Source organism: Pseudomonas sp. HB05 (assembly GCF_016756915.1).
GTDB lineage: Bacteria > Pseudomonadota > Gammaproteobacteria > Pseudomonadales > Pseudomonadaceae > Aquipseudomonas > Aquipseudomonas alvandae.
In genome coordinates, this window is sequence record NZ_JAESPG010000004.1 from 173015 (window position 1) to 230306 (window position 57292).

50 protein-coding genes and 1 riboswitch (2 of these 51 cut by a window edge) are annotated in these 57292 nt (G+C 61.1%); of the genes, 37 read left to right on the forward strand and 13 right to left on the reverse strand.

The genetic code is table 11. The annotated features are described in order from the left end of the window. From waaC to JMN22_RS06450, 9 genes are all read left to right on the forward strand, one after another. Window positions 1-750, forward strand: partial view of a lipopolysaccharide heptosyltransferase I gene (waaC, locus tag JMN22_RS06410; protein ID WP_030140215.1) — the 3' portion only. Its footprint begins 309 nt before the window's first position; the window shows 750 of its 1059 coding nt (coding positions 310-1059); the start codon falls outside the window, past its left edge; it ends in the stop codon at window positions 748-750. Continuing rightward, entirely contained in the window at window positions 750-1871 is a 1122-nt protein-coding gene (locus tag JMN22_RS06415) for a glycosyltransferase family 4 protein (protein ID WP_030140214.1), read from the forward strand. The genes waaC and JMN22_RS06415 overlap by 1 nt, the downstream gene beginning before the upstream one ends. Continuing rightward, window positions 1871-2677: a lipopolysaccharide core heptose(I) kinase RfaP gene (gene rfaP, locus JMN22_RS06420; protein WP_198797236.1), complete on the forward strand. Its 807-nt coding sequence runs from the start codon at window positions 1871-1873 to the stop codon at window positions 2675-2677. Before JMN22_RS06415 ends, rfaP begins: the two co-directional genes overlap by 1 nt. Beyond that, window positions 2677-3411 (forward strand): lipopolysaccharide kinase InaA family protein, encoded by a 735-nt coding sequence (locus tag JMN22_RS06425; RefSeq protein ID WP_030140212.1) that lies wholly within the window; start codon window positions 2677-2679, stop codon window positions 3409-3411. The genes rfaP and JMN22_RS06425 overlap by 1 nt, the downstream gene beginning before the upstream one ends. Next, window positions 3408-4160 carry a lipopolysaccharide kinase InaA family protein gene (locus tag JMN22_RS06430; protein ID WP_030140211.1) on the forward strand — a complete coding sequence of 251 codons (753 nt, stop codon included), beginning with the start codon at window positions 3408-3410 and terminating at the stop codon, window positions 4158-4160. The genes JMN22_RS06425 and JMN22_RS06430 overlap by 4 nt, the downstream gene beginning before the upstream one ends. Further along, entirely contained in the window at window positions 4160-5620 is a 1461-nt protein-coding gene (locus JMN22_RS06435; RefSeq protein ID WP_198797235.1) for a lipopolysaccharide kinase InaA family protein, read from the forward strand. The genes JMN22_RS06430 and JMN22_RS06435 overlap by 1 nt, the downstream gene beginning before the upstream one ends. A 337-nt stretch (window positions 5621-5957) precedes the next feature. Continuing rightward, window positions 5958-7706 (forward strand): carbamoyltransferase family protein, encoded by a 1749-nt coding sequence (locus tag JMN22_RS06440; RefSeq protein ID WP_030140209.1) that lies wholly within the window; start codon window positions 5958-5960, stop codon window positions 7704-7706. After that, a complete protein-coding gene (locus JMN22_RS06445) occupies window positions 7699-8604 on the forward strand; it encodes a glycosyltransferase family 2 protein (RefSeq protein ID WP_030140208.1) in 906 nt (301 codons plus the stop codon). Before JMN22_RS06440 ends, JMN22_RS06445 begins: the two co-directional genes overlap by 8 nt. Next, the gene (locus JMN22_RS06450) at window positions 8601-9887 is read left to right on the forward strand and encodes a capsule biosynthesis protein (protein ID WP_198797234.1); all 1287 of its coding nucleotides are present in this window, start codon (window positions 8601-8603) and stop codon (window positions 9885-9887) included. The genes JMN22_RS06445 and JMN22_RS06450 overlap by 4 nt, the downstream gene beginning before the upstream one ends. A gap of 17 nt (window positions 9888-9904) precedes the next feature. Here JMN22_RS06450 and JMN22_RS06455 read toward each other — a convergent pair whose 3' ends face one another. Beyond that, window positions 9905-10537 carry a phosphotransferase gene (locus JMN22_RS06455; protein ID WP_030140206.1) on the reverse strand — a complete coding sequence of 211 codons (633 nt, stop codon included), beginning with the start codon at window positions 10535-10537 and terminating at the stop codon, window positions 9905-9907. Window positions 10538-10689: 152 nt separating this feature from the next. Between JMN22_RS06455 and JMN22_RS06460 the strand changes: the two genes are divergently transcribed. The 10 genes from JMN22_RS06460 to JMN22_RS06505 all read left to right on the forward strand — a co-directional run bounded on the left by JMN22_RS06460 (window position 10690) and on the right by JMN22_RS06505 (window position 22142). Then, the gene (locus tag JMN22_RS06460) at window positions 10690-11802 is read left to right on the forward strand and encodes a capsular polysaccharide export protein, LipB/KpsS family (RefSeq protein ID WP_198797233.1); all 1113 of its coding nucleotides are present in this window, start codon (window positions 10690-10692) and stop codon (window positions 11800-11802) included. A gap of 5 nt (window positions 11803-11807) precedes the next feature. Beyond that, window positions 11808-12995, forward strand: coding sequence for an O-antigen ligase family protein (locus tag JMN22_RS06465; RefSeq protein ID WP_187293325.1), 1188 nt, complete (start codon window positions 11808-11810; stop codon window positions 12993-12995). 127 nt (window positions 12996-13122) lie between these two features. Next, window positions 13123-14913 (forward strand): lipid A export permease/ATP-binding protein MsbA, encoded by a 1791-nt coding sequence (msbA, locus tag JMN22_RS06470; RefSeq protein ID WP_030140203.1) that lies wholly within the window; start codon window positions 13123-13125, stop codon window positions 14911-14913. After that, window positions 14913-15809: a GNAT family N-acetyltransferase gene (locus JMN22_RS06475; protein WP_030140202.1), complete on the forward strand. Its 897-nt coding sequence runs from the start codon at window positions 14913-14915 to the stop codon at window positions 15807-15809. Before msbA ends, JMN22_RS06475 begins: the two co-directional genes overlap by 1 nt. A gap of 35 nt (window positions 15810-15844) precedes the next feature. After that, on the forward strand, window positions 15845-17278 hold the full coding sequence (locus JMN22_RS06480) for a PIG-L deacetylase family protein (RefSeq protein WP_198797232.1): 1434 nt from the start codon (window positions 15845-15847) through the stop codon (window positions 17276-17278). 80 nt (window positions 17279-17358) lie between these two features. After that, window positions 17359-17958, forward strand: a complete 600-nt coding sequence (gene cysC, locus JMN22_RS06485; RefSeq protein WP_198797248.1) for an adenylyl-sulfate kinase — start codon at window positions 17359-17361, stop codon at window positions 17956-17958. Window positions 17959-18055: 97 nt separating this feature from the next. Next, the gene (gene hldE / locus JMN22_RS06490) at window positions 18056-19477 is read left to right on the forward strand and encodes a bifunctional D-glycero-beta-D-manno-heptose-7-phosphate kinase/D-glycero-beta-D-manno-heptose 1-phosphate adenylyltransferase HldE (RefSeq protein ID WP_030140199.1); all 1422 of its coding nucleotides are present in this window, start codon (window positions 18056-18058) and stop codon (window positions 19475-19477) included. A 101-nt stretch (window positions 19478-19578) separates the two neighbouring features. After that, window positions 19579-20553, forward strand: coding sequence for a glycosyltransferase (locus JMN22_RS06495; RefSeq protein ID WP_198797231.1), 975 nt, complete (start codon window positions 19579-19581; stop codon window positions 20551-20553). 5 nt (window positions 20554-20558) lie between these two features. Further along, entirely contained in the window at window positions 20559-21263 is a 705-nt protein-coding gene (locus tag JMN22_RS06500) for a hypothetical protein (protein WP_030140197.1), read from the forward strand. Between the two features lie 72 nt (window positions 21264-21335). Then, a complete protein-coding gene (locus JMN22_RS06505) occupies window positions 21336-22142 on the forward strand; it encodes a hypothetical protein (RefSeq protein ID WP_030140196.1) in 807 nt (268 codons plus the stop codon). Between the two features lie 2 nt (window positions 22143-22144). Here JMN22_RS06505 and JMN22_RS06510 read toward each other — a convergent pair whose 3' ends face one another. The 4 genes from JMN22_RS06510 to JMN22_RS06525 all read right to left on the reverse strand — a co-directional run bounded on the left by JMN22_RS06510 (window position 22145) and on the right by JMN22_RS06525 (window position 25703). Further along, window positions 22145-23110, reverse strand: coding sequence for a hypothetical protein (locus JMN22_RS06510; RefSeq protein WP_030140195.1), 966 nt, complete (start codon window positions 23108-23110; stop codon window positions 22145-22147). A gap of 33 nt (window positions 23111-23143) precedes the next feature. After that, on the reverse strand, window positions 23144-23956 hold the full coding sequence (locus JMN22_RS06515; RefSeq protein ID WP_030140194.1) for an aldo/keto reductase: 813 nt from the start codon (window positions 23954-23956) through the stop codon (window positions 23144-23146). Continuing rightward, complete coding sequence (locus JMN22_RS06520) at window positions 23953-25128, reverse strand: NAD(P)/FAD-dependent oxidoreductase (RefSeq protein WP_030140193.1); 1176 nt, start codon at window positions 25126-25128, stop codon at window positions 23953-23955. The genes JMN22_RS06515 and JMN22_RS06520 overlap by 4 nt, the downstream gene beginning before the upstream one ends. Before the next feature lie 242 nt (window positions 25129-25370). Then, on the reverse strand, window positions 25371-25703 hold the full coding sequence (locus tag JMN22_RS06525) for a DMT family transporter (protein WP_030140192.1): 333 nt from the start codon (window positions 25701-25703) through the stop codon (window positions 25371-25373). 103 nt (window positions 25704-25806) lie between these two features. On the opposite strand from JMN22_RS06525, the gene JMN22_RS06530 reads away from it, so the two are divergent. Next, window positions 25807-26697 (forward strand): LysR family transcriptional regulator, encoded by an 891-nt coding sequence (locus JMN22_RS06530; RefSeq protein ID WP_030140191.1) that lies wholly within the window; start codon window positions 25807-25809, stop codon window positions 26695-26697. Window positions 26698-26719: 22 nt separating this feature from the next. Then, a complete protein-coding gene (gene waaA, locus JMN22_RS06535; protein WP_198797230.1) occupies window positions 26720-27994 on the forward strand; it encodes a lipid IV(A) 3-deoxy-D-manno-octulosonic acid transferase in 1275 nt (424 codons plus the stop codon). 55 nt (window positions 27995-28049) lie between these two features. On the opposite strand, the gene JMN22_RS06540 is transcribed toward waaA, so the two are convergent. After that, entirely contained in the window at window positions 28050-29489 is a 1440-nt protein-coding gene (locus tag JMN22_RS06540) for a TolC family outer membrane protein (RefSeq protein ID WP_030140189.1), read from the reverse strand. Between the two features lie 156 nt (window positions 29490-29645). After that, window positions 29646-29751: riboswitch (TPP riboswitch) on the forward strand. A gap of 161 nt (window positions 29752-29912) precedes the next feature. Between JMN22_RS06540 and thiC the strand changes: the two genes are divergently transcribed. Continuing rightward, complete coding sequence (gene thiC, locus JMN22_RS06545; protein ID WP_030140188.1) at window positions 29913-31802, forward strand: phosphomethylpyrimidine synthase ThiC; 1890 nt, start codon at window positions 29913-29915, stop codon at window positions 31800-31802. A gap of 171 nt (window positions 31803-31973) precedes the next feature. Further along, window positions 31974-33266 carry a putative hydroxymethylpyrimidine transporter CytX gene (gene cytX, locus JMN22_RS06550; protein ID WP_198797229.1) on the forward strand — a complete coding sequence of 431 codons (1293 nt, stop codon included), beginning with the start codon at window positions 31974-31976 and terminating at the stop codon, window positions 33264-33266. Here cytX and JMN22_RS06555 read toward each other — a convergent pair. Then, window positions 33235-33978: a DUF3298 domain-containing protein gene (locus JMN22_RS06555; protein WP_030140186.1), complete on the reverse strand. Its 744-nt coding sequence runs from the start codon at window positions 33976-33978 to the stop codon at window positions 33235-33237. The genes cytX and JMN22_RS06555 overlap by 32 nt on opposite strands. 214 nt (window positions 33979-34192) lie before the next feature. Here JMN22_RS06555 and JMN22_RS06560 point away from each other — a divergent pair, with 214 nt between their 5' ends. From JMN22_RS06560 to JMN22_RS06600, 9 genes are all read left to right on the forward strand, one after another. Continuing rightward, the gene (locus JMN22_RS06560; protein WP_030140185.1) at window positions 34193-34810 is read left to right on the forward strand and encodes an NUDIX domain-containing protein; all 618 of its coding nucleotides are present in this window, start codon (window positions 34193-34195) and stop codon (window positions 34808-34810) included. Further along, window positions 34801-35253 carry a DUF1249 domain-containing protein gene (locus tag JMN22_RS06565; protein WP_024618006.1) on the forward strand — a complete coding sequence of 151 codons (453 nt, stop codon included), beginning with the start codon at window positions 34801-34803 and terminating at the stop codon, window positions 35251-35253. Before JMN22_RS06560 ends, JMN22_RS06565 begins: the two co-directional genes overlap by 10 nt. Window positions 35254-35364: 111 nt before the next feature. Further along, a complete protein-coding gene (cpdA, locus tag JMN22_RS06570) occupies window positions 35365-36180 on the forward strand; it encodes a 3',5'-cyclic-AMP phosphodiesterase (protein ID WP_198797228.1) in 816 nt (271 codons plus the stop codon). A gap of 688 nt (window positions 36181-36868) precedes the next feature. Further along, window positions 36869-37225 (forward strand): DUF6124 family protein, encoded by a 357-nt coding sequence (locus JMN22_RS06575; protein ID WP_198797227.1) that lies wholly within the window; start codon window positions 36869-36871, stop codon window positions 37223-37225. A 244-nt stretch (window positions 37226-37469) separates the two neighbouring features. Then, a complete protein-coding gene (locus JMN22_RS06580; protein ID WP_198797226.1) occupies window positions 37470-38078 on the forward strand; it encodes a YqiA/YcfP family alpha/beta fold hydrolase in 609 nt (202 codons plus the stop codon). 42 nt (window positions 38079-38120) lie between these two features. Beyond that, entirely contained in the window at window positions 38121-40025 is a 1905-nt protein-coding gene (gene parE, locus JMN22_RS06585) for a DNA topoisomerase IV subunit B (RefSeq protein ID WP_030140182.1), read from the forward strand. After that, on the forward strand, window positions 40025-41011 hold the full coding sequence (locus tag JMN22_RS06590) for an esterase-like activity of phytase family protein (RefSeq protein ID WP_198797225.1): 987 nt from the start codon (window positions 40025-40027) through the stop codon (window positions 41009-41011). The genes parE and JMN22_RS06590 overlap by 1 nt, the downstream gene beginning before the upstream one ends. Window positions 41012-41111: 100 nt before the next feature. Further along, complete coding sequence (gene parC / locus JMN22_RS06595) at window positions 41112-43376, forward strand: DNA topoisomerase IV subunit A (RefSeq protein WP_198797224.1); 2265 nt, start codon at window positions 41112-41114, stop codon at window positions 43374-43376. A 178-nt stretch (window positions 43377-43554) separates the two neighbouring features. After that, entirely contained in the window at window positions 43555-44259 is a 705-nt protein-coding gene (locus JMN22_RS06600) for a PqiC family protein (protein WP_030140179.1), read from the forward strand. Between the two features lie 233 nt (window positions 44260-44492). Here JMN22_RS06600 and JMN22_RS06605 read toward each other — a convergent pair whose 3' ends face one another. Beyond that, the gene (locus JMN22_RS06605; protein ID WP_030140178.1) at window positions 44493-46010 is read right to left on the reverse strand and encodes an AhpA/YtjB family protein; all 1518 of its coding nucleotides are present in this window, start codon (window positions 46008-46010) and stop codon (window positions 44493-44495) included. Window positions 46011-46143: 133 nt separating this feature from the next. Between JMN22_RS06605 and serB the strand changes: the two genes are divergently transcribed. After that, window positions 46144-47358 carry a phosphoserine phosphatase SerB gene (gene serB / locus JMN22_RS06610; protein ID WP_030140177.1) on the forward strand — a complete coding sequence of 405 codons (1215 nt, stop codon included), beginning with the start codon at window positions 46144-46146 and terminating at the stop codon, window positions 47356-47358. Between the two features lie 168 nt (window positions 47359-47526). Here the strand turns inward: serB and JMN22_RS06615 are convergent, their stop codons facing one another. The 4 genes from JMN22_RS06615 to JMN22_RS06630 form a co-directional block, all read right to left on the reverse strand. Continuing rightward, window positions 47527-49287 (reverse strand): molecular chaperone, encoded by a 1761-nt coding sequence (locus JMN22_RS06615; protein ID WP_198797223.1) that lies wholly within the window; start codon window positions 49285-49287, stop codon window positions 47527-47529. A 122-nt stretch (window positions 49288-49409) separates the two neighbouring features. Then, complete coding sequence (gene asd / locus JMN22_RS06620) at window positions 49410-50270, reverse strand: archaetidylserine decarboxylase (RefSeq protein WP_198797222.1); 861 nt, start codon at window positions 50268-50270, stop codon at window positions 49410-49412. Window positions 50271-50287: 17 nt separating this feature from the next. After that, the gene (locus tag JMN22_RS06625; protein WP_030140174.1) at window positions 50288-51103 is read right to left on the reverse strand and encodes a rhodanese-like domain-containing protein; all 816 of its coding nucleotides are present in this window, start codon (window positions 51101-51103) and stop codon (window positions 50288-50290) included. Window positions 51104-51146: 43 nt separating this feature from the next. Next, the gene (locus JMN22_RS06630) at window positions 51147-52685 is read right to left on the reverse strand and encodes an HDOD domain-containing protein (protein ID WP_030140173.1); all 1539 of its coding nucleotides are present in this window, start codon (window positions 52683-52685) and stop codon (window positions 51147-51149) included. A gap of 166 nt (window positions 52686-52851) precedes the next feature. Between JMN22_RS06630 and motA the strand changes: the two genes are divergently transcribed. Together motA and motB are read left to right on the forward strand one after the other, a co-directional pair. Continuing rightward, window positions 52852-53703 carry a flagellar motor stator protein MotA gene (motA, locus tag JMN22_RS06635; RefSeq protein ID WP_198797221.1) on the forward strand — a complete coding sequence of 284 codons (852 nt, stop codon included), beginning with the start codon at window positions 52852-52854 and terminating at the stop codon, window positions 53701-53703. 162 nt (window positions 53704-53865) lie between these two features. Next, entirely contained in the window at window positions 53866-54906 is a 1041-nt protein-coding gene (gene motB, locus JMN22_RS06640) for a flagellar motor protein MotB (protein ID WP_198797220.1), read from the forward strand. 115 nt (window positions 54907-55021) lie between these two features. Here motB and rsgA read toward each other — a convergent pair whose 3' ends face one another. Next, a complete protein-coding gene (gene rsgA, locus JMN22_RS06645; RefSeq protein ID WP_053117887.1) occupies window positions 55022-56053 on the reverse strand; it encodes a small ribosomal subunit biogenesis GTPase RsgA in 1032 nt (343 codons plus the stop codon). 109 nt (window positions 56054-56162) lie between these two features. Between rsgA and orn the strand changes: the two genes are divergently transcribed. Further along, on the forward strand, window positions 56163-56705 hold the full coding sequence (orn, locus tag JMN22_RS06650) for an oligoribonuclease (RefSeq protein WP_030140170.1): 543 nt from the start codon (window positions 56163-56165) through the stop codon (window positions 56703-56705). Between the two features lie 245 nt (window positions 56706-56950). Beyond that, window positions 56951-57292 carry the 5' portion of a trimeric intracellular cation channel family protein gene (locus JMN22_RS06655; RefSeq protein WP_170866829.1) on the forward strand. 273 nt of this gene lie beyond the right edge of the window, so 342 of the gene's 615 nt are visible here — the first part of the coding sequence; its start codon is at window positions 56951-56953; the stop codon falls past the right edge of the window.

The window sequence follows — 57292 nt, forward strand, 5'->3', positions numbered from 1 at the left end:
CGCTACGTCAAGGCGCCGGTCGCCGGCCTGGATAAAGACTCGGCTCGCGAACCCTTGGCGGCGCGTTTCTATTCGCGGCGCCTGGCGGTGGCCCGTGGTCAGCATGCGGTGGAGCGCGTGCGTCAGTTATTCGCCCTGGCGCTGGGCTATGACTTGCCGCAAACCCAGGGTAACTATGGCCTCGACATCGACCGCCTGGTGGAATTGCCACGGCCCTATCCCTACGTGGTATTCCTGCACGGCACGACGTGGGAGTCCAAGCACTGGCCCGAGCTTTACTGGCGCCAGCTCACCGAGCGCATGGGCCAGTTCGGCGTCGTGGTGAAACTGCCCTGGGGCAGCCCGGCCGAGAAGGCCCGGGCCGAGCGCATTGCCAATGGGCTGCGCAATGCCCTGGTATTGCCGAAGTTGAACCTCGGCGGCATGGGCAAGGTGCTCGCCGGCGCCCAGGCTTGCGTGGCGGTGGACACCGGTCTTGGCCATCTGGCCGCGGCCCTCGACGTGCCGACCATTTCTCTGCTTGGCCCGACCAATCCGGTGCTCACCGGCGCCTATGGCAAGGGCCAGATTCACCTCGCCAGTGATTTCCCTTGCGCGCCCTGCATGCAGAAGCAATGCACTTATCCACCCACCGCCGAGGATGCCCGGCGGTTCGACCTGAAACGCGAGCAGCCCCTGTGCTTCACGCGTCTGAATCCCGAGCGTGTCGCCAGCCACCTGAGCACGTTATTGGCTGAGGAGCCGCGCTGATGCAATTGGCTTTTGTCCTTTACAAATATTTCCCTTTCGGCGGCCTGCAGCGTGACTTCATGCGCATCGCCCTGGAGTGCCAGCGGCGCGGTCACCAGATCCGCGTCTACACGCTGATCTGGGAAGGCGACGTGCCGCCCGGCTTCGAAGTGCTGGTGGCGCCGGTCAAGGCGTTGTTCAATCATCGCCGCAACGAGAAACTCAGCGCGTGGATGGAAGCGGACCTGGCCAAGCGCCCGGTGGACCGCTTGATCGGCTTCAACAAGATGCCCGGCCTGGACGTGTACTACGCCGCCGATGGCTGCTTCGAAGACAAGGCGCAAAACCTGCGCAATTCGCTGTACCGGCGCTGGGGCCGCTACCGGCATTTCGCCGAGTACGAGCGGGCGGTGTTCGCCAAGGACGCCAAGACCGACGTGCTGATGATCTCCGAAGTCCAGCAACCACTGTTCATCAAGCACTACGGCACGCCGCTGGAACGTTTTCACCTGCTGCCGCCGGGCATCGCCCAGGACCGCCGCCGGCCCGCCGACGCTGACGAAATCCGTGCCGCGTTCCGGGCCGAATTCGAGCTGGCCGACGACGACCTGTTGCTGGTGCAGATCGGTTCCGGGTTCAAGACCAAGGGCGTGGATCGCAGCCTCAAGGCCCTGGCCGCGTTGCCCGCGCAATTGAGAAAACGCACCCGACTGTTTGTAATTGGCCAGGACGACCCCAAAGTATTCCAACTGCAGAGCGCCGCGCTGGGTCTGGGTGACAACGTGCGGTTCCTCAAGGGGCGCAGTGACATCCCGCGTTTCCTGCTGGGCGCCGACCTGTTGATCCATCCGGCGTACAACGAAAACACCGGCACTGTCTTGCTTGAAGCGCTGGTGGCCGGATTGCCGGTGCTGGTCAGCGCAGTGTGTGGGTACGCCCACTACATCGCCGAGGCCGACAGTGGCCTGGTGCTGGACGAGCCGTTCGAACAAGCGCAGCTCACCGAGTACCTGGGGCGGATGTTGAGTGATGCCGATGCCCGGGCAACCTGGAGTCGCAACGGTCTGGCCTTCGCCGAGACGGCCGACCTCTACAGCATGCCGCAGCACGCGGCCGATGTGATATTGGCGGAGCACGCTTGATGAAATTGATGCTGGCCGAACCGTTCAAGAGCCTTTGGGCCGGACGCGATGCGTTCGCCGAAGTCGAAGCGCTCCAGGGCGAGGTCTACCGTGAGCTCGAAGCCCGGCGCACCCTGCGCACGGAGGTGGACGGTCGCGGCTTTTTCGTGAAGATCCACCGTGGCATTGGCTGGGGCGAGATTTTCAAGAACTTGCTGACCGCCAAGCTGCCGGTGCTCGGCGCGGGCCAGGAATGGAAGGCCATCCAGCGCCTGCAAGAAGTCGGCGTGCCGACCATGACGGCCGTCGCCTACGGCGAGAAGGGTAGCAATCCGGCGGACCAGCATTCATTTATCATCACCGAAGAGCTGGCGCCGACCATCAGCCTTGAAGATTTCAGCATCGACTGGGTCAAGCAAGCGCCGCCGCCCAAGCTCAAGCGCGCCTTGATCGCCGAAGTGGCGCGCATGACCGGCATGATGCACCGCGCCGGCGTTAACCACCGTGACTGCTATATCTGCCACTTCCTGCTGCACACCGACAAGCCGGTGACGCCCGAGGATTTCAAGCTCTCGGTGATCGACTTGCACCGCGCCCAGACCCGCCCGGCCATTACCACCCGTTGGCGTAACAAGGACCTGGCGGCCCTGTATTTCTCGGCGTTGGACATTGGCCTGACCCGCCGCGACAAACTGCGTTTCCTCAAGGGCTATTTCCAGCAGCCGCTGCGCCAGGTCCTGGCTGAAGAGGCTTCGTTGCTGGCGTGGCTCGAAGGCAAGGCCAACAAGCTGTATGACCGCAAGCAGCGGTACGGGGATGCGCTCTGATGTCGGGTTGGAACCTGGAGCCGGCCTACGCTGAACTGGCGCAGGATTTCGGCAGCCTCGATGCGGTATTTGCCCTGCAGGGAGAGCGTCTGACCCGCGATCCGCTGTCGGAGGTGATCCGCATACAGCGCAACGGCGTGAACTATTACGTCAAGCGCTACGTCGGTGCCGGCAAAGGCTTGCGGCGCTACCTGGGCAAGCCCCGGGTCAAGTCCGAGTGGCAGAACCTCAAGCGATTCGCCAAGTGGGGGATTCCCACGGCCGAGATTGTTGCCTGGGGCCTGGAGCGACGTGGCGCGGCGTACGATCGCGGGGCGATGATCACCCGTGAGCTGCCTCGAACCGAAGATCTTTCAGCGCTGGCTAATCGGCGCGATCCGCGCCTGGGCGACCGCGCCTGGGTCGATGGTGTCAGCCGTCAACTGGCCGGTTATACCCGGATCATGCACGATCACCGCTTCACCCATAACGACCTGAAGTGGCGCAATCTGCTGATCGACGACCAGTCGCGGCTGTTCCTGATCGATTGCCCGAACGGCGATTTCTGGCGCGGCTTCTGGCTCAAGTACCGGATTACCAAAGACCTGGCCTGCCTTGACAAGGTTGCCAAGCGCCACCTGTCGAGCACCCAGCGCCTGCGCTTCTACCTGCAATACCGCCAGCGTGACCGGCTCGATGCGTGTGACAAAAAACGCATCCGCCATGTAGTGAGATTTTTTGAGGGACGTGAATGACTGATTTCCTGGCCGCTGAAGACCGGGCGTTGCTTGCACGTCATGGCCTGGACAGCTTCGAGGCCCTTTGGTCGCGAGAACTGGACGCCGTCGATGAGCCCAATACCGCAGGCGGCGGCTGGAGCAGTGTGTTCCGGCTGGAGCTCGAAGGGCAGGGCTATTACCTCAAGCGCCAGAGCAATTACCTGACCCGGACCTTTTCGCACCCTTTTGGCGAGCCCAGTTTTTCCAGGGAGTTTCGCAACATCAGCCGGTATCGCCAGTTGGGGATTCCGGCGTTGCAGGCGGTGTTCTATGGCCAGCGCAAGGTACATGGCGAAGTGCGAGCGGTCTTGCTGACCCGTGCCCTGGATGGCTGGGACGACCTGGACTCGCTGTTGCAACGCTGGCCAAGCCTGACGGCAGAGCAGCGCTCCACAGTCCTCAACGCTTGCGGGCAGTTGGCGCGGCGCCTACACGGCATGCATCAGGTGCATGGCTGCTTCTATCCCAAGCACATCTTCCTGCAAGCCACTGCCGACGGTTATCAGGCGCAATTGATCGACCTCGAAAAGACTCGGCCGCTGCTGTTTGGCCAGCGTGATCGAGTCAAGGACCTGGAGCCTTTGCTGCGCCGGGCCAGGATCTGGAGCGAAGAAGATGTCCGCCAGTTGCTGTCTACGTATCTGGACCAGCCCCTTGGCGGTGCGCTGGTGGATCAATGGATGACCCGGTTGAGGGCTCGACGCACCCATAAGGAGGCCCGCTGATGCATTTGTCGGAATTGAAAAGCGCCGGTCGCAGCCCTAGCCTGCCCCTGAGCGTGGAGCTGGCCGATGCCGCCGGTCCGGCGCGTTTGCAATTGCTTTCACTGTTGCGAGTGTTGCCGGGCCAACGTTACGTCGGTGCCGGTATCTGGCGTGGTCGGCCGGTGCTGGCCAAGTTGCTGGTGGGCAGCAAGGCGCCCCGGCACTTCCAGCGTGAACTGCAAGGCGTTCGCCTCCTGGCGGAGCAGGGACTGACGACGCCGCTGCTGCTGGCCGATGGCTTGAAGGAGGGCGAGGGTGGCTGGCTGCTGTTCGAGCTGCTGGAGGACGCCGAAAGCCTCGGTGACGCCTGGAAACAGGTCGAGCACCTGCCAATGTTGGCGGACGAGCAAACGGCAGTGTTGGCCGAGGCCCTGGGTGCGATTGCGCAACTCCACGGCAAGGGCCTGTGGCAAGAAGACTTGCATCTGGACAACCTGCTGCGCCACGGCGGCAAGCTCTATCTGATCGATGGCGCCGGTATTCGCGCCGAAACCCCGGGGCAGCCGTTGTCGCGGCAGAAGGTATTGGAGAACCTCGGGGTGTTCTTCGCCCAGCTTCCCAAATCCATCGAGCCGTTCAATGAAGAACTGCTGGTGTATTACCTGTTGGGCAACGCCGAACACGCCTTGCCCATGGAGGCGCTGCAAAAACAGATCGATAAAGTGCACACATGGCGGCTGAAAGATTTTCTCGAAAAGGTCGGGCGCGAGTGCAGCCTGTTCAGCGTACAGCGCGGACCGTTCGGGCTGCGAGCGATCCGCCGTGATGAAGAGGCCGCGATGGTCCCGGTGCTGGAACAGGCCGATGCACTGCTCGACCGGGGCCATCTGTACAAGACGGGCGGCGCGGCCAGTGTCGGCAAGGTCGAGTCGAATGGTCGCACCCTGGTGATCAAGCGCTACAACATCAAGAACTTCGCCCATTGGCTCAAGCGCTTCTGGCGTCCAAGTCGCGCCTGGCATTCCTGGCGCGAAGGGCATCGACTGGCTTTCCTCGGCATCGCCACGCCCAAGCCGCTGGCGCTGCTGGAAAAGCGTTTCCTCTGGCTGCGCCGAGGGGCTTACCTGGTGACCGAGCACCTGTCGGGCCCGGACATCATTGAACGCTTCGGCCCTTACGTGGAGAACGGTGAAGCTCCCGAGACTGAGTTGCTGGCGCTGGATCGCTTGTTCGCCGACCTGATCCGCGAACGTATCAGCCACGGTGATTTCAAGGGGCACAACCTGTTCTGGCAAGACGATCGCTGGGCGCTGATCGACCTCGACTCGATGTGCCAACACCGCAGCCAGTCCAGCTTCGCCCAGGCCTATGCCCGGGATCGGGCGCGGTTTATGCGCAATTGGCCGCAGGACAGTGCGTTGTATCGCGTGATCGATGAGCGCTTGCCCAAGGCAGTCGATAACACGTCGGCTATCGTGTAACCGATCACTGTGGCGAGGGAGCTTGCTCCCGCTGGGCTGCGCCTGTAGGAGCTGTCGAGCGAAGCTAGGCTGCGATCTTTCCCCAGGCACTTGAGTCTCAAGCGAAAGATCAAGAGATCGTCCGAACGCGGCCCGAGCCTTCGCCAGCTCCTACAGAGCCGAGCGGGAGCAAGCTCCCTCGCCACGGACCGTGTAAACCCTACGACTCATCGCTAGAGGCTTAAGGCCGCATTTACGCTATAATCCCGCCCTTTAGCTGCCCCGCACCCCTAGGTGCGCGGCACATTCATTTTCGCGGCGCTTGTCGCCCGTATGCAGACATAAGAGGCTAGACCCTGTGGCATTGACGATTCTTGGCCTGTCCGGCGCCCTTAGCCATGATCCTTCCGCAGCGCTGTACATTGACGGCAAGCTGATCGCGGCGGCCGAGGAAGAGCGCTTCGTACGCGATAAACATGCAAAGAACCGCATGCCCTACGAGTCGGCGAAGTTCTGTCTGGAACAGGCCGGCATCAAGCCTTCCGATGTCGATGTGGTGGCGATCCCGTTTGCCCCGATCAGTCTGTTCGGCGAAGCTCGCTGGCACTACGCCAAGCGTTACTGGTACGCACCGGACCGCGCCCTCGATGCGATCCTGATGGGCAACCGTCGCTACAAGCGCTATCGCCGCAAGATCGTCTGGTGCCTGGAGCAACTGGGCTTCGATCCGAAAAAGATCAAGATCGAGCCGGTCGAGCACCACCTGGCCCACGCCTCCAGTGCCTATCATTGCTCGGGCTTCCAGGAAAAAACCGCGATCCTGGGCATCGATGGCAAGGGCGAATACGCCACGACCTTCTTTGGCTACGGTGAAAACGGCAAGATCCACAAGATCAAGGAATTCTTCGATCCGGACTCCCTGGGTGGCCTGTACGGCGCGATCACTGAGTTCCTCGGTTTTGAAATGCTCGACGGCGAATTCAAGGTCATGGGCATGGCGCCTTATGGCGACGCCACCAAGTACGATTTCTCGCGCCTGGCTTCGTTCGAAAACGGCGAATTGGTGATCAACACCGACTACGCCAACGTGATCGGCCTGCGCCGCTATAAAGAGAAAGGCAAGGGCTTCTACTTCTCGCCGAAGCTGATCGAATGGCTCGGCCCGAAACGTGAAGGCGACATCGCCGACGAGCCGTACATTCACTACGCGGCGAGCATGCAGGCGCTGTTCGAGAAGCTCGCATTGCAGATGATCGACCACTACCTGGGCGACGTGCTCAAGGAAACCGGCAAGCTGGCCTTCGCCGGTGGCTGTGCGTTGAACGTCAAGCTGAACCAGAAAATCATCGCCCGTGATGACGTCAAGGAGCTGTTCGTGCAACCGGCTTCCGGCGACGCCGGTACGGCGGTAGGCGCGGCGGCTTATGTGTCCCATGCCCGTGGCGTGCCGGTGGAGAAGATGGAACACGTCTACCTCGGCCCGGCCTACAGCAACGAAGACGTGATCGCGGCGTGCGCCCGCCATCCGAGCAAGCCTGAGTGGCGCAAGATCGACAACACCCCCGAGCGCATCGCCAAGATCATGGTCGACGGTAACCCGGTGGCCTGGTTCCAGGGCCGCATGGAGTTTGGCCCGCGTGCCTTGGGCGGTCGTTCGATCATCGGTTGCCCGAGCGCCAGCGGCGTGGCCGATCGTATCAACGAGCAGATCAAGTTCCGCGAGCGCTGGAGGCCTTTCTGCCCGTCGATGCTCGACACCGTTGCACCGCAGATGATCAAGGTCGATCACCCGGCACCGTTCATGACCTTCACCTTCGAAGTCGCCGAAGAATGGAAGACCCGCGTGCCGGAAGTCGTCCACGAAGACGGCACCTCCCGGGCCCAGGTGCTCAAGCGCGAATACAACCCGCGCTACTACGACATGATGAAGGCCCTGGAAGTCCTGACCGGCAACGGCGTGTCGCTGAACACCTCGCTCAACCGTCGCGGCGAACCGATGATCTGCTCGCCGACCGACGCGCTGAACATGTTCTTCGGTTCGGACCTGCAGTACCTGATCATGGAAGACATTCTGGTGGTCAAAGACGGCGTGGATGTTTATGACTGAGATGTTGGTCAGTGTCATCATTCCAGCTTACAACTACGCCGAGACATTGCCGCGAGCGGTGAATTCTGTCATTGCGCAGTTGGGCGAAGCCCAGGCAGAGCTGCTGGTGATCGACGATGGCTCCACTGATGCGACGCCTCAAGTTGTAGAGCAGTTGCTGGTCGAGCATGCCGGGGCCTTTCGAGCCCTGCGCAAACCCAACGGTGGTCTGTCGTCGGTGCGGAACCGTGGGATCGAGGAAGCCCGGGGCCAGTACCTGATCTTCCTTGATGCGGATGATGAGATGGCGCCGGGCGCGCTGGCGGCTGTGGCCCGGCATGTCGCCGACAATCCCGAGAGTCGTTTGATTATTGGCGGCCACTGGTCGGTGTTCTCCGACGGTCGTCGCGTCCAGCACAGCGCCACGCCCTTGCCGGTGACGCCGCGTGAACGTGTTCGTGGCTATCTGCTGGAAAAGACGGTGTCGCTGTCCAACGGAGCCTGCGTCATGCACCGCGAGGTGTTCGGGCCAGGCAATTATCCTTTGCACCTGCGTAACGTCGAAGATATACCTGTATTTGCCCAAGTGCTGGCGCGCTTTCCATGTTCCACATTGGATCAGCCGCTCGCGCTGATCCACAAGCATGATGACAGCATGCGACATGACCTCAAGCAAAGCCTGGCTGCGGGGGTGGAGATGGTGGACGAGGTGTTTGCTCCTGCGCGGATGCCGGCGGAGTTGCAGGACCTGCGTCAGGCCTTTACCGCCCAGCGCTGCCTGTCCTTGTTCCGCGACTGCTATAGCGCTGGGGACTACGTTCGCGCAAAGGCTTTTTATGCCCGGGCCGTACGTACCAACTTTTTTTCGATCATGCGCTGGTCCTACACGCGTAAGGCCGTCCGGTTGTTGTTCAAGTGAGCGCTTCGAGTCCTGATCACGCTGCCTTCCAGGCCGACGACAGCTGGGCTCGAAAGGCTCGTGAGCTGGACCTCTATCGCTGGAAATTGTTGCGTCAGCGTCATGGTCGCCTTGGCAGTTTGTTGCGGCTGTCTCGTGATGTGATGGTCGACACGGTGGTCGGACTGCGTGCGAAGGCATGCTTGAGAGATTCGGTAGACGCCACGCCCTGTGAAGTGCTGCTGCTGCATTCGGCGCCAAAATCCATGGCGTTGCAGCGCAAGAATATCCTGATCGATGCACTGCGCAAGCGAGGATGCCGGTTGACGGAGGCTGCGCTTCGATCTCCCTCGCATGCTTGTAGCGAACGCATGCTTTTGGCTCCGCCACAGTCCGTGCCGCTACGTTATCTGGTCTATGCCGCCCACGCCCAGTGGCTGGTGACGACGTATCAACCAAAAGTGCTGATCAACGAGCGCAATGGCAGTCTCCATGCGCCGTTCCTGCGTCTTGCATTGGCTGCGCGTGGCGCCCGGTTGCTGCATCTGGCCCACGCGACGACGCTGGAATCCTCTCGTCGTCTGGGAATGAATGACTACGATTACTACGGGGTCTTTGGCCGTAGTTCATTGGTGGCGTTGCAAGAGCGGACGTTGCGGTTTGGCGAGTCGACGGTGGTGCTGCTCGGTTCGTACCTTGCCGATGAAACTTATGATTTGCCTGTTGCGGATCCAGCGATCAAGACGTTATTGATCCTGGGGGTCGGGCCGGACCGCGAGAAGGAGTCCGGTTATCAAGAAACCTATCGGCTACTGCGTGAGTGGGCTGGGCGCAATCCTCACTACCGTGTGCTGTTCAAGCGCCATCCGCGCAGCAAGGCTCAATTCTGGAGCGATGCAGCTACACGTTTCTCCAATATCGAGCTACTGGATATCAATCAATCATTGGCCCAGGCTCTGGCGCGGGCTAGCGTTGTGGTCAATATCATGTCCAATGCCGGCATAGAAGCCGGTTTGGCTGGTCGGCCGGTCATCTACGTAAATGCGGGCAGTGATGAGGATATTTTTGCTCACGCCTTGTTTTTCGGACCGCAGGTGCGTGACGAGGGGGCTTTCTCTCATCAGTTGCAAGCGCTCGAGCGCAATTATCCAGAGTCCGTGGAAAAGGCCCGAGGTTTCGCCGATTACCATTTGGTCTACGGCTCCCAAGGGCTGGCAAAAACCGTCGAGCTGATCGAAGGCTTGCTGCAAGGCGTGAATCCCGAGCGAAAGTTCGAAACCTTCAGATTGCCCGCTGCCGGTTGACATCGATTTTCGGCAAATCAGATGTTGAGCGCCGTTCTAAGCTCCAGTTCACTGCACGTCTGTTGGTGACTAAGGTAGTGCTGCAGAAACTGGTCGTCGCGCAGTAGCCATTCGCGGTCTTGGCGATAGCGCAGCATATGCTTGAAATTGCGTAGGCGCAGGCCTTTGCGCAATGGTCTGCCATAGCTGCGCAGGTCAGCTATATCAATCAAACCCAAAGAGTTTTCCGGCGTCAGCACGACGTTCCCCAGGTGCGCCGAGCGAAAATAGATACCGCTCTGATGCAGGCGTGCCATGAACTCACCAAGTTGTGCGCGAAGATTGCCAAGGTCGTCGCTGCCCAGCAACTGACGAAGCGTGCTGCCGGGCAGAGGGTCGTAATGGACTGCGTCACGCTCAATTGAGGGAATGCGATAGACGTGGCGAATTTGCGGACATTCGATGCCGCGCCCCTGCAAAATCTGGCAGTTGTCGGCGAAGCGCTTGGCGTAGGGCGACCACAGTGCGGAGGTCAGCAGCCGCTTGCGGCGAAACAGCTTGAACATCGAACCATCAGCCAAGCGCAGCACTTTATCCCCCTGGCGGTCAGCTTCGAGGACATCGGCACCTTCACGCAGGCTGAGGTAAACAGTATGGTCGAGCGTTTGCATCAAGGCTCCGGGGCTTGGCCCGATGGGATGGGCAGCCGCATATGTTAACGCAGTGTGCGGGCTGCAAAAACCGCTGTGGTATAGTCGCGCCAATTTTCCAAGATGCTCGCTCTGTGTAAGGGCCTGCATGGCGCCGTCTTTCTGGAAATTCCATGACAAAAACGCTGTTCATTTCCTTGGCCAAGCATCAAGGCCTCTATTTCAATCGCTTGCTCAGCGAAACCGAATTACAGGGAAAAGTCGTCACTCCCCAACAAATGCCTTGGCCAAGGTCTCTGCTGATCTCCAGGGTCGTTTCGCGCATCGATTGGTCGAGCTTGATCCAGGAAAAATGCGAGGAGCGTCGAGTCAAGAACAAGTACGACGGCCTTCTGTATCGCTTGCTGTTACGCCTCGAACTTTTTTGGATGGCACTGCGCGCCCAGGCTTTGCTTGATCAGGAACGTCCTGATGTATTGGCGTTCTGGAACGGTTCTCATCGTTATTGCCGATTGTTGGTGGCGCTCGCGCCGACGGGCTGCAGGACGTTTTTTTTCGAGAATGGTTTGTTGCCCGATACAACGACGGTGGACCCGCGTGGCGTGAACTATCTGAATGCGGTTCCGCGCGAAGCCGATTTCTACCTCAATTACCCGCATTCGGTACCAGAGGACCAGGCGCCAGCGGTGCTGATTCCCCGTGCGCCTCGTACTACCGGCCCGGCACCGATTGCGCTGCCTGGGCAGTTTATATTCATTCCCTTCCAGGATGATCGAGACAGCCAGGTTCGACTGTTCTCTCCGTGGATCAGGAATATGCGCGAGATGTTTGCGCTGGGCGAGCGCCTGGTCAAAGAGACTGGCCTGACGGTAGTTTTCAAGGAGCATCCGTCCAGCCGCGAGACGTATCCCGAGCTGCACGAGCGCTGTCATGAGCGCCTGCTCTTCGCCAATGGCAATGCCACACAGCAACTGATCGAAGCCTGCCAGTTCGTGATTACCATCAATTCGACCGTGGGGCTGGAAAGCTTGTTGTTGGGCAAGCCCGTGCTCACGCTGGGCCAGGCTTTTTTCAACATCGAGGGCCTGGTGATGCATGCCGACGACCCCGAGCGGGTGGTGGAGCTGTCTCGTGCATTTCCCAAGTGGCCGCTCGATGAGCGTTTGCGGCGCAACTTTCTCCACTACCTTTCCGAGCACTACTGTATCAAGGGTGGTTGGAAGAATGCGGATAGAGCCCAGCTTCAACGAGTTACGGATCGGATATTGAGTAAAGTTGGATGCTGAGGAATATGAAAAGATTGATCGATAAGGATGTCTTGGTGGCATGGGCATCCATTGGTTTTCTGGTTCTGCTCTGTGGGGCGTGGGTCCTGCCGAGCAATAAAATGTATCACCAGATGTTGATTGTCCTGCTGTGGCTGCCCGCCTTGCTGGCGTTGTTCCATCGGGATTTCAGGCTGCTGTTCAAGCAGCCGGAGTGGGCGCTTTTTGCATTATTCATGGCTTGGACGTTATTGGTCTTGTTGGTTGAGGGCGGTGACAGCGGTTTCGGCAAGGCGAAAGTTACGCTCTACGTGACGCTGACGCTGTTCGGCATTTTGCTGGCGGCACAGAACAGTAAATGGCGGCTCGAATCGATGTTGTTGTATGCGTCGATCCTGGGCGGTTTTTTTGCTTTGGCCTCCTGGATCTATTTCTATGAGTTTGCCGCTCAGCCTTTTAGCGCACGAGTGCTTGCCATTGGCGTATGGAACACCGCCATTCCGGCCGCGCATGCGGTGGGGGCGCTCGCAATCATTGGCATTTTTACGATGCAGACCAAACGTTTCAGTCCTTTGGCAATGATGCTGTTGGTCATTCCTTTCCTGGGATATGCGATGTTTTTGGGCTTCAATCAGACACGCGGTGTATGGGTAGGCTTGGCCGCCGGTTTGTTGGTAACAGGCGTGGCCAGGCCGTCGAGGCTGACCGGAGCGTTGATCTTTCTAGGCATTGCCGGGGTCGCATTCATCGCTGTATTCAAACCCGAGATTCTATTGCAACGCGGAATTTCCTATCGGCCACAACTGTGGGGCGCTGGTGTTCGATTGATAGTGGAGCATTGGGCGACAGGGTTGGGCTTCCATGAATATTTAATTCCAATTCCTGAAATCTCGCAGTCATTCAAGCATCCCCACAACCTTTTTCTGGATACCGGTGTACGTCTCGGTGTTCCTGGGCTGATATTGTTTTGTTCGCTCTGGCTGGCTGCTGGCTGGCGTGGTTGGGTTTCACGCGCGCAGCCGCTGGGTCAAGTGTTGCTGATACTCTGGGTTTTCTCCGGCACGTCATTGCTGACAGATGGCATTGGCCTATGGCTCAAACCTAACGCGGATTGGTTCATCACGTGGCTGCCAATTGCGTTGAGCATTGTATTGGCTGCTCGTGGTACTCCCGAAATCAGCAGTTCCACCCGGAGCATTCCTGCTGCTGGCTGACGGGGCGGCGCGGTGAAGAAGTCCCTCCGCATGTTCTGCCCTTCGTCCTGTGCGGGCCGATTTAGTCGTTGGTTCGCTGTTACAATCCGCAGCCTGTCTGTCTTTTCAAACGTGCGAGGCGCACCGAATGGCCAATTCCGACCAGCAATCGAGCATGAAGATCTACCTGCGATTGCTGAAATACGTACTCCCGTATTGGGGCGCTTTCGCTGTCAGTATCGTTGGCTTCGTGTTGTTCGCATCCAGCCAGCCGATGCTGGCGGACATGCTCAAGCATTTTCTCGATGCGCTACAAAAGCCAAATGACACCCAGTTCATGGGGGTCTCGCTGGTACTGGGTGTTCCGCTATTGATAGTGCTGATTGCGGTCTACCAGGGCGTCGGTTCATTTCTTGGCAATTACTACCTCGCCAAGGTCGCCCGGGGCGTGGTCCATGACTTGCGTTGTGCGTTGTTCGACAACCTGCTGACTTTGCCCAATCGTTATTTTGACAACCATAACTCTGGCCATCTGATTTCCCGCATTACCTACAACGTGACCATGGTCACCGGTGCCGCTACCGATGCCATCAAGGTAGTCATCCGAGAAGGCCTGACCGTGGTGTTTCTGTTCGGCTACCTGCTCTACAGCAACTGGAAAATGACTTTGGTGTTGTTGGCGATATTGCCGGTCATTGCCGTCCTGGTGAGCAGTGCCAGCAAAAAATTCCGCAAGCAAAGCAAGAAAATCCAGGTGGCGATGGGCGACGTGACACACGTGGCTTCGGAAACCATTCAAGGCTATCGGGTGGTACGCAGCTTCGGCGGCGAACACTACGAAATCGAACGGTTTCATAAGGCCAGCGCGGATAACATGAACCGCAGCCTGGGCATGACCCGTACTCAATCGATCTACACGCCGATGTTGCAGTTGGTGATCTACATCGGCATGGCGGTATTGATGTACCTGGTGCTTTACCTGCGTGGCGATGCCTCGGCGGGAGAACTGGTTGCCTACATAACTGCCGCCGGGTTGCTGCCTAAGCCTATCCGTCAATTATCGGAGGTCAGCGCCACGATTCAAAAAGGGCTGGCGGCGGCGGAGAGCATTTTCGAGCAACTCGACGAAGAACCGGAAGTCGATACGGGTACCCAGGAAATAGCCAGGATCAATGGCCGCTTGGAAGTACGCAACCTGAGCTTCCAATACCCTGGCACGGAAAAGCTTGTGCTCGACGATGTTTCCTTTACTGCCGAAGAGGGCCAGATGGTCGCATTGGTTGGGCGCTCGGGCAGCGGCAAATCGACACTTGCCAATCTGATCCCGCGCTTCTACCACCATGACAAGGGCCAGATACTGCTGGACGGAGTGGATGTCGAGCAATACAGACTGACCAACCTGCGCCGCCATATCGCCCTGGTAAATCAACAGGTGACGCTGTTCAACGACACTGTTACCAATAATATCGCCTATGGCGACCTGGCCGGCGCACCGTTTGAAGACGTATGCAAGGCAGCTGAAGACGCTTATGCGGCCGAGTTCATCGTGCAGATGCCTCAGGGGTATGACACTTTGGTGGGTGAGAACGGAGTCTTGCTTTCGGGTGGCCAGCGCCAACGTCTGGCGATTGCCCGGGCTTTGCTCAAGAATGCTCCGCTGCTGATTCTTGATGAGGCGACGTCGGCCCTGGACACTGAGTCCGAGCGCCATATCCAGGCAGCCCTGGACCAGGTGATGAAGGGCCGTACCACCCTGGTAATTGCCCACCGGTTGTCCACCATTGAAAAGGCCGATCTTATTCTCCTGATGGATAAAGGCCGTATTGTCGAGCGAGGCACACATGCCGAGCTGTTGGCATTGAACGGCTTTTACGCACGCCTGCACGAAAAGGATTTTGTCGAGGAAACTGACGAGGCGGCGAAGGAGTCCTTCGTTTGATCCTGAGTCATTGGCGGACCTGGCGAGAAAGCGGTTGGACACCCATAGACGCTGCGGCTTACGCCCGAGCCTGGCATGAGTTCGGCGGCAGCGTGGCGACACACCCTGATGTGGTCGAACGCCTGGCCGGGTTGGTGGGTATCGCGGTGCGTTACCTTGGATGGTTTGCCAACGGCCAACTGTGTGCCGCCATGCCAACGTGGGGCCGTCATGTTGCGCTATCAAAGGATGTGCTCAAGCGTGAAGGCAAGCGGGGCATGCTCGATCTTGGCAATGCCGAGGTCATCCTGCCCATCCGTGAAGACGCCCAGATTCGCCTGCGGCACCGCATGCGCTATGTATCGGAACTCAATGCCCCACTGGTTCTCGGCCTCGCTGAGCAGTCCGAAGGCCTGGCACTGGCGCGGGAGCCTGAGGAGTACAGCAAGAAGTTCCGTTATAACCAGCGTCGTGAGCAGCGCTTGCTTGAGGATGCCGGTGGCATTATCCGGTCGATACTGGAGTTGTCCGCCAGTGAACAGGCCGCCGTTTATGCCGACTTGTTCCAGCGTCGATGGAATTTCGAGGCGCCTGGCAAGACGCATCTGGCCGAGGTGTTTAGCCTGATGCGTGAGTTCATGACCGGATCGCTGATCTACCTGAATGACGAGCCGGTGGCCATCCAGATTCTCTATAGGGTCGAGGCGCCCAAGTGGGTCAGCCTTGAATATATCAACGGCGGGGTTGACCCGCAGAGTCGCGAGTTCAGCCCTGGCAGCGTACTCAGTTACGTCAATACCCAGGCCGAGTGGGAGCATGCCCGGGCGCTTGGGAAGCCGTTGCGTTACTCGTTCGGCCGTGCCGATCGTGAATACAAGGACCGATGGTGCAAGCGGGTTCCGGTCTATCAGGTTTGACCAAAGACACAACCCATGAGCGAGAGAGACAAACCGTGAGCGCACGCAAGCAGCAATTGCTAAAACGTCATCGTCAACGCAAGCGCCTGCTGCTGGTTGGCGTATTGTTGGCAGCGTTGCTGCTTGGCTATACGGTGTCGTGGTGGTCGCTCGTGGTGTTTCTTGCGGTGGGCTGGGTTGCGCACGAGGCCTGGCTCTCCGACCATCTGTTCTATGCCCCCGGTGATGACTATCGCTATGAGTTTCCGGCGGGCACTCCGCAATTTCCTGTCACGCTGAGGGAAGGTTGCCTGCAAGTCGCGGGGGCGTTCGATACTCATCAGACACTGGTCTTGCAGGTACGGGTAAAAAGCAGCTGGTTGGGGCATTTTCTTGATCCCCAGGTTCTGATCGGTGATGACCGTCAGGACTTGGAGAGGGGGGTTGGCGCAGAGCGCTTTCTCAACCTGACCGGGCAAGGGCAGGCACTGGCGTCCGGAACCCTGGCGCTACGCGGTCGTTTTTGCAAAGTTGCGCCACAGGCTACGTTGCATGTCCTGAGCAACCCGGATTTCGCCCAGCAGCGTTTGCTGATCGTCGCACCACATGCCGACGATGCCGAACTGGCGGCCTTCGGGCTATACAGCCGCGCGCCAGAGGTCGCTATCGTTACACTCACCCAAGGAGAGATCGAGGCTGAGCGTTATCGCGATATGGGCCTGGACCCTGCGCAAGCCGCTCGTCTCAAGGGGCGCTTGCGCAGTTGGGACAGCCTGGCGGTGCCTTTATGGGGCGGGGTGGCACAACAGCAATGTGTTCAGTTGGGCTACTACTGCCTGCAATTGGATGCCATGGCGAAGGCACCGGCCCAGAGCTTCGGTTCGCAGGAGTCGGGCGAGAACGATATCCGCGAAGTCCGTCGATTCAATGCCCTGAGCCTGCCGGGTGACGTTGATGGCATGCCCACATGGCGTAACCTGGTGGCCGACCTGACTCACCTGCTCGAACATCACCGACCCGAGGTGGTACTCACGCCGCATCCAGAGCTGGACCCCCACAGCGACCACATCGCGGGCACGCGGGCGTTGATGGAGGCGATCGAACTCAGCGCCTGGCGGCCGCAAACATTACTGCTCTATGCCAACCACCTGCACGACAACGACCGTTGGCCAATGGGCCCGGCGGGCTATGGCATCGCGCTGCCACCCGCCATCGAGCCTTTGCCAGCCGATGGGTTGTGGAGCCCTTTGCTGGATGCTTCCGTGCGCATGGACAAGGCTATGGCCCTGGGGATGCAACATGACCTGCAGGGCCGTCCTCCGTTCAAGCGCCGCTTGCGCCGCACCATCCAGCGGTTGCTAGCCGGGCGCCACTGGCCTCGTACCGGAGAGGACGAGTTCTTTCGAAAGTCGGTTCGCCGGCACGAACTCTTCTGGGTTCGGCGTTTGGGTATGTCACCGCAGGATGACGACCAGACCCGCCGCCCCTGATTCGTTGAGCTGGCAGAATTGGCCTGTGCTTTACTTCTGAGCAATCGGTAAGCATGGGAGGTGCTTGATTCATGGAAAGAATGTCAAAAACGGCGTCCATTCAAAAACAGGATCCGGCTCACGCGTTGACGATCTCCCCGCAGGCTCGGGCCGCGATCAAATTCCAACAACCGCGATGCATCTGGTTGACTGGCCTTTCCGGGGCGGGGAAGTCGACCCTGGCCAATGCATTGGATGTGCGGTTGCACGAGCAGGGCTTTCACACCTGCCTGCTTGACGGTGACAACCTGCGCCAGGGGTTGTGCAGCGACCTCGGCATGACGCCTGAAGCGCGCAAGGAAAATATCCGACGCATCGCCGAAGTCGCGCGACTGATGGTGGACGCCGGGCTGGTTGTTATTGTCGCGGCCATTTCGCCCTATCGAGCCGATCGTGAGGCCGCGCGACATTTGTTTCCTGAGGGATCCTTCTTTGAAGTCTATGTCAGCACTCCCTTCGAGGTGTGTGCTCGGCGTGACCCCAAGGGCCTCTATCGAGAGGCGCGTGCCGGACGGCTGAAAAATTTCACTGGCCTCGACAGCCCATATGAAGCTCCGGTGGCACCTGATTGCGATATTGACACCGGCGACCTGGAACTGAGCGAGGCTTGCGAGCGGTTATGGGCATCGGTACAGCCCTGACCCAACAATCTGTCACATCCGGCTACAGCCATGGACGAGCCTTCTCCAGCCCTGTGCTAATATCCCCGCCCTGTTCATTTTGTATGTGGAATGCTCCATGAAGTTGTCCATGCCGCGATTCGATCAAGCCCCTGTATTGGTGGTCGGCGATGTCATGCTCGACCGCTACTGGCATGGCGGTACATCACGGATTTCCCCCGAGGCCCCGGTACCGGTGGTCAGGGTCGAGCACATCGAGGATCGCCCCGGCGGTGCCGCCAACGTTGCCCTGAACATCGCCGCACTCGGTGCGCCGGCGTCGTTGGTGGGCGTGACCGGTGATGACGAGGCTGCCGAGAGCCTGGCCAACAGCCTCAAGGGCGCGGGTGTTCGGGCGATTTTCCAGCGCATTGCGCATCAGCCAACCATCGTCAAGCTCCGAGTCATCAGTCGTCACCAGCAATTGCTGCGCATCGATTTCGAAGAACCGTTCGCCACCGATCCGCTGTCCCTCGGTGCCGAGGTCGATAGCCTGCTCGAAGGGATCAAGGTCCTGGTGTTGTCGGACTACGGCAAAGGTGCGTTGAAGAACCATCAGGTGCTGATCCAGGCTGCTCGTGCCCGTGGCATTCCGGTGCTGGCCGACCCCAAGGGCAAGGATTTTTCCATTTATCGTGGCGCCAGCCTGATCACGCCGAACCTCAGCGAGTTCGAGGCCATCGTCGGCGGTTGCGCTGATGAACACGAGTTGGTGAGCAAGGGCGCGCAGTTGATGCACGACCTCGAACTCGGTGCGTTGCTCGTCACTCGCGGCGAGCATGGCATGACGCTGCTACGGCCTGATCACCCGGCTCTGCACTTGCCGGCCCGAGCCCGTGAAGTGTTTGACGTGACGGGCGCCGGCGACACCGTGATTTCCACGCTCGCGGCCGCCATCGCTGCCGGCGAAGAACTGCCCCATGCAGTAGCCCTGGCGAACCTGGCCGCCGGTATCGTTGTCGGTAAACTCGGTACGGCTGCTATCAGCGCGCCTGAGCTGCGTCGCGCCATTCAACGTGAAGAAGGGTCCGAGCGGGGTGTGTTGGGTCTTGAGCAACTGCTGCTGGCGGTTGACGACGCCCGTGCCCATAACGAAAGAATCGTGTTCACCAACGGTTGCTTCGATATTCTCCATGCAGGCCACGTGACCTATCTCGAACAAGCCAGGGCACAGGGCGATCGCCTGATCGTCGCGGTCAATGACGATGCATCCGTGAGTCGCCTGAAGGGGCCGGGGCGCCCAATCAACAGCGTCGACCGACGCATGGCGGTCCTGGCCGGCCTTGGCGCGGTGGACTGGGTGATCAGCTTCAGCGAAGGCACGCCGGAAAACCTGCTGTCCCAGGTCAAGCCGGATGTGCTGGTCAAGGGCGGTGACTATGGGATTGATCAGGTCGTGGGTGCGAACATCGTCACGGCCTACGGTGGCACCGTGAAGGTATTGGGACTGGTGGAAAACAGTTCGACAACGGCTATTGTCGAGAAGATTCGCAGCCACTGAATCTTCTTGCCTTCCGGGAGGTCCTACATGGCAAGTTTCGACCTTTGGGGTCGAGCTTGCCCCCCCGGCTCTGGTTGTTTCGGTCTTTGGCTAATTAATTTATGAAAGTCATGCTTCTGGTGATGGCTGAACAGCGTGTGATTCTCGACCGCCTGTATCAGGTCGTGCAGGAAAACTGCAACGACTGCACCCTCTATCGCTTGACCAAGCAGCAGCAAAAGAAGCTTGGCCGATTCCTTGTCTCGGCCAATTATCAGGATTTCGACCGGGTGGTGATCTTTTCGCGGGTCAAACGCCTCGCCCCGCAACTTAGCGTATTGAAGTGCATTCCGGGACTGATCTTCCTCGAACACGACGCTTATCAGAACTACATGCGCGAAAGTAAATACTACGGCGTTTATTCGCGCCTATACCGCCGCTTGCCCAGTTGCCGTGCCTTGGTGTCAGGGGCGCTGGTGGCGCGACGGATGCAAGCCGAGAACATCGATGCTGTGTTCGTTTCCAAAGGTTATGACGAACAGATGCTGCACAACACCGGCAGCGTACGCGATATTCCCATTGGTTTTCTCGGCAGCCTCAAAAGCACTGAATATGCGCGACGCCGAGCGTTGCTTGAAGCCTTGGCTCAACGCACCGGTATGCTGGTGACGCGTACTCAGTCAGGCCGCGAGTATCTGGAGACACTCAATCGCATCAAAATTTTTGTCAGCGCCGACCTGGGCATGGGGGAGTTCATGATCAAGAACTTCGAGGCCATGGCCTGTGGTTGCGTGCTGTTGGCTTGGAGCCAGGGCGAGGAAGACAGATTGCTGGGCTTCGAGGACATGGAAAACACCGTCTTCTATCGCTCCGAAGCTGAGGCGGTGGAGAAACTCGAAATGCTGCAGCGCGATCCGGAACTGGCCGCGCGAATCGCCCGCAATGGCCAAGCCTTCGCCGAGCGTCGCTATTCGTTTGCGCGCGTCGGGCAGGCCTTGGCCGAGGAAATCCAGCGTGATATGCGTCCCTGGCAAGCCCCATCGGCGCTCACTCGCGGATGGGTCAAGCTGCGCTATGGCATGAAGGTGCCGGGGTAAGCGACATGGCGGATCGGGTTCCTCGAATCAATGACGAAATGGCGCTCGACAAATTGCCTGGCGGTCATCAATCACTGATGGGGGCCTTGCCCCAGGCGTTGAAGAATTGCTTGGAAAGGGCCGCGCGGGTGGTGCTGGTGGCGAATAACCCAGCCATCACCGCGGCTGACTTCCAGGCACTCGACATCGGCAGTGACGACGTGGTCGTGACGTTCAATACCTGCGTGAAGTCGGCACTGCTCCGTCCGCACAGCGTTAATGTGTTCGTCCATGGCTTCAATGCCCCCGACGCTTATTTCTTCGGCCTGCCCTACAACGCCGAGGTGCAGCGATTGTTCGGCTTGCCCGACGCACGTTGTTTCACAATGTTGGTGGGGTGCACCGGGAATATGTCGCCACTACCGGGCGTGACCTTGTATTGGGAGCGCATGCCATTACCCCCTTTGTGGAACTACCCGGTCGACCGGGAGGGTGGCAAGCGCTATGTAGGCCCTTCGACGGGCTTCAACGCGCTGGTGCTGTTCGATTGGTTGCGCGGCCATGCGGGTTATAACTATCAAATCTTCACCTTGGGTTTCTCCAACGAAGCGGGAAAGTTCTGGAGCGGGCACGCTTGGGAGTACGAGCGACAGTGGCTGCTCGGGGCCGATGTAACCGTTGTGCCGTTGCAACGCTGCCGTTGGTGGCAAAGGTGGTTTCGTCGCCCTTGAGTCGCATTGGCATGACGAGTCGCTTGATGCGATGCCGCCGGGCAATTCTTTTTAACGACAAGGGCAGGACGCGTGTTGAAAGTTGCGCTGGCTTTTTTTGGTATTCCGAGAAACTCGGAAATCTGTTTCCCCTCCATTCAAGAAAACGTCCTGGCGCAGATTCCTGCCGGGAGCGAAGTGCAGTGTTTTTATCACCTGTACAAAATTGATGAAGTCCGCAATCCGCGCTCGGGGGAGCAAGGTGAACTGAAAGCGGACAATTACGCACCGTTCACCACCATGACCGGTCGCCTGGAGTCCACCGAAGGTGTCCTGGAGCGTTGGGACTTCGAGCGGGTCAAGGCCTTGGGCGATACCTGGGGAGATGAGCATGCGTCGCTCAGGAATCTGATCTACCAGCTCAATTCCTTGAATACCGTGACTGCCATGATGGAGCCGTTCGATCCGGATTTCGTCGTGTTTGTGCGTCCCGACAACTTCTACCATACAGCGCTGCCCGCTTATATTTTTGCCCACCCCGACGCGCGCCGATTGAATGCCTACATACCGGATTGGCAATGGTGGGGAGGCTTGAATGACCGCTTTGCTGTGTGTGGGCGCGATGCCTACCGGGCCTATGGCAAGCGGATCGAACGCATTTTCGATTTTTGCAAGGCTACGGGCAGGAAACTGCATTCCGAACGGCTGCTCAAATACGCGTTGCAACAAGCACAGGTGAAAGTCTGCACACTGGCGACCACGGCATCGCGGGTACGAATCGATGGGACCTTCGCCGAAGAATCATTCTCGCCCAAGCGCGGCATGGGGAAGCGAGAGAATCGTTATTTTCACCTGTTTGCGCAGTGGCGCACGTATTGGGATAAACGACGCTCCGCTTGACGTTATTTATGCAGTGTCCCGCGAACCATGCGCATCAGGCCCATGGCCTTCTTGTGCAAGTTGGTCAGGCCTTGGCGACGAGGCGTGTGTACTTCCAAGCCCTGTTTCACGAGCCAATCCTTCCAGCGGATGCGTTCGTCGCGTACCACCCAACCCTCCTGGCTGGCGAAGCTTTCGGCCAAGTGCAGGCCCCGGGTGCTTGCCGCAACCAGACGATCACGTTTAAGGGTGTAGAGCTCACCGATCGGCTTGCCGTTTTCAAGTGGCATCAGGTACAGATCGGGGCGCTTGCGGTCCAGGCGCGCCACCAGTTGATCGCCTTCCAATCGTTCATCGACATGAAACAGGCTCAGGGACTTGGCTTCCTTGGGCACGTCCAGGCGCAAGTCATAAATCAGTTGCAGCGATGCCGTCGGCAAATGCACATAGGCCCGTGGGCGTTCGATCAGTTGCAGGTTGGCGCAGCGCACCGGGCGGGCCGAGCCGGATAGCGGAGCCAGGCGAAACGGCAAGGCTTCGCGATAATGCAGCGCACTCGAATAAGGCGCGGGCAGCCAGGTGTCGTTGAAGCGTCCGCCGAGCCAACCTTCCGGTGTTTCCAGCAGGCATTCTTCGGCTATTTCGTTGATGGCGGTGAGCAGCGGCAGGTTCAACTCATGGGCGGGGACGTAACCGGAGATCAGCTTGAGTACCACATCGCCGCGATCTTGGCGACGCTGGCGCACCAGTACCCAATATTCGCGGTTCTGCCAATGCAAGGTCAGGCGCACCGAGACGCCCAGGTTCGCCAGTTCGAGGGAAAAACGTTCCGCATCGGCCACCGCCACAGGGCGGCGACGCTGTAAGGTCTGGGCGAAATTCAACGGCATTCCGATGCTCTGGTAGGTTAGGCCTTCGGGTGTCGCTTCGACGAACAGGGGCAGGGTCTTGAAGTTGCTTGGATTTTTCCTGATGAGCGTACGCGGCATGTCAGCTCCTGCTTGATGCCGCGCAGGGCGGCTTCAGTTTTGACGTAGGACGTTGGCTACGGTCGCAACGTTATGGGCGAGGTGCAGCGGATCAATGGTGCCGACAATAGCACTGGCAACCCCTGGATGCTCGAACAACAGTTCGAAGCTGGCACGGACCGGGTCCTCTCCGGGGCTCAGGCAGACGTGACCGCTGGCCAGGGCTTTTTTCACCAGGATCGCCTTGCCGTGCTCGCTTGCGTAGTCAATGACAGCCTTTTCGCTTCGTTCGTTCAGATTGTAGGTGACCATCGCGCAGTCGCCTTGCTCCAGGGCTTTCAAGCCGCCGTCGACGGTCTTGCCGGAAAAACCGAAACCACCGATCTTGCCCTCGCGCTTGAGTGCCGCCAGGGTCGGATAGACATCGCTGTCGTTGAGGATCGACAGATCATTGCCGTCCGAATGCACCAGCACCAGGTCGATGTAGTCCGTTTCCAGGCGCTTGAGGCTGCGTTCCACCGAGAACCGCGTATGGCTGGCGCTGAAGTCATGGCGCGACTGGCCGTCGCTGAATTCCTCGCCGACCTTGCTGACAATTACCCAGTCCTGACGCTGGCCGCGCAGCAGCGGGCCGAGGCGCTCTTCGCTGCGGCCATAGGCCGGCGCGGTGTCGATCAGGTTGATGCCCAGGTCGCGCGCCAACTTGAGCAACATGCGTGCTTCGTCGTCATCGGGAATGCGAAAACCGTTGGGGTATTTGACGCCCTGGTCGCGGCCGAGCTTGACCGTGCCCAGGCCCAGGGGCGACACCTTCGGGCCGTTGTGGCCCAGCGGGCGATGCAAGTCATGCAGGGTCGGTTGGCTCATGGCAACAGTTGCTCCCAGGCTGGTATGCCCATGGGCGGTTTGGGCAGGTCCGGCAGCGGGGCGGCGTGGCTTGGCTGGATGCCGTCGCGTTGCAGTGCTGCGATCACTCGATCGGAAAAGTCCGGAGCCAGTGCCAACTTGGTTGGCCAGCCCACCAAGAGGCGATCCTGTTCGGCGACGAAAGCATTGTCGGGGCGGGTCAGGCCCGATTGCAGCGGTTCGGCGCGAGCGACTCGCAACGTGGCCCATTGCGCGGTGCTGAGGTCGATCCACGGCAGCAGTTGGCCGAGTTCCTTCTGGGCGACGGCAATCTGCGCGGCCGGTTCACGGGCGACGGCGTCGCCTTCGGCGAGGTCGCCGCCCATGTACCAGACCCATTGGCCGTCAGCGGCGGGATGGGTGGTCACGGTGACGCGCGGCTTCGGTCCGCCGCCCAGGCAATGGGCATACAGCGGCTTGAGGCCTGGTCCCTTGGCCAGGACCATGTGCAGCGGTCGGGTCTGCATGGCCGGCTGGTCCAGGCCCAGGGCCTTGAGGAGGTCAGCGGTGCCACCGCCGGCACTGAGGACAATACGCTGGGCGCGGATCTCGCGACCGTCGACCTTCAGTCCGATCAGTTTGCCTTCTTCATGCAGCGGCTCGATATGCTGGCCGGCCAGCAGGCTGTCACCGGCCAGTTCCGCCAGGCGGGCGATCAGGCTGGGGACGTCCACGACCAATTCGGACAGGCGATAGACCTTACCCTTGAAACGCTTGTCTTGCAGGGCGGGCGGCAGTTGCTCGCCCTTGACCTGGTCAACGCGTCCGCGCACAGCCTTGCTGGCGAAGAAGCTGGTGAGGTTGCCGGCCAGGGTTCCGGGGGACCAGAGGTAATGGGCATCGGACAGCATGCGTACGCCCGCCAGGTCCAGCTCGCCATCACCCTTCAAGGCCTCGCGCCAGCGGCGTGGCATGTCGGCGATGGCTTCCGAGGCGCCGGTCAGGGCGCCATGCAAGGCGTACTTGGCGCCGCCATGGATGATGCCCTGGGATTTGACACTCTGCCCGCCGCCGAGGCTGGCGCTTTCCACCAGCACGGTTGAAAACCCCTGGCGGCGCAAGCGCGCATTCAGCCAGAGGCCGGCGACTCCGGCGCCGACAATCAGGATGTCGGTGGAAATAACGGATGGCATGCAGCGACCTCAGAATTCAAGACGAGGGCGCAGTATACAGACTCGACGAAGAGGGCATTTGTTGGCGATCAACGTCGGCCACATGGGAGCAAAGCTTTTGTGGCGAGGGAGCTTGCTCCCGCTGGATCGCGCAGCGGTCCCAAGCTTTTTGGGGCTGCTGCGCAGCCCAGCGGGAGCAAGCTCCCTCGCCACAAGTGCGTTCCAGCTCAATATCGGTGTGTTCCAATTCAATGGCAGTGTTTTCAGTGCCCTGCAGTCTTGGAAAAGAGTTGGATCACGACAACCCCAAGAACAATCAACGCCATCCCCAGCATCGCCGGCGCGTCCAGTTTCTGCCCGTAGATGAACAGCGCTGCGACGCTGACCATGACGATCCCCAGGCCGGCCCAGACCGCATAGGCCACGCCCACCGGAACGGTGCGCACCACCAGCGTCAGCATCCAAAACGCAGTGCCGTAGCCGACGATGACCAGCAGCAAGGGCAGTGGCGCGCTGAGGCCCTTGATCGCTTTCATCGACACGGTGGCGATGACTTCGGCGCAGATGGCAATGGCGAGGTAGTAGTAGGCGTTCATGGGCGAATCCTCTGTGACTGTTGCGTCGTTCGATGGCCCCATTCTAGGGATTGGGCAGATGCGGTAAAGTCATTACCTATCTGCAATGGAGATAGGTTGCGCCATGAATACTCAATGGAATCTGGAACAACTGCGGCTGTTCGTCGGTGTCGCCGAGAAGCGTTCGTTCTCCGCCGTGGCCCGGGATCAGCGCAAGGCCCAGTCAGCCATCAGCAGCGCGATTGCGATGTTGGAAGAAGACTTGGGGGTGAGCCTGTTCGAACGCAGCAGCGGTCGTCAGCCCAAGCTCACCGACGCGGGCGTGGCGCTGCTTGAGGAGGCCCGGGAAGTGTTGCGCCAATGCGAGCGCCTCAACGGCCGGGCCTTGGCCCTGATGCGTGGGCAGGAGGCGTCGCTGCGCCTGGCCCAGGACGAAGCCATGCCTTATCAGCCCGTCATCGACAGCCTGGCGGCGCTGGCCGAACGATTCCCCACGCTTGAAGTACAGCTGGCCAGCGCCGCCCAAGGCGATGTGGCGCGCAAGCTGGTGGAACGTCGCGCCGACCTTGGGTTGTTGTTCTATCACGACCAGATCCCCGAGGCGTTGGAGCGCCGGGTACTGGGCAGCGTGGAGATGGTCACGGTGTGCGGCCGGAATCATCCGCTGGCGCACCATGAATATGTGTCATGCCTGGAAATGGCCCGGCATCGCCAGTTGCTGATGGCGACCCAATCCAGCGTCTATCCCGGCAGCGAACAGGCCAGCCCGCAAGTCTGGCGCGCTGACAGCTTCTACGTGCTGGCCGAGTGGTTGAGGAGTGGCCTGGGCTGGGCCTGGTTGCCGCGGCATGTCGTGCAATACCCGGCGTACCTGGGGGATATGGTCGAACTCAACAGCGAATGGACCCCGCCGGCCCTGGTGGTGGAGCTGGTCTGGCGCCGCGATGAACCCCTTGGTCCCGCCGCCCGGTGGCTGGCGGAACGTTTTGCCGTGCAGTTGCAGGCGATCGGCTGAAAAACCGATAAACTCCGCCGCCATGAACAGAACTCTCTATAGCGCGTTGTTTTACTTGGGGCTGCCACTGGTAGCGATTCGGCTGTGGCTGCGGGCTCGCAAGGCGCCGGCCTATGCGCGGCGTATCGGCGAGCGGTTCTCGTGGGGCTTGCCGACGATGGTGCCGGGCGGCATCTGGGTCCATGCGGTGTCGGTGGGCGAAAGCATCGCCGCCGCGCCGATGATTCGCGCCTTGCTGCAACGTTATCCACAGCTGCCGATCACAGTGACGTGCATGACGCCCACCGGTTCGGAGCGGATCAAGGCGTTGTTCGCCAATGAACCGCGCATCCAGCATTGCTACCTGCCTTATGACTTGCCGTGCGCAGCCAAGCGTTTCCTTGACCAGGTCCAGCCGAAACTGGCGGTGATCATGGAAACCGAACTGTGGCCCAATCACATCCATCAATGCGCCCGGCGCGGCATTCCCGTGGCTCTGGCGAATGCGCGGCTGTCGGAGCGTTCCGCTCGTGGTTATGCGCGTTTTCCCAAGCTGACCCGGCCGATGCTCGCCGAAATGAACCTCTTCGCGGTGCAGACCGAAGCCGAGGCCGAGCGCTTTCGCCAGCTCGGTGCCAGGGCGGAAACCGTCGAAGTCACAGGCTCCATCAAGTTCGACCTGAGCATCGATCCGCAACTGCTCGAAAGCGCCAGCGCCTTGCGCCGTCAATGGCAAGCGGTGGAGCGCCCGGTGTGGATCGCCGCCAGCACCCATGAGGGCGAGGACGAAGTGGTATTGACCGCCCACCGGCGATTGCTCGACAGCTATCCCGATGCGCTGCTGATCCTGGTGCCGCGTCATCCGGAGCGATTCGATTCAGTGGCGCAATTGTGCGAGCGCGAGGGTTTTGCCACGGTCCGGCGTTCCAGTGCTCAGCCGGTCGGCCCGCAGACCTCGGTATTGCTGGGCGATACCATGGGCGAGCTGCTGTTTCTCTATGCGTTGGCCGACAGCGCATTTGTCGGCGGCAGCCTGGTGCCCAACGGCGGGCACAACCTGCTCGAACCGGCGGCACTGGCAAAACCGGTGCTCAGCGGGCCGCACTTGTTCAACTTTCTCGAAATCGCCGCGCAACTGCGTGTGGCCGGGGCTCTGGCGGAGGTGGAAGATGCTGAAAGCTTGGCCCTGGCGGTTCAGCGCCTGTTCGAGTTGCCTCGGGACGCCCAGCGCATGGCCGAGGCGGGATTGGTGGTGATGCGCCGCAACCAGGGTGCGTTGCAGCGATTGCTGGATGGGTTGGGGCGGTTGATCGACTGAGCTTCTGTGGCGAGGGAGCAAGCTCCCTCGCCACGGGCGATTCGTCGCGGATGAGTTATTGCGTCGGCCGCGAACGCAACTGCTCTGCCGCAGCCTGTGCCAGGTCCGGCGGCAGGAAGTCCTTGTCCGGGTTGTAATCGGGCTTGAGGTAACGGGACAGGGCTTGCAAATCTTCCGGGCTCAACGTCCCGGCGGCTTGCTTGAGGCGCAGGTTATCCAGGATGTAGTCATAGCGGGCGTTGTTGTAGTCGCGCACCGAGGTGTACAGCTGGCGCTGGGCGTCTAGCACATCGACGATGTTGCGAGTGCCCACCTGGTAGCCGATCTCCGTGGCGTCCACTGCGCTCTGGTTGGAGATGATTGACTGGCGCCGGGCCTGGACCTGTTCCACATCGGTGTTCACCGCGCGGTGCAGGTTGCGGGTGTTTTCCACCACTTGGCGGCGCAGGCCTTCGCGCTGCTGCTCGGTCTGGGTGAGTTGCGAGTAGGATTCGCGCACCTGGGAGCTGGTCAGTCCGCCGCTGTAGATCGGGATGCTCAACTGCAGGCCGATGGTGCGTTGCTCCGCGTCGCCACCGTAGCGCTGGCCGGTGGGGCTCGGGTTGGTGAAACCGAGGCCGTCGTTGTCACCTTTCCTGTATTGGGCGATTGCGTCGAGGGTCGGCGCGTGGCCGGCCTTGCGCTGGCGCAAGGTGTCTTCGGCAGCATCGACGGCATAGTTGCTCGCCAGCAGATTGAGGTTCTGCTTGGCGGCGGTGTCGACCCAGGCCTTGGCGTCGTTCGGCGCCGGCGGCAGGATCGGCAGGGTGTGGACGACGCCCTGGATCGAATTGTACTGGCGGTTGGTCAGGGTGATCAGCGCTTCGAAGGCATCTTCGACCTGGCGCTGGGCGATGATCCGGTTGGCCCGCGCGGTGTCGTAGCTGGCCTGGGATTGCAGCACGTCGGTCTTGTCCGACAGGCCCACATCGAAACGTTCGTTGGACTGGTCGAGCTGGCGCTTGAACGCGGCTTCCTCGGCCTTGGTCGAGGCCAGGTTGTCCTGGCTGCGCAGCACGTTGAAATAGGCTTCGGCGCTTTGCAGGATCAGGTTCTGTTCGGTGGCGGACAGTTGCAGCGACGCTTGTTCGTTGACTGATTTGGCCGCCTGCAGCTGGAACCAGCGGTCGGCGCGGAAGATCGGCTGGGACAGCGTGGCCTGGTAGACCGTGGAGCTGCGCGTGGCGGTCATCGCCGGTTGGTCGAGCTCGGTGCGGGTGTTGTTCAGGTCGGCGCCGGCCGACAGGTTGGGCAGCAGCCCGGCGCGGGCCTGGGGCACCACTTCCTTCTGGGCGCCATATTGGGCGCGGGCGGCGGCCAGGTCAGCGTTGTTGTCCACCGCTTCCTGGTACACGCTGACCAGGTCGGTCTTGTTGGATAACGGTGCTTCGGCGGCCCAGGCCATTCCATTGGACGCACAAGACACGGCAAGGGCCAGTGAGAGTTTGCGCAGCATGAGGCGATCCCTACGTTCAAATTGAATGCGCATAACAGGCGCGCGGCGTAGCGAGTGTAGTTGCGCCTACGCACGGCAACAATCCTGTATTTGTGCCATTCATCACGGCTTTTGCCCGGGCGATGGCGTTCTGCGCCGGTTGTGTCTAGACTGGCCGGGTTCTTGTCGGGGTGCCTTGCTATGAGGCTGAGATCGAATAATTTCGGATCCCGTTGAACCTGATCAGGTTAGCGCCTGCGTAGGGAACAAGATTTCTCGTCACCCGGCGAGTCCTCTTGTGCTTCGTCCGGGATGTCGTTCGATTATTGAACGCACTCGAGCAGCAAGCACAGCGTCCGCACTTTCGTGCAGGGACGCGTCCATTCGTTACAGGTTCGCTCCGACAAAAATCCACTGCCTGGATGTGTGTCTGGAGAGCCCGTGATGACGACAAAATCAAAAAACGCGACCAACCTCAGTGAATCGGCCCAGGTCGATCAGCAATCGGTCCAGCCCTTTACCCGCTCGCAAAAAATCTACGTCCAGGGCAGCCGCCCGGATATCCGCGTGCCCATGCGCGAAATCAGCCTCGACGTGACCCCCACCGACTTCGGCGGCGAGATCAACGCGCCGGTAGTGGTCTATGACACCTCGGGCCCGTACACCGACCCGAACGTGATCATTGACGTGCGCAAAGGCTTGGCCGATGTGCGCTCGCCGTGGATCGAAGCCCGTGGCGACACCGAACGCCTGGCGGGCCTGAGCTCCAACTTCGGCCAGGAGCGCCTGGCTGATCCCGAGCTGACCCAGCTGCGCTTCGCCCACGTGAACAACCCGCGTCGCGCCAAGCCGGGCGCCAACGTCAGCCAGATGCACTACGCGCGCAAAGGCATCATCACCGCCGAGATGGAATACGTCGCCATCCGCGAAAACATGAAGCTGGAAGTCGCCCGCGCCGCCGGCCTGCTGGACCAGCAACACGCCGGCCACAGCTTCGGCGCCAGCGTGCCGAAAGTCATCACCCCGGAATTCGTGCGCGATGAAATCGCCCGTGGCCGCGCGATCATCCCGGCCAACATCAACCACACCGAACTGGAACCGATGATCATCGGCCGTAACTTCCTGGTGAAGATCAACGGCAACATCGGCAACAGTGCGCTGGGTTCGTCCATCGAAGAAGAAGTGGCGAAGTTGACCTGGGGCATCCGCTGGGGTTCGGACACGGTCATGGACCTGTCCACCGGCAAGCACATCCATGAAACCCGCGAGTGGATCATCCGCAACTCGCCGGTACCGATCGGCACCGTGCCGATCTACCAGGCCCTGGAAAAAGTCGGCGGCGTGGCTGAAGACCTGACCTGGGAGCTGTTTCGCGACACGCTGATCGAACAGGCCGAGCAGGGCGTCGACTACTTCACCATCCACGCCGGCGTGTTGCTGCGCTATGTGCCGATGACCGCCAAGCGCGTCACCGGTATCGTCAGCCGTGGCGGTTCGATCATGGCCAAGTGGTGCCTGGCGCACCACAAAGAGAACTTCCTCTACACCCACTTCGAAGACATCTGCGAAATCATGAAGGCCTACGACGTCAGCTTCTCGCTGGGCGATGGCCTGCGTCCGGGCTCGATTGCCGACGCCAACGACGAAGCGCAGTTCGGTGAGCTGGAAACCCTCGGCGAGCTGACCAAGATCGCCTGGAAGCACGACGTGCAATGCATGATCGAAGGCCCCGGCCACGTGCCGATGCAGTTGATCAAGGAGAACATGGACAAGCAGCTCGAGTGCTGCGACGAGGCGCCGTTCTACACCCTCGGCCCACTGACCACCGACATTGCGCCGGGCTACGACCACATCACCTCCGGCATCGGTGCGGCGATGATCGGCTGGTTCGGTTGCGCCATGCTCTGCTACGTCACGCCGAAGGAGCACCTCGGCTTGCCGAACAAGGATGACGTGAAGACCGGGATCATCACCTACAAGATCGCCGCGCATGCTGCCGATCTGGCCAAAGGGCACCCGGGCGCGCAGATCCGCGACAACGCCTTGAGCAAGGCGCGTTTCGAGTTCCGTTGGGAAGACCAGTTCAACCTCGGCCTCGACCCGGACACCGCCCGCTCGTACCACGACGAAACCCTGCCGAAGGACTCGGCCAAGGTGGCGCATTTCTGCTCGATGTGCGGGCCGAAATTCTGCTCGATGAAAATCACCCAGGAAGTGCGCGAGTACGCGGCGAACCAGCGCATTGAAGCGGTGGATGTCGATGTCGCCCAGGGCTTGGCGGAGCAGGCTGAGCGGTTCAAGAAGGAAGGTAGTCAGCTTTACAAGAAAGTGTGATTTGAGCTGAAGAGGGCGGTGTTTTCACTGCCCTCATCGCGAGCAAGCTCGCTCCCACAGTGGGTTTCTGTTGTTCACAAGATTTGTGCACGCAGCAGGCCTTCTGTGGGAGCGAGCTTGCTCGCGATAGCGGCCAAAAAAACAATAAATATCCCTCTGAGATAACCACCCTTGAACATCCAACCCAGCACCTACTCCCCGGACACCGCAGTCCCCCTGGACAAACGCGTCTTCGGCGCCCGCGATCTGTTTTCCCTGTGGTTCTCCCTCGGCATCGGCCTGATGGTCCTGCAAGTCGGCGCCTTGCTCGCGCCGGGCCTGGGCCTGAGCGGTTCGTTGCTGGCGATTTTCCTTGGCACGCTGGTGGGCGTCCTGCTGCTGGCGGCGGTCGGGGTGATCGGCAGCGACACCGGCCTGTCGGCCATGGCCGCCCTCAAGCTCAGCCTCGGCAGCAAGGGTGCGAGCGTGCCGGCGGTGTTGAACCTGCTGCAGCTGATTGGCTGGGGTTCGTTCGAAATCATCGTCATGCGCGATGCCGCCAGCCTGCTTGGCGCCCGGGCTTTCAGTGAAGGCAGCTTGGGCACGAACCCTTTGCTGTGGACATTGTTCTTCGGCGCGTTGGCGACCTTGCTCGCTGTGAGTGGGCCGTTGACCTTCGTGCGCAAGGTCCTGCGCAAATGGGGCATCTGGTTGCTGCTGGCGGCTTGCATCTGGTTGACCTGGAACCTGTTCGCCAAGGCTGACCTGGCCGCACTGTGGGCGCAGGCCGGCGATGGCTCGATGCCGCTGGCGGTGGGTTTTGATATCGCCATTGCGATGCCGTTGTCCTGGCTGCCGCTGATCGCCGACTACTCGCGTTTCGGCAAGCGCGCCAAGAATGTCTTCGGCGGCACTGCCGTGGGCTTCTTCATTGGTAATTTCTGGCTGATGAGCCTGGGCGTGGCCTACACCCTGGCGTTCGCACCGAGTGGCGAAGTCAACGCGTTGCTGCTGGCGCTGGCCGGTGCCGGGTTGGGTATCCCGCTGTTGCTGATCCTGCTCGACGAGTCGGAAAACGCCTTCGCCGACATCCACTCGGCAGCGGTGTCCAGCGGCATGCTTTCAGGATTGAAGGTTGAACACCTGGCCTTGGCGATTGGTGTCATCTGCACGTTGATCGCCTGCTTTGCACCGTTGGCGCAATACCAGAACTTCCTGTTGCTGATCGGCTCGGTGTTCGCGCCGCTGTTCGGCGTGGTGCTGGTGGACCACTTCATCCTGCGCAAACGCAGCGGCCAAGTGCAGTCGGCCGCGTTGCGCTGGCCGGCCCTGTTGGCCTGGTTGGGCGGGGTAAGCACTTATCACCTGCTGGCCAATTTCTACCCGGACATCGGCGCAACCCTGCCGTCGCTGATCCTGGCAGGGTTGCTGCAACTGCTGCTGGGCCGGGCCTTCAGCTACGGCCGGGAAACAGCTCGGGCTTGAGGATGCCGTTGAGGCGTGGATAGGCGATCTTCAGTTCGATGTGGCCCAGGGCGTACGGCGCGATGGTGCTCACTTCGTACTTGAGGATCACCCCGCCGTAGGTCAGCGCGATGTGCGGGGTTTTCTGGAAGGACCACTGTTTCAGGAAGTCCGGTTCCTGATCCAGCTTCGTGCTGATCAGCCAACTGTTGTGGGCGACCTGGGCGGCTTTCCAGAACGCTTCTTCCTGGCCCGGCAGCAGCATGTCCGACAGCTCAAGCACCTTGTGTTGCTGGCGCGAATAATTGATGAAGCCGCGACCCGGCGTGCCGTGGGCACCGCCGGTGTCCAGGTAGCTGGACAACTCGATGATCACCAAGCCGTCATGCTGCTCGCGTACCTTGGCTTGCAAATAGCTGCTGTTGCGCGGCGCGGCGTTGCGCAGGAACTGCTCGCGGTAGGCCGCCAGCGTCGGCGCCACCGGAGCGCCCGGGGTGCGGGTCAGTTGTAGCAAGCGTTTCTCGACGATGCCGTCCAGCGCGGGCTCGGTGGGAAAGTGCAGGGTGTCGATGTTCACCAGTGGGCAGTCGGCACTGGCGCAGCCGGGTTGCAATTGCTCCGAGGCATCGCGAGTGGTCTCCAGCGGCGCTCGATAATTGGGTTGGAACAGGCTTTGGCACGCACCCAGGGTCAGGGCAATGGCGGCCAGGGAAGCAATTTTGTAAAGCGACATGGGCGTCCTTCGTGGAACAGGGAAAGGCGAAAAGTTACCCGCTTCGACTGTCAGCAGGGCAATCAGTTCGCCACTAAGCTCATTAGAGTAATTTTAAGGGCAGCCGTCCATCCCGATCACCGGAAAGGGGCTGCATCAAACGGTACGGGCGCGTTAGGATGGCGCGAAGTCGAGGTTGGAACCTCGTATTGATCCATTGCACACGAGGATTGTCATGACTGATTTCGCCAACGCCACACCGAGCACCGTGGAAATCGTCGAGCGCGAGAGCTGCTACAAGGGCTTCTACAAACTTGATCGCGTGCGCCTGCGCCACGAACTGTTCGCCGGTGGCATGAGCCGTGAAATCAGCCGTGAGCTGTTCGTCCGCCATGACGCGGTGTGCGTGTTGCCCTACGACCCGCAGCGCGATGAAGTGGTGCTCATCGAGCAGTTTCGCGTCGGTGCCATGGGTAAAAGCGCTAATCCCTGGCTGGTGGAACTGGTGGCCGGCCTGATCGACAAGGACGAGCAGCCGGAAGAAGTTGCTCATCGTGAAGCGCAGGAGGAAGCTGGGCTTGTCTTCGCCGCGCTCTGGCCGATGACCAAATATTTTCCATCGCCGGGCGGCAGTGACGAATTCGTGCATCTTTTCCTGGGGCGTTGCGACAGCACGGGGGCGGGCGGCCTGCATGGCCTGCTGGAAGAAGCTGAAGATATTCGCGTGAAGGTCTGGGCTTTCGAAGACGCGCTGCAAGCAGTGCGCGACGGGCGTATCTGCAACGCGGCCAGCATCATTGCCTTGCAATGGCTGGCCTTGAACCGTGATGAAGTGAGGGGGCTATGGTCCTGAACAAGCTGCGCGATCGTTATCGCGTCGATCTGGTGGGGTTGCAGGCTGCCTGCGAGGCCAACTACGCCCGCCTGATGCGCTTGTTGCCGGACATGCGCAACGACCCATTGCCACGTCGCATCGCCGTGACCCACGGTGACCAGATGCTCGGCGTGCTGGCCCTCGAAGTGCTGCAGACTTGCCCGTACACCACGACTTTGCAGGTCCGCCAGGAACACAGCCTGCCATGGCTGCCGGTGCCGCAGCTGGAAGTTCAGGTTTATCATGATGCGCGCATGGCCGAGGTTGTCAGCGCCGAACATGCACGACGCTTTCGTGGCATCTATCCTTACCCCAATGCGTCAATGCACCAGCCGGATGAAAAAGCCCAGTTGAACCTGTTCCTGGGCGAGTGGCTGAGTCATTGCCTGGCGCTGGGCCACGAGTTCGAAGTCGTTCGGTAGTCGTGAACGCTGGTTGTGAACCGGTTCCGGTTCGCGGGTTTCCCCTTTCGATCTTCCCCAGCATAATTGCCGCTTCATGCAACGGCGTGACTGCGCCTGGGAGAGAGCGATTTGCCGAGCGTATCCAGCTTGACCACGGCCGATGCGGCGCTGTTGGTCCAACTGTCCGACAGCCATCTGTTCGCCGAGGCCGATGCCTCGTTGCTGGGCATGAATACGCGTGACAGCTTGCGGGCGGTCGTTGACCTGGTGCTCCAGCAACAACCGAATATTGACCTGATGCTCGCCACGGGCGATCTGTCCCAGGACGGCACGCTGGAATCCTACGAAGCGTTTCGACAACTGACCGCGCGAATCGATGCGCCGGCGCGGTGGATTCCGGGTAACCACGATGAGCCGCAGGTGATGCTCGGGGCGGCGGTCAAGAGTACGTTGCTCGATCCGGTGGTGGACATCGGCAATTGGCGGGTGACGATGCTCGATTCCGCCGTGCCAGGTTCGGTGCCGGGTTTTTTGGCCGAGGAGCAGTTGATTCTGTTGGCCAATGCCTTGAGCGAGGCGCCGGAGCGGCATCATCTGGTGTGTCTGCATCATCATCCGGTGTCGATTGGGTGTACGTGGATGGAGCCGATCGGGTTGCGTAATCCTGAGGCGCTGTTTGCGGTGCTGGATCGGTTTCCCCAGGTTAGGGCGGTTTTGTGGGGGCATGTGCATCAGGAGATAGACCAGGTACGCGAGGGGGTTCGTTTGTTGGCTTCGCCTTCGACCTGTATTCAGTTTGAGCCGGGGAGTGAGGATTTTGCGGTGGGCTCGCAGGCGCCGGGGTATCGATGGTTGCGGCTCTTGCCGGATGGGCGGTTGGAGACGGGGGTTGAGCGGGTGGTTGGGTTTGCGTTCACGCCGGACTATGATTCCAACGGGTATTGAGGACGACGCGGCCTGGCAGCTTGCCTATTTCTCACTGCTGTACGCCGATCCAATTGTGGGAGCTTGCTCGCGATGGCGGCTTGACGGAGTACATATCCATTTCTGCGGTAACGGCGACTTAGGGTTCCGCCCTTACGGCGGCTCACTTTTTTTCAGACGCCAAAAAAAGTAAGCAAAAAAGGCTTGCCCCACCACTCGGTGCCTCGCCAAGGCTCGGCATGCCCTCACTCCGGCATTGCTCCGTGGGCCCGCCGCGAAGGACCATCCATGGTCCAGCGCGGCTATCCCGGCATCCATGCCGGGATGCCCACTCCACAATGCCTGCGTTCGGCCATCGTGGTTAACGGGGCCTCAAGATCAAAAGCCAAGCCGAGGCGGCCTTAGGGCCGACCTGGCTCTCGGTGGGACCGCGTTTCCCCTGTGGGATCGGCGGTGGATACTGATCTTATAAACGACCAAAAACCTGTGTGGGAGCGAGCTTTGCTCGCGATGACTGCCTGACAGCCGACCTGGATTGTGGGAATGGTCGGACAACCCTCCGGGCTGCAGCAGATTTTTCCGACGAGCTCTGGCGGTTGCCGGGTGGGAAGGGCTGTCGCTAGTCTTTTCCCGTCGCTGAAAATTCAGCGGCCGGGCCTGGAAACCCGAAAGTAGAAGGGCGTTATTTCAATCCTAGTGGAGCGCCAACATGTCTGAAGATAACTCTGGGCCAACAAAAAAAGATTCCATTTCTCCCGAAGCCAGCCAGATTCCTCCAATGCTTGATGAAGCCGCCAAGCGTGCCATCGATCTTTATCTCGACCCCAAACCTCAAGCCAAAAAGAAAAAGCCCTCAGGTCAATTGTTCACTGTCGCAAAGAGCGCAGACACCGAAACCCTCCTGGCCAACCTCAGCGAAACCCTGGCCTCGGCCAGCGCCATGCTCGGCGACCTGGCTTTCGATCTGGAGGGCTCGTGCCGGCATTTCGCCTTGGGAGTGCAGCAGATGATCGAACTCGGTGAATTGCTGGCGAATCGGGCGTTGGACATCGTCGATCCACGCTAGGGCTGAGTAGGTTTTCGTGGCGAGGGGATTTATCCCCGCTGGGGTGCGAAGCAGCCCTAAGGCCAATCACCTCGGGGCGTCAGACTGTCCTGCATTCGGCTTTTTGGGCGCGCTTCGCGCCCCAGCGGGGATAAATCCCCTCGCCACAGGTTTTGTGTTTGTCCTAATAACCATCAGATCATCCGCCAATCCCCACAAACTCCCTGTAAACTCCGGCCTTTGCCCAACACCCAGGGAGTCGGCAATGTCGGGTTCGATCCTTTATATCCATGGCTTCAACAGTGCCCCAGCATCGACCAAAGCCTGCCAATTGGTTGAAGTGATGGCACGCCTTGGCCTCAGCGACCAGCTCCAAGTGCCCGCTTTGCATCACCACCCCCGCCAGGCCATCGGTCAGCTGGAACAGGCGATTACAGAACTGGGCCGGCCACTGCTGGTCGGCAGCTCGCTCGGCGGCTACTATGCGACTCACTTGGCCGAACGCCACGGCCTCAAGGCCCTGTTGATCAACCCGGCCGTCAGCCCGCAGCGGATGTTCGACGGCTACCTGGGCACGCAGAAGAATTTATACACCGACGAAACCTGGGAATTGACCCACGACCACGTGACGGCCCTGGCCGAGCTGGAAGTGCCGGCGCCCCGGGATCCAGAGCGGTATCAGGTATGGTTGCAAACCGGTGACGAAACGCTGGATTATCGCCACGCCCAACAGTATTACCGCGCCTGTGCCTTGCGCATCCAGGCCGGCGGCGACCACAGTTTCCAAGGGTTTGCCCAGCAGTTGCCGGCGCTGTTGAGTTTTGCCGGCATTGGCGCCGATTTGTACCAGGCGATCGACTTCACGTCGCTGTGAACCCATCGCCCCTTTTTCATTGAACACTGACGACGAGACCCCATGGCCACTCCCAGCGCTAGCTCTTATAACGCAGACGCCATCGAAGTCCTCTCGGGCCTCGACCCGGTGCGCAAGCGCCCCGGCATGTACACCGACACCAGTCGGCCGAACCACCTCGCCCAGGAAGTCATCGACAACAGTGTCGACGAAGCCTTGGCCGGGCATGCGAAGTCGGTGCAGGTCATCCTGCACGCCGATCATTCGCTGGAAGTCAGCGATGACGGTCGCGGCATGCCGGTGGACATTCACCCGGAAGAGGGCGTGTCGGGCGTCGAGCTGATCCTCACCAAGCTCCACGCCGGCGGCAAGTTTTCCAACAAGAACTACCAGTTTTCCGGCGGTCTGCACGGGGTGGGTATTTCCGTGGTCAACGCTTTGTCGACCCAGGTGCGGGTGCGGGTCAAGCGTGACGGCAATGAGTACCAGATGACCTTCGCCGATGGCTACAAGGCCACCGAGCTGGAAGTGGTCGGTACCGTCGGCAAGCGCAACACCGGAACCAGCGTGTATTTCGCCCCGGACCCGAAGTATTTCGATTCACCGAAGTTTTCGGTCAGCCGCCTCAAGCACGTGCTCAAGGCCAAGGCTGTGTTGTGCCCGGGGCTGCTGGTCAGTTTCGAAGACAAGGCCACCGGCGAGAAAGTCGAATGGCATTACGAAGACGGCCTGCGCTCCTATCTGGTGGACGCGGTCAGCGGTTTCGAACGCCTGCCCGACGAGCCGTTCTGTGGCAGCCTGGCCGGTAACAAGGAAGCGGTGGACTGGGCGCTGTTGTGGCTGCCCGAAGGCGGCGAAAGCGTCCAGGAAAGCTACGTCAACCTGATCCCCACGGCCCAGGGCGGTACGCACGTCAACGGCTTGCGCCAAGGCCTGCTCGACGCCATGCGCGAGTTCTGCGAGTTCCGCAACCTGCTGCCCCGTGGCGTGAAGCTGGCGCCGGAAGACGTCTGGGAGCGCATCGCCTTCGTCCTGTCGATGAAGATGCAGGAACCGCAATTCTCCGGCCAGACCAAGGAGCGCCTGTCGTCTCGCGAGGCGGCGGCGTTCGTCTCCGGCGTGGTCAAGGACGCCTTCAGCCTCTGGCTCAATGCCAACCCGGAAACCGGCCTAGCCCTGGCGGAACTGGCGATCAACAACGCCGGTCGGCGTCTCAAGGCCAGCAAGAAAGTCGAGCGCAAGCGCATCACCCAAGGGCCGGCATTGCCGGGCAAGCTCGCCGATTGCGCCGGGCAGGACCCGATGCGTTCCGAGTTGTTCCTGGTGGAAGGTGACTCCGCCGGTGGTTCGGCCAAGCAGGCGCGGGACAAGGAGTTCCAGGCCATCCTGCCGCTGCGGGGCAAGATCCTCAACACCTGGGAAGTGGACGGCAGCGAAGTGCTGGCCAGCCAGGAAGTGCATAACATCGCGGTGGCCATCGGCGTCGATCCGGGCGCCGAGGACATGACCCAGTTGCGCTACGGCAAGATCTGCATCCTCGCCGACGCCGACTCCGACGGCCTGCACATCGCCACCTTGCTCTGCGCGCTGTTCGTCCAGCATTTCCGTCCGCTGGTGGACGCCGGCCACGTCTACGTGGCGATGCCGCCGCTGTACCGCATCGACCTGGGCAAGGAAATCTACTACGCCCTGGACGAAGCCGAGCGCGACGGCATTCTCGATCGCCTGGTGGCCGAGAAGAAGCGCGGCAAACCGCAGGTCACCCGATTCAAAGGCCTGGGCGAGATGAACCCGCCGCAGTTGCGCGAAACCACCATGGACCCGAACACCCGTCGCCTGGTGCAGCTGACCCTGGATGATTTCGCCGCGACGACGGAAATGATGGACATGCTGCTGGCGAAGAAACGCGCGGGCGACCGCAAGTCCTGGCTTGAATCCAAGGGTGACTTGGCCGAGGTCCTGGCCTGATGCGCAAGGGTTTCGCCCTGGCGTTGTTGCTGTGGGCGGGGGTAGCAGTCGCAGGACCCGCGCCGGAATTGAAGCTGTTGGCCGAGCATGCCGTCGATGGCATGCGTGGCGGCAACCTCTCCGGCTTGGCGTTGTGCGGCAACGAGATGTGGACGGTGTCCGACCGCGACGACGACCGGATCTATCGCCTCAAACCCAGCGATGTAGCGGTCTGGCAGGCTGAAACAGTCGACATCCAGGTGCCGACCGTGCCGGATAACGATTTGCCGTGGGGCCTGAGGTCGCGCACCTGGGCGGCGTCGTTCCTGCGCGGGGGCGAGCTGGATTTCGAAGGCATCAGTTGCGACAGCGCCGGTAATCGCTATGTGGTCAGCGAGTCCAATGCCGCCGTGCTGCAAATACCGCCGACAGGCGCTGCATCGTGGTTGAAAATCGCTCCGACGATGATCCGCCAGGCGCGGGGCAGCGGCATGTTGTTGCACTTCAACGCCTTGTTCGAAGGCCTTGCGGTCAACCCGGCCGGCGACCACCTCTGGCTGGCGGCCGAACGCGAACGCCGTGGCCTGCTGTTGATCAAGCGCCAGCAAACGGTATGGGACTGCGACGGCAATTGCGTGCTGCTCAGCGAAGCGGGGCAGGAGATGCAGCCGCCGCAATTTCCCAAGGCCAAGGCGGTTTCCCGGGATTTCGCCGATCTGTCATTGTTCGACGGCAAGCTGTTCACCCTGGAACGAAACGCCTATCAGATCTGCCGGCGCGACCCGCAGACTGCCCAGGTCGAGCGCTGCTGGTCGTTCGCTGCCGAGGCGCTGCAGGATAATCGTCGTTACTCGCAAGCCTATGGCCTGGCCGAAGCGCTGGTGGTGGACGCCCAAGGCGCCTGGATTGGCCTGGACAACAACGACGGTGCCCGTGCCGATGGCGAGCGGCGGCCCATCATCTGGCGCTTCGCCGCGCCGGACGGTGGCTGGGGCGCCTCGCCATGAGTGGGCTACCGCTGGGCACGAATGCCCCGGAAGAATTTGAATTTACCCAGCGCGATGGCACCACGCCGTTGCGCCAGACAACGAACTTGATGAGGCCCGCATGAGCGACATTCTTGCAGACAGCTTGGACGGCGTAGAGCGCCGATCGCTGGCTGACTTCACCGAAAATGCCTACCTCAATTATTCCATGTACGTGATCATGGACCGCGCGTTGCCGCACATCGGCGACGGCCTGAAACCGGTTCAGCGGCGGATCGTCTACGCCATGAGCGAGCTCGGGCTGGACGCGGACTCCAAGCACAAGAAATCGGCGCGTACCGTCGGTGACGTGCTCGGCAAGTTCCATCCCCACGGCGACTCGGCCTGCTACGAAGCCATGGTGCTGATGGCCCAGCCGTTCAGCTACCGCTACACGTTGGTGGACGGGCAGGGTAACTGGGGTGCGCCGGACGATCCCAAGTCTTTCGCGGCCATGCGCTACACCGAGGCGCGGTTGTCGCGCTATTCCGAGGTGCTGCTCAGCGAACTGGGCCAGGGTACCGCGGACTGGGGGCCGAACTTCGACGGCACCCTCGACGAGCCCTTGGTCTTGCCGGCACGTTTGCCGAACATCCTTCTCAATGGCACCACCGGTATCGCCGTGGGCATGGCCACCGACGTGCCGCCGCACAACCTGCGGGAAGTGGCGACGGCGTGCGTGCGTTTGCTGGACGAGCCGAAAGCCACGGTTGAACAGCTCTGCGAGCATATCCAGGGCCCGGACTATCCGACCGAAGCCGAGATCATCACCCCGCGCGCCGATCTGCTGAAAATCTACGAAACCGGCCGTGGCTCGGTGCGCATGCGCGCCGTATACCACATCGAAGACGGCGACATCATTGTCACGGCGCTGCCGCATCAGGTGTCCGGGGCCAAGGTCCTGGAGCAGATTGCGGCGATGATGCAGGCAAAACCGTCGAAAGCGCCACAAGTGGCCGACTTGCGCGACGAGTCCGACCACGAGAACCCCTGCCGCATCGTGATCATCCCGGTCAACAGCCGGGTCGACCACGACGCGCTGATGCAGCACCTGTTCGCCAGCACCGACCTGGAGTCGAGCTATCGGGTGAACATCAACATCATCGGCCTGGACGGCAAGCCACAACTGAAAAACCTGCGGGCGTTGTTGGTGGAGTGGCTGGAATTCCGGGTCAAGACCGTACGCCGACGCCTGCAATTCCGTCTGGACAAGGTCGAGCGCCGCCTGCACCTGTTGGACGGCTTGTTGATCGCCTACCTCAACCTGGATGAAGTGATTCACATCATCCGCACCGAGGAGCACCCCAAGGCCAAGCTGATCGAGCGTTTTGCCCTGAGCGAAATCCAGGCCGACTACATCCTCGATACCCGCCTGCGCCAGTTGGCACGCCTGGAAGAGATGAAGCTGCGCGCCGAGCAGGACGAGTTGCTCAAGGAGCAGGCCAAGCTGCAAGCCTTGTTGGGCAGCGAAGCCAAGCTCAAGAAACTGGTGCGCACCGAGCTGCTGAAGGATGCCGAAACCTACGGCGACGACCGTCGCTCGCCGATTGTCGAGCGCGCCGAAGCCAAGGCGTTGAGCGAACACGACCTGCTGCCGAACGAGAAAGTCACCGTCGTGCTCTCGGAAAAAGGCTGGGTACGCTCCGCCAAAGGTCACGATATTGACGCCGCCGGGCTTTCCTATAAGGCCGGGGATGGTTTCAAGGCCTTGGCGCCTGGGCGCTCGAACCAGTTCGCGGTGTTCATCGACTCCACCGGGCGCAGTTATTCGGTGCCGGCCCACACCTTGCCATCGGCCCGTGGCCAGGGCGAACCGCTCACCGGTCGTCTGACGCCACCGCCGGGTGCAACTTTTGAGTGCGTGCTGATGCCTGATGATGACGGGCTGTACGTAATTGCGTCGGACGCCGGTTACGGGTTCGTCGTCAAGGGTGAGGACCTGCAAGCCAAGAACAAGGCGGGCAAGGCGCTGTTGAGTCTGCCGAACAACGCCAAGGTCATCGCACCGCGTCCGGTCATCGATCGCGAGAACAATTGGCTGGCGTCGGTGACGACAGAAGGGCGGTTGCTGGTGTTCAAGATCAGTGACCTGCCACAGCTCGGCAAAGGGAAAGGCAACAAGATCATCGGGATTTCCGGCGAACGGGTGGCGAGTCGCGAGGAATATGTCACGGATATTGCAGTGATACCGGAGGGTGCCACGCTTGTGCTGCAGGCTGGAAAGCGTACGCTTTCACTGAAAGCGGACGATCTTGAGCATTACAAAGGTGAACGCGGTCGGCGGGGCAACAAGCTTCCAAGGGGGTTTCAGCGGGTGGATGCGCTGCTCGTCGAAAACCTCAATTGAGCGTGCTAGAGGGCTCGGTCTGCGATTAAATGCCGCAGATCGGAGTTTTGGCGCTGGAGTCGGGACGCATATTCACGGATGATAGGCCCTTTCAAGCGCCGGCGTGGCCGAGCGTTCTTCATAATGACCGAGTATTTTTCACTGTGGTAAGCCTTGTGGCCGCCACCTGGACGAGACGATGACTGCTCTGCGCCTTCCTATTTTGTGGCTCGCCGGCCTGCTTGGCCTGGCGGGCTGCAGCATGAACCAGCCGGTGTCGCTGTACCAGCTGGACAGCGGTACCCCGGCCCAGCCTGCGCAAAGCACAGGCATGGCCGTATTGCTTGGCCCGGTTCTGATCGCTGACTACCTGCAGCGTGAAACCCTGTTGCAACGCCAACCCGACGGCAGCCTGCAAGCCGCCACTGATGGTCGTTGGGCTGGTAGCCTGTCTTCCGATATCGATCAATTGCTGTTGCGCCAGGTGGCCGGACACCTGGACAGCCAGCGCGTGGTGCTGGCCCCGGCCAACCAGGGGTTCACCCCGGATGTGCAAGTGCTGTTGTCGATCACCCGGCTGGATTCAGGGAAATCCCAACCCGCGGTGCTCGATGCCCAATGGCGCCTGATCGACCGTCGCGGCACGGTTCGCGAGAACCGCATCGTTCACCTGCAAGAACAACATGCAGGTACGACCGCTGCACAGGTCCAGGCACAAGGCGTGCTCTTGCAGCGCCTGGCCGAGCAATTGTCCGTGTCCCTCAAGCCTTTGGCCAACCAGCCACCTATCGCGGAAGTGCCGCGCAAGGCAGCTCCGGCCCCGGCCAAGCCGGTGGAAAAGGAAAAGGACAAGATCCCGATGGCCCTGCCGATTCGTACCGACATGGAAGTGTTCCGGTTCTGATGACTGGAACGGATATAAAACAAAGCCCGCGTTGATGCGGGCTTTGTTGTTTCTGGCTCCAAGGATTTCAGTGCCTGTCCTGGCCCTATCGCGAGCAAGCTCCCACAGAGAGATCTACGGTCGCATAAAGATCCCTGTGGGAGCGAGCTTGCTCGCGATGGCGGCAGTGAAGGCAACAAAAAGCCCGCAGATGATCACTCATCTGCGGGCTTGATTATTTCAGGGCCCGGGCCTCAGGCCTGACGCTCGTGCATCCGCGCCAGCTGCCGCTCCAGCATCGACGGATAAGGCTCCATCAACCGTTCCACGCAGCAAGCGCCTTCGGGGCTGGCGATGGGGCGGATGCGCGCGCGTTGGCGGATCAGCGCGTCATCATTGATCTTGCGCTCCACCAGCAGCAGATTGCGGCTGTGCTGGGAGAGCGCCAATGCGTCCTGGGCGGTTTCGGTCAGCAGCAGGTCGATCTGGCTCAAGCCGTACAGCCCATCGCCCAAGGTCAGGCCCAGTTGCAATTGCAGGGTAATGCCACTGTCGGCGACTTCGATTTGCAACTGGTGACCCAACGCCCGCAGCAGTTCACCGCAGCAGATGGCGTTGGTCAGGTAGTCGTCGCCGCTGTCCTCGGTGTGGAACAGCATCAGCGTGCTGCCGTCATTCAAAGTGTGCAGTTCGCCTTGATAAAGCGATGCGGCTTGATCGAGGCAGTCGCGATAGCGTTCGAGCAGCTCCTTCAGGCGCGCCTGGGGCAGGCGGCGAAGTTGATCCTGGGCGCCCAGTTGCACGGCCAGCACGGCGCTGTGCTGGGGCAGGTTCGAGGCGACAGGGCGGACAGCCGGTTGAGGGGCGCCGGCCACCGAGTCGTCTCGCAAGTCGGCAAAGGCGTCGTCGTCTTCCTCATCTTCGACCGCACGCACCACATGGCGCGGCGCAGGGCGGGAGGCAGGCATCGGCGCGCTTTCGTCGAAGCCCGGGTCACGCAGGTTGCGGACCTCGAAGCCTGGTTCGGCATCGTCTTCGTCGACGTAATCGATGTCTTCAGGTTCCGGCACAGGCTCCGGTTCCGGTGCGAAGCTGGCGTGAAGCTGCCGGGCCAGGTCGCCGATTTCGTCCTGGCGCTGGGTGGCCGGCGTGTGTTCGTCGATGTCCCGCAGCCAGACGCGCAGTTGCAGCAGCGGCGTGGAGATGTGCCGTCCCAGGCGCAGGCTCAAGGCCAGCGCCAGCGCCAGCAAGATTGCGCTGAGGATGCCCATGCTCTGCAGGCTGATGGTCATCGGTTGCTGGAACTGGTCCATGTCCAGGCTGATGCGCAGTTGCCCGGCAGTCACGTCCTGGAAAGTGATCTTGCTCTGGTACATGCCGCCGGTCTCGCCCAGCAGGCCAGGTTTGGGGCGCTGGCCGGCTTCGGCGAGGATGCGGTTGTCCACGCTGTAGATGGCAGCGTGGGCGACCAGTTTGTTCTTGGTCAGGTTGTTGAGCAGCACGTTGAGGCTGAGGATGTCGTTGGACACCAGCAGCTCGGTGGCAGACGTGGCGGTCTGGGTGGTCAGGCTTTCGCCCAAGGCATCCGCCTGCTCATGCATGGCCTGCTTGAATTGCAGGCCCATCACGCAGGCATAGATGACCAGGGCCAGGGCGACCAGGATCACGTTATGGCTGGCGATGCGCAATGCAATCGGCACGCGACGATGGCGCAATGCACGGAAGATCAGCAGGAAGAAATTGTCGGTTTTGACTGGCGTGGGCCGGTTCACTGAGCTCGGCTCTTTGTCCGTGAAATTGACGCGCAGTATAGCGACAGGCCCATGACCGGCAAAGCACTGGCGGTGCCCGATGGTCACTGAATGTGGGTAGAATGCGGTTTTTTTCCACCTGCGGGGGTGCGCCTTGCGCGAAATCGTCCTGATAAACATCACTGGCAGCGACCGTCCGGGTCTGACTGCGGCCATTACCGGCGTTCTGGCCCAGGGTGGTGTGAACATTCTCGACATCGGTCAGGCGGTAATCCATGACACGCTGTCGTTCGGCATCCTGGTTGAAATCCCGGACGCCGAACAGAGCAAGTCAGTGCTCAAGGACATCCTGTTCACGGCCTACAAGCTCGACCAGCAGGTGCGTTTCACGCCGGTGTCCGAAGCCGATTACCAGCATTGGGTGGCCGGCCAGGGCAAGAAGCGCCATATCGTGACGCTGCTGACTCGCAAGGTCACCGCCGAGCAGTTGCAGCGCGTCAGCTCGATCACCGCCCAATACGGGCTGAATATCGACCACATCGACCGGCTGTCCGGGCGCATGCCGCTCGATACTCCGGCTGACCAGGGCAAGGGCTGCATCGAGTTCTCCGTGCGCGGCGAACCGGCCGATCCCCAGGCGCTGCGTGCCGAATTCCTCAGCGTCGCCCAGGAACTGAACGTCGACATCGCCTTCCAGGAGGACTCGCTGTTCCGCCGCAACCGCCGCCTGGCGGTGTTCGATATGGATTCGACGCTGATCGAAGCCGAAGTCATCGACGAGCTGGCCAAGGCGGCGGGCGTGGGCGACAAGGTTTCGGCTATCACCGAGCGGGCCATGGCCGGGGAGCTGGATTTTCGCGCCAGCTTCAAGGAACGCCTCGCATTGCTCAAGGGGCTGGACGTCGGCGTGCTCGATTCCATCGGCGCCTCCCTGCGCCTGACCGAGGGCGCCGAAACCCTGTTTGCCGAACTCAAGCGCCTGGGCTACAAGACCGCCATCCTGTCCGGCGGCTTCACTTATTTCGCCAAGCAACTGCAGGCCAAGCTCGGTATCGACTATGTGTTCGCCAACGAACTGGAAGTGGTGGACGGCAAGGTCACCGGGGTTGCCGTCGAGCCGATCGTCGATGCCCAGCGCAAGGCAGACTTGTTGCGCGAATTGGCCGAGAAGGAAGGTCTTCGCCTGGAGCAGACCATTGCCGTGGGTGACGGCGCCAACGACCTGCCGATGCTGGCCATCGCCGGCCTGGGCGTGGCGTTCCGGGCCAAGCCATTGGTCAAGCAGTCGGCCCGGCAGGCGATTTCGACCTTGGGGTTGGATGGGGTGTTGTACTTGCTGGGTTTCCGCGATCGCGACGGGCAGGTTTGAGCAAACGCCGATCTGTGAGTTTCGCATACTCGTGGCGAGGGAGCTTGCTCCCGTTGGCCTGCGCAGCAGGCCTAATGCGGCCAACCTGAAACACCTGTGTGTCAGATTTCAGGGCCGCTTCGCGGCCCAGCGGGAGCAAGCTCCCTCGCCACGTGATCCTGCCGTATTTTAAAGCGACTTCCACAACGAATCGAAATCCCCGTCCTGCGTACCGTCCTCCCCGCTGGTGCCTGAATCCTCCTGCCGATAAGCAAACTGGTTGAAACTGTGGGTGCTGGTCACCCGGCGATCCAGGCCGGCGCGGCGTTCCTGGCCGTTGGTGTTGATCAACACCTTCTGGCCTTCCTGGAAGGGCAGGCGCGGTGCGATCACGGTGGGTGGCAGGTCGATGGCGCTTATCTCGGGAAGCAGCAGCCCACGCAGATAGTGCCCTTGTTCGTTCTGCTCGCGAAGCAATTGCAGGCCGCAAGGCTGGGCATGCGGTGCGACCAGCTCAATGCCCATCTGCATGGCGCCATTGCGCACCTGGCGGATCCAGCGCACCACGGCGATGCTCCAGCTCTGATCATTGGTGTCCCGGATGCCGACCATTTCGCCGGCCTGCAATTGTTCCGGCACCTCTTTCGGCCAGCCAAGGCAATAGCCGCCGGGGCTGTGGTTGATGATCGGCAGATCGTAAGTAGGGAAATGATGCCGGTTGTCGGAGCTGGCGCCATCGTCGTCGGCCGGGTTGACCGGATACTCGATTTCTTCGTAGGGCAAAAGCTCGCTGTCACCGGTGGGCGCGGCGTCGAAGGCCTGGTCCCAGGTGTCATTTTTCTTTGTCGGCGAGGCTTCGAAGTGCGCCTTGCGTGGGCCGGGCGTCTTGAGTATCTCGTTGAACGAGCGCTCTCCCCCAAGATAATAGTGCAGCGCGCTCATGCCCACGCACAGCGTCAACGTACCGTTGCCCTCGGTGCGTTGGAAGCTGCGTTCGGCGGCCTCGCCCCAGGCGGCTTGCAAGTGATGCAGCGTATCGGCGCTCATGCCGGCGGGCACCGTCAGGGTCGACTCGACAGGTTGTGCCAGGTGGGCGGTGATGGCGCGCACCAACGGCTGGGGGTCGAAACCCAGCAGGGTGGGTTGCTGTTCGGCGCGGAATTTCGACCGATAACGCGGCCCGACGTCCAGTGCCGGTGCGACGGCGAACAGGCTGGCGGCGGTGACGGCTGGGTCCAGCTTGACCCAATGGCTCCACGGTTCCAGGACCTCGGCCAGCCGCGCGATCTGGCTCTGGCGCAATTGGTTGCTGCGCGAAGCGCCCAACAGCAGGGCAACCACGTAGGTCTGCTCGATATTCAATTCGTGAATCTGGCTGGCCAGTTCGTCGCTGACGCTCAGGTGCTGCAATTTGTGTTGGCAAGCGATCCGGTACAGTTGGTGCAAATCGAGCCAGAGCCCCTCCGGCACCGGGCTGTAGAGCTGGCTGGCGCGCAACAGGGTTCCATCAAGGGCGTGCGTGGCCCGCTGCAATGCCGTGGCCAGCAGGCGCGCCCGGTCCTTGGAGAATTTTGCCGAGATTCGCCCGACGATTTGCTTGTAGCCCATTGCCAGGTGGGCTTGCAGGGCCTGGCACAGGTTGACGATCTTGCGTGAGCGGTCATCCAGCACGATGGCTTGTTGCAGGAAGTGTCGCTCAAGATGCTTGCAGACGTAATAAACCTCAGGCCGCAGCAGCTCCAGCAATTGCAGGCGGTTATCGCTGGGCGTGAGCAGTTGGTTCAGCTCGCCGAGCGCCTGGTATAGCAGGCGGGCGGTTTCGCCGATGTTGGCCTTGGGCAGGTTGGCGATCCAACGCTTGAGGTCGCGTGGCGTGGCATCGCAAAAGGACAGGCGCGACTGGGTCGGTGTCGATATGCGCAGTAGCTGGAGAGGGCTGGTCTCATTCATGCCGTGGACGGGCTCCGGCGGGAAATGAAAGGGATGTTTCCAACTCTAGCAGCTGTAGGCGGGGTATGTAGTTTGAGAATGGTCATTCCTGCCCTTGGGCAGGAATGACCATCCTGGATGACTCAGGCGTTCGGCAGTGCCAGTGCCTGGCCCATCTGGACTGGCGAGCCGGCCACCAGTTCTTCGGCCCATTTCACCTGCTCTGGACCAAACAGCACGATGGCCGTCGAACCCAACTTGAAACGGCCCAGCTCGGCGCCTTTTTCCAAGTGGATCGGCGCACGAGCGGCTTCGTCGTAGCGGAAGGTCTTCAGCTCGCGCTTGGGCGGCGTCACCAGCCCGGCCCAGACGGTCTCGATGGACGCGACGATCATAGCACCCACCAGCACCACGGCCATCGGCCCGCGTTCGGTGTCGAAAATGCACGCGACGCGCTCGTTGCGGGCAAACAGCTCCGGGACGTTTTCGGCGGTGGTCTGGTTGACCGAGAAAATCCGGCCAGGGATGTAGACCATTTCCCGCAGGGTGCCGGCCAGCGGCATGTGCACGCGGTGGTAATCCTTGGGGGACAGGTAAATGGTGGCGAAATCGCCGCCCATGAACGGCGCGGCATTGGCCGCATCACCGCCCAGCAGTTCCAGCACGCTGAAGCTGTGGCCCTTGGCCTGGAACACCCGGCCGTGCTCGATCGGGCCGAGCTGGCTGACGGCGCCGTCGGCGGGGCTGAGGATTGCGCCGGGGGTCTGATCCAGAGGTCGCGCACCGTCTTTCAGTGCACGGGTGAAAAACGCGTTGAAGTGCTCGTAGGCGGTGAGGTCTTCCACCAGCGCCTGGGACATGTCCACTTGGTAGCGCTTGGCGAACCAGGCCGTGAAGGCGTTCTTGAACCAGCGCACGCGGCATTCGGCGATGCAGCCGGCCAGCCGCGACAGCAGGTGGTGCGGCAGCAGGTACTGGGAAAGGATGAACAAGCGGTTTTTCATTAACTGTCCTTAAATCTTCAAAGCTCGATGGGGGTGTCGGGGTGGTTGCCCCATTCACCCCAGGAACCGGCATAGCCTTTGACCCGTGGATAACCGAGCGCCTTGGCCACCAGGTAGGTGAAGCCAGAACGGTGGTGGGTCTGGCAGTGTGTGATGACTTCTTTGTCGGGCGTGATGCCCAGCTGTTCGAGGATCTGCGGCATGTCTTTGCGGATGCGCAGGCTGCGCGCCGGGTCCATGCCGGCCGTCCATTCGAAATTGACCGCGCCGGGGATGTGTCCGCCCCGGGCAGCGACGACCTTCTCGCCAGAATATTCCAACGGGCCACGGGCGTCCCAGATCGCCAGGTCGCTGGCGCCGAGACGGCTTTGCAGGTACTCGCGAGTGGCGGTGGGCTCTTCGTGCAGCACCAGGCTGACTGGACCCCCGGCCGGCGCCGGGACCTCGGTCGACACTGGCAGGCCGAGGTCCAGCCAGGACAGCAGGCCACCGTCGAGATAGTGATAATTCGAATGCCCGATCACATCGAGCAACCAGATAAAACGCCCGGCCCAGCCACCGCCTTCGTCGTCATACACCACGTAGACCGCGCCGGGGTCATGCCCGAGTTCGCCGAACAGCGCTTCCAGGTCGGCCTTTGCCGGCAACAGGCCCGGCGCCGGGGGCTGGCCCAGTTGCGTGCGTTTCGGATCGACGAATCGTGCGCCGGGAATATGGCCATTGCTGTAGCGCGCGGCGCTGGTCAGGTCCACCAGAATCAGATTGGGCGTATCGAGGCGCGGCAAGAGCTCGCTCGGCTCGATTACCAGCGGCAAGCCAGAGAAGTCAGGCATGTGAGGTCTCCTGGGGGCGCAAAGGGAAAGGATTGTAGCAAGTTCAGCGGCCGCGGTTGGTAAAGGTGTGCAGGGCCCTTTCGATGCATTGCACGGTTTTGCCGAAGGCCTGCACGGTCACGTCCGAGAACGGCCCGCCGCCCTGGTCCACGACCACCAACATGATCACCCGCCCATTGCAGGTCAGTGAGCGCAACAGCAGGTGCTCGCCCCGGAACAAGGCGCGCAGGCCCGGAGGCAGCAAGGCGGAAAATTGAGCGTTGTTCTCGGGGTTCAAGCGAACCTGGGCTTGCTGGGCCAACAAGCGCTGCAAGACTTTGCTTTGGCTGATGGAAAAGCTCATCGCCGCCGCTTCCTTGGGCAGGCCGGCGGTCTGATGCACGCGAACGCTGGTCTGGCTGCGGTCGGCCATCAAAATCATCACCCGGCGCATGCCGCACGCCACCAACGCATTTCGGGCCGAGGTGGTCAGGTGCATGGCGTTGCTGAACGGGCTCGGCTCCAGCAACAGCTCGGCGCATTGCTTGCGCCATTGGGACAGGTCCTGGGCACTGGGCGGGGCGGCGGGCAACAAGCCGGGGTGCACGCGGCGGCTGCCCGAGGGCCAGATCAATGCTACGGCGGGGTGCCACAGGTCTGGCATGGCGTGCTGGCGGGCACTGTTGGCGGCTTGTTGGTGCAGTTGCTGTTGAAGCTCATCCATCGGCATTTGCAGATACAGGCTGGTGAGGTATTGCCAGCGAGCGCTGTGCGAGCTTTCCCATGCCTGTTGCGCCGATAGCGCCAGGCCGTTCGCCAGCAGCACCGTGTTGGCGGGTTGGTTGAGCCAGCGCCGCAGCGTTGGGTCGTCATCCAGGCGATTTTGTTGGCGCAGCGGATGTTCGCTGTCGCGGGCAATGCGCAACACTTTAATCAGCTCGCGGCGTTCATTCAGCAACAGGCGATAGCCTTGCACCACCCAGATGGGCAGGCGCCATGCCTCCACCAGCGCGAGGCAGATTTTCAGCAGGCTGACGCCGAACAGTTCGCGCTCGACCTTGCGTGCGGGCTCGCCTTTATGGATCACCCGCAGTTCCCACTCCCCCAGCAGGCGCGGATGAGTCAGCGCCAACGGCCAGAGCGGCGAGAGAAACAACAGGCTGCCCCAATGGATGTCCTGCCACAGCCGCGCCAGGCGGCTGGCAAAAAAACCATTGGCCTGTTGGCTAGCGTGCTGGCTGATCAGTTGCACCTGGCGCAGGGCAACCGGTATCTCGTGCTCCGGCAGCGAGGGCAGGCGCGCCAGCAGCTCCTCGGTGCGCTTGAGGCCGAGGCGGTTGATCGCCACTTCGAGATTTTCCGCCGGCTCCGCCAGGGTGCCATGGGTGTGATGATTGGCTTCGCGGATGACGCTCAGGGCCAGGGCGGGGCTGTCCTGCATCAGTTCGGCGATGTCGCGCAATGAACGACGACTGTCTGCGATCGCCTTGCAGACGAGGTCGTGACTGGCCTGGGGCACCGGCAGATGAACGCCCTGGAGCAGTTTCAGCCAGCCTTCGAGCGTGGTCGGTCTTGGTGTCGGAACGTTCGTTTCGTTAGCCATGGTTGGACGTGATCATCGCATGGGTATCTGCGCCCGGAGCGGGGCAAAATTGGCTTTTCGCCGGAACTGGCTATAGTCTGGCGCAGTTTTGCCGATAAGTAGAAGAAGAGATTTTTCAGCTTCCGAATATGACCTTGAACCCGACTTAAATAAGTACTTTCTATCTATGGCTAAAATTATCGGCATCATTGTCGTGTTCGCGAGCGTGCTCGGCGGATACGTGCTTTCCCATGGCAAGATCGCAGCCCTGATCCAACCTTTCGAGGTGATGATCATCGGCGGCGCCGCCCTTGGCGCATTCCTCCAGGCGAACCCTGGCTACATGACCATGCATGTCCTCAAGAAATCCTTGAGCATGTTTGGCTCGCGCTTCAGCCACACCTTCTATCTGGAGGTGCTGGGGCTGGTCTACGAGATCCTCAACAAGAGTCGTCGCGAAGGCATGATGGCGATCGAGGGCGATATCGAAGACGCCGCTGCCAGCCCGATCTTCGCCAAGTACCCTTCGGTGCTGAAGGACGAGCGCATGACGGCGTTCATCTGCGATTACCTGCGCATCATGTCGTCCGGCAATATGGCGCCCCACGAACTGGAAGGCTTGTTCGACATGGAGCTGTACAGCCTCAAGGAAGACTTGGAGCACCCATCCCACGCGGTCAACGGCATCGCCGACGGCATGCCCGGCTTCGGTATCGTTGCGGCGGTATTGGGTATCGTGGTGACCATGGCGTCCCTGGGCGAGGGCGACCAGGCCTCCATCGGCCTGCACGTGGGTGCCGCACTGGTGGGTACGTTCTTCGGTATCTTGGCGGCGTATGGCTTCTTCGGCCCGCTGGCCCACTCCCTGGCCCACGATGCCAAGGAAGAACTCAACGTCTACGAAGCCATCAAGGCTTCCCTGGTGGCCTCGGCCTCGGGCATGCCGCCATCCCTGGCGGTGGAGTTCGGTCGCAAGGTCCTCTACCCGGCGCACCGTCCAAGCTTTGCCGAGCTGGAACAAGCGGTTCGCGGTCGCTAGTGCTTTGCTTTACAAATACGTTCCTTTTTTGGCGAGTGACTGTTGCTGCCAGACAAGGCGCCGCGACGAGTCATAGCCCGCTATGGCGAGGAGCGGCAACGCAGTATGGCAGCAACAGGCACCGTCAAAATGGAACAGTATTTGTGAAGCAGAGCACTCGTTATGGAAAATAACCAGCCGATCATCGTCAAGCGCGTCAAGCGCATTGCCGGCGGGCACCATGGCGGCGCCTGGAAAATCGCCTTCGCCGACTTCGCCACGGCGATGATGGCGTTCTTCCTGGTGTTGTGGCTGCTGTCCACTGCGACGCCGGAACAGAAGATCGCCATCGCCGGTTACTTCAAGGACCCGGTCGGTTTTTCCGAGAGCGGTACGCCGTACATCATTGATCTGGGCGGTTCGCCCGTCCTGGCGCCGGAAAATACCCTCAACCCCGAGGTCAAGTCCCAGCCCCAGCCCGACAAGGCGACCGTCGACGCCAATGAGGCCGAGGGCATGGCCGAGCAGGTCGAGCGCGAGCGCCTGGAATTGCTCCTGCAAGAGTTGCAGAACAAGGTCGAAGAGAATCCCGAGCTGCAGAAGTTCAAGGACCAGATCCTGTTCGAGATCACGCCGAACGGCCTGCGTATCCAGATCATGGACGCCGACAACCGTCCGATGTTCGACTCTGGCAGCGCGCGGCTCAAACCGTATTTCGAAGACATCCTGCTGGCCATGGCCGACACCATCAAGGCGGTGCCGAACAAGATCAGTATCAGCGGTCACACCGATGCCAAGCCTTACGTGGGCAAAGGTGATTTCGGTAACTGGGAGTTGTCGGCCAACCGCGCCAACGCGGCACGACGTGCCTTGGTGGCGGGCAGCTATCCGGATGAGCAAGTGGCTCGGGTGGTCGGTTATGCATCTTCGGCGCTGTTCGATCGCAAAGACCCGTTCAACCCGGTCAACCGGCGTATCGATATCGTGGTGTTGACCAAGAAGGCGCAGAAAGCCATCGAGGGCTCGCAGACCGACGATCCAACGCCAGACCCTGCCCAGGGCCAAGGCGCTCCAGGCGAAGCGCCGGCGACAACACCCGGCGCGGCGGCGGATCCGAACGCGCTGCCGGCGGACCAACAGCCCGTGCCGGCCCATGAATTGCGAGAACGCCTGAACCTGTTCGATGACGCCGCGCCAAAACCGGCGGAGCCGCCAGCGCAGTGACCCACAAAAAAGCCGACATCGATGTCGGCTTTTTTGTGGGTATCGGTTTGCTTGAGACTTGCTTGCCTTTGTGGCGAGGGAGCAAGCTCCCTCGCCACAAAGGCGTCCAGCCAACTCAGTAACTGCTCTCCGGCAAGCTGGCGATGATCGAGCGGTAGCTGTTCATCCGTTGCTGGTGCACACGGCCTTCTTCCAAGGCCTTGAGCAAGGCGCACCCGGGCTCGCGGTCGTGCTTGCAGTCGCGGAAGCGGCAGGTGCCGATCAGCTCGTTGAACTCGATGAACCCGGCTTCGACATCGGCCCGGCTGACATGGCCCAGGCCGAATTCGCGGATACCGGGTGAGTCGATCAATTCACCGCCGCCAGGGAAGTGGAACAACCGCGCGGTGGTGGTGGTGTGGGTGCCCTGGCCGGACAGTTCGGACAACGGCCCGACGCGGGTCTCGACCTCCGGCAGCAGGCTGTTGACCAGGGAAGACTTGCCGACCCCGGACTGGCCGACGAACACGCTGATGCGCCCGTCCAGCTGCCGTTGCAATTGCTCCATGCCGTTGCCGTGATGGGCCGAGACCTCCAGCACCGGATAACCGAGGTCCCGATAGACCGACAGCAAGGCGTTCAGCGCCGGGGCGTTGTGCTCGTCGATCAGGTCGAATTTGTTGAGCAGCAGCAGCGGGCGGATGCCGGCGTGTTCGGCCGCCACCAGGTAGCGGTCGATCAGGTTGGCGTGAGGCTCGGGCAACGGGGCGAACACGATGACGATCATGTCGACGTTGGCCGCCACCGGCTTGAGCTGGCCCCGGCTGTCCGGACGGCACAGCTCGGTGTGACGCGGCAATTGCGCGACGATCACGCCGATGCCCTGGTTGCCGGCACGCCAGACCACTTGGTCGCCGGTCACCAGCGCCGGCAGGTTGGCACGCAAGTGGCAACGGAATACCTGGCCGGCCAGTTCGCCTTCCTGGGCCTCGACTTCGACTTGCACACCAAAGTGAGCGATCACCAGGCCGGTCTGTTCAGGACCCAGGTCGCCCCCCTCCAGGGCTTCGACCGCACTGGATTCGCGTTTGGCGGCACGGGCGGCGCGCTCGCCCTGGATCTTTTCGATGCGCCAGTTCTGACGACGATTGAGTTGGCGTTTGGCCATGGGTGTTCCGTATGAAGAAATGCAGCGAATAGGGTAAAACGGCCGCGAGTTTAGCACGCCCGAGACGCTGCCTAGGCTAAACTGCGCAGCTAAGCCGAGGAGCTCCCCCATGCAAAACCCGCAGAACCTGATCTGGATCGACCTGGAAATGACCGGTCTGAACCCTGACACCGATGTCATCATCGAGATGGCCACCATCGTCACTGACAGCGACCTCAACACCCTGGCCGAAGGGCCGGTGATCGCGATTCATCACAGCGACGAAATCCTCGCCGGCATGGACGAGTGGAACACGCGCCAGCACGGCGGCTCGGGCCTGACCCAGCGCGTTCGCGAGAGCAAGATCAGCATGGCCGAGGCTGAGGCACAGACCATCGCCTTCCTGGAGCAGTGGGTGCCAAGAGGCAAGTCGCCGATCTGTGGCAACAGCATCTGCCAGGACCGTCGCTTCCTGTATACCCACATGAAATCCCTGGAAAGCTATTTCCATTACCGCAACCTCGACGTCTCGACCCTGAAGGAGTTGGCTGCCCGCTGGGCCCCTGAGGTTCGCGACAGTTTCCAGAAAGGCAGCACGCACCTGGCCCTGGACGACATCCGTGAATCCATCGCCGAGCTGCAGCATTACCGCAAGCACTTCATCAAGTTCTGAGCTACCCCAAGCGACTGGCGGGCAAGCTTTTGTGGCGAGGGGATTTATCCCCGTTGGGCTGCGGAGCAGCCCCTCGACCTGATGTTTGGTTGTGTCAGGCCGGTCGGTGTTGATTGTATTTGGGGCTGCTTTGCAGCCCAGCGGGGATAAATCCCCTCGCCACGCTCAGGCAGGAGGCGGGACCTTGCCCTCTTTTGGTGCCGGCCCAAACTGGCTAGACTGCGCGCCTTCTTGTAAGGACCGCCATCATGTTGCTGATGCTGTATCTGATCGCCATTACCGCCGAAGCCATGACCGGCGCGCTATCCGCCGGGCGGCGGGGCATGGATTGGTTCGGCGTGGTGCTGATCGCCTGTGTCACGGCGCTGGGTGGTGGCTCGGTTCGCGACGTGCTGCTCGGTCACTACCCGCTGACGTGGGTCAAGCATCCGGAATACCTGGTGCTGACCACCGCAGCGGCGATGCTGACGGTGTTCCTGGCGCGCTGGATGCGCCATCTGCGCTCGTTGTTCCTGGTGCTCGATGCCGTGGGCCTGGTGGCATTTACCCTGATCGGCTGCATGACGGCCCTGGAAATGGGCCATGGC

Bases quoted from the DNA above. Each gene is read 5' to 3' on its own strand.
- JMN22_RS06415 (WP_030140214.1), top strand. From the start codon at position 750: ATGCAATTGGCTTTTGTCCTTTACAAATATTTCCCTTTCGGCGGCCTG.
- rfaP (WP_198797236.1), top strand. From the start codon at position 1,871: ATGAAATTGATGCTGGCCGAACCGTTCAAGAGCCTTTGGGCCGGACGC.
- JMN22_RS06425 (WP_030140212.1), top strand. From the start codon at position 2,677: ATGTCGGGTTGGAACCTGGAGCCGGCCTACGCTGAACTGGCGCAGGAT.
- JMN22_RS06430 (WP_030140211.1), top strand. From the start codon at position 3,408: ATGACTGATTTCCTGGCCGCTGAAGACCGGGCGTTGCTTGCACGTCAT.
- JMN22_RS06435 (WP_198797235.1), top strand. From the start codon at position 4,160: ATGCATTTGTCGGAATTGAAAAGCGCCGGTCGCAGCCCTAGCCTGCCC.
- JMN22_RS06445 (WP_030140208.1), top strand. From the start codon at position 7,699: ATGACTGAGATGTTGGTCAGTGTCATCATTCCAGCTTACAACTACGCC.
- JMN22_RS06455 (WP_030140206.1), bottom strand. From the start codon at position 10,537: ATGCAAACGCTCGACCATACTGTTTACCTCAGCCTGCGTGAAGGTGCC.
- JMN22_RS06460 (WP_198797233.1), top strand. From the start codon at position 10,690: ATGACAAAAACGCTGTTCATTTCCTTGGCCAAGCATCAAGGCCTCTAT.
- JMN22_RS06465 (WP_187293325.1), top strand. From the start codon at position 11,808: ATGAAAAGATTGATCGATAAGGATGTCTTGGTGGCATGGGCATCCATT.
- msbA (WP_030140203.1), top strand. From the start codon at position 13,123: ATGGCCAATTCCGACCAGCAATCGAGCATGAAGATCTACCTGCGATTG.
- cysC (WP_198797248.1), top strand. From the start codon at position 17,359: ATGTCAAAAACGGCGTCCATTCAAAAACAGGATCCGGCTCACGCGTTG.
- hldE (WP_030140199.1), top strand. From the start codon at position 18,056: ATGAAGTTGTCCATGCCGCGATTCGATCAAGCCCCTGTATTGGTGGTC.
- JMN22_RS06495 (WP_198797231.1), top strand. From the start codon at position 19,579: ATGAAAGTCATGCTTCTGGTGATGGCTGAACAGCGTGTGATTCTCGAC.
- JMN22_RS06500 (WP_030140197.1), top strand. From the start codon at position 20,559: ATGGCGGATCGGGTTCCTCGAATCAATGACGAAATGGCGCTCGACAAA.
- JMN22_RS06510 (WP_030140195.1), bottom strand. From the start codon at position 23,110: ATGCCGCGTACGCTCATCAGGAAAAATCCAAGCAACTTCAAGACCCTG.
- JMN22_RS06515 (WP_030140194.1), bottom strand. From the start codon at position 23,956: ATGAGCCAACCGACCCTGCATGACTTGCATCGCCCGCTGGGCCACAAC.
- JMN22_RS06520 (WP_030140193.1), bottom strand. From the start codon at position 25,128: ATGCCATCCGTTATTTCCACCGACATCCTGATTGTCGGCGCCGGAGTC.
- JMN22_RS06525 (WP_030140192.1), bottom strand. From the start codon at position 25,703: ATGAACGCCTACTACTACCTCGCCATTGCCATCTGCGCCGAAGTCATC.
- JMN22_RS06530 (WP_030140191.1), top strand. From the start codon at position 25,807: ATGAATACTCAATGGAATCTGGAACAACTGCGGCTGTTCGTCGGTGTC.
- waaA (WP_198797230.1), top strand. From the start codon at position 26,720: ATGAACAGAACTCTCTATAGCGCGTTGTTTTACTTGGGGCTGCCACTG.
- JMN22_RS06540 (WP_030140189.1), bottom strand. From the start codon at position 29,489: ATGCTGCGCAAACTCTCACTGGCCCTTGCCGTGTCTTGTGCGTCCAAT.
- thiC (WP_030140188.1), top strand. From the start codon at position 29,913: ATGACGACAAAATCAAAAAACGCGACCAACCTCAGTGAATCGGCCCAG.
- JMN22_RS06555 (WP_030140186.1), bottom strand. From the start codon at position 33,978: ATGTCGCTTTACAAAATTGCTTCCCTGGCCGCCATTGCCCTGACCCTG.
- JMN22_RS06560 (WP_030140185.1), top strand. From the start codon at position 34,193: ATGACTGATTTCGCCAACGCCACACCGAGCACCGTGGAAATCGTCGAG.
- JMN22_RS06565 (WP_024618006.1), top strand. From the start codon at position 34,801: ATGGTCCTGAACAAGCTGCGCGATCGTTATCGCGTCGATCTGGTGGGG.
- JMN22_RS06575 (WP_198797227.1), top strand. From the start codon at position 36,869: ATGTCTGAAGATAACTCTGGGCCAACAAAAAAAGATTCCATTTCTCCC.
- JMN22_RS06580 (WP_198797226.1), top strand. From the start codon at position 37,470: ATGTCGGGTTCGATCCTTTATATCCATGGCTTCAACAGTGCCCCAGCA.
- parE (WP_030140182.1), top strand. From the start codon at position 38,121: ATGGCCACTCCCAGCGCTAGCTCTTATAACGCAGACGCCATCGAAGTC.
- JMN22_RS06590 (WP_198797225.1), top strand. From the start codon at position 40,025: ATGCGCAAGGGTTTCGCCCTGGCGTTGTTGCTGTGGGCGGGGGTAGCA.
- parC (WP_198797224.1), top strand. From the start codon at position 41,112: ATGAGCGACATTCTTGCAGACAGCTTGGACGGCGTAGAGCGCCGATCG.
- JMN22_RS06600 (WP_030140179.1), top strand. From the start codon at position 43,555: ATGACTGCTCTGCGCCTTCCTATTTTGTGGCTCGCCGGCCTGCTTGGC.
- JMN22_RS06615 (WP_198797223.1), bottom strand. From the start codon at position 49,287: ATGAATGAGACCAGCCCTCTCCAGCTACTGCGCATATCGACACCGACC.
- asd (WP_198797222.1), bottom strand. From the start codon at position 50,270: ATGAAAAACCGCTTGTTCATCCTTTCCCAGTACCTGCTGCCGCACCAC.
- JMN22_RS06625 (WP_030140174.1), bottom strand. From the start codon at position 51,103: ATGCCTGACTTCTCTGGCTTGCCGCTGGTAATCGAGCCGAGCGAGCTC.
- JMN22_RS06630 (WP_030140173.1), bottom strand. From the start codon at position 52,685: ATGGCTAACGAAACGAACGTTCCGACACCAAGACCGACCACGCTCGAA.
- motA (WP_198797221.1), top strand. From the start codon at position 52,852: ATGGCTAAAATTATCGGCATCATTGTCGTGTTCGCGAGCGTGCTCGGC.
- motB (WP_198797220.1), top strand. From the start codon at position 53,866: ATGGAAAATAACCAGCCGATCATCGTCAAGCGCGTCAAGCGCATTGCC.
- rsgA (WP_053117887.1), bottom strand. From the start codon at position 56,053: ATGGCCAAACGCCAACTCAATCGTCGTCAGAACTGGCGCATCGAAAAG.
- orn (WP_030140170.1), top strand. From the start codon at position 56,163: ATGCAAAACCCGCAGAACCTGATCTGGATCGACCTGGAAATGACCGGT.